51 protein-coding genes and 2 pseudogenes (2 of these 53 only partly in view) are annotated in these 56768 nt (G+C 61.2%); 34 read left to right on the top strand and 19 right to left on the bottom strand.

All coding sequences use genetic code 11. From position 1 onward, the window contains the following. The 4 genes from glyA to ACMUVN_RS14705 form a co-directional block, all read right to left on the bottom strand. A protein-coding gene (gene glyA, locus ACMUVN_RS14720) for a serine hydroxymethyltransferase (protein ID WP_414815214.1) crosses the window boundary here: on the bottom strand, window positions 1-459 show its start. It extends 840 nt beyond the left edge of the window; 459 of the gene's 1299 nt are visible here — the first part of the coding sequence; it begins with the start codon at window positions 457-459; its stop codon lies beyond the left edge, outside the window. A 216-nt stretch (window positions 460-675) separates the two neighbouring features. Beyond that, complete coding sequence (locus ACMUVN_RS14715) at window positions 676-1977, bottom strand: L,D-transpeptidase family protein (RefSeq protein WP_047616400.1); 1302 nt, start codon at window positions 1975-1977, stop codon at window positions 676-678. A gap of 439 nt (window positions 1978-2416) precedes the next feature. Beyond that, on the bottom strand, window positions 2417-2932 hold the full coding sequence (ldtR, locus tag ACMUVN_RS14710) for a transcriptional regulator LdtR (protein WP_003547156.1): 516 nt from the start codon (window positions 2930-2932) through the stop codon (window positions 2417-2419). 128 nt (window positions 2933-3060) lie between these two features. After that, window positions 3061-3498, bottom strand: coding sequence for a DUF6163 family protein (locus ACMUVN_RS14705; protein ID WP_063474274.1), 438 nt, complete (start codon window positions 3496-3498; stop codon window positions 3061-3063). A gap of 230 nt (window positions 3499-3728) precedes the next feature. Between ACMUVN_RS14705 and hemB the strand changes: the two genes are divergently transcribed. The 6 genes and pseudogenes from hemB to ACMUVN_RS14675 all read left to right on the top strand — a co-directional run bounded on the left by hemB (window position 3729) and on the right by ACMUVN_RS14675 (window position 8086). Next, entirely contained in the window at window positions 3729-4742 is a 1014-nt protein-coding gene (gene hemB, locus ACMUVN_RS14700; RefSeq protein WP_414815213.1) for a porphobilinogen synthase, read from the top strand. Between the two features lie 91 nt (window positions 4743-4833). Then, window positions 4834-5292: an RDD family protein gene (locus ACMUVN_RS14695; protein ID WP_047616624.1), complete on the top strand. Its 459-nt coding sequence runs from the start codon at window positions 4834-4836 to the stop codon at window positions 5290-5292. A gap of 218 nt (window positions 5293-5510) precedes the next feature. Continuing rightward, window positions 5511-6287, top strand: a complete 777-nt coding sequence (locus ACMUVN_RS14690) for an arginyltransferase (protein WP_047616394.1) — start codon at window positions 5511-5513, stop codon at window positions 6285-6287. Window positions 6288-6558: 271 nt separating this feature from the next. Then, window positions 6559-7443 carry a DMT family transporter gene (locus ACMUVN_RS14685; protein ID WP_097542996.1) on the top strand — a complete coding sequence of 295 codons (885 nt, stop codon included), beginning with the start codon at window positions 6559-6561 and terminating at the stop codon, window positions 7441-7443. A 57-nt stretch (window positions 7444-7500) separates the two neighbouring features. Continuing rightward, window positions 7501-7719 (top strand): annotated as a pseudogene (locus ACMUVN_RS14680) (AbrB/MazE/SpoVT family DNA-binding domain-containing protein); the annotation flags it as partial. Window positions 7720-7730: 11 nt separating this feature from the next. Further along, window positions 7731-8086, top strand: a pseudogene (locus ACMUVN_RS14675) (type II toxin-antitoxin system death-on-curing family toxin). Here the strand turns inward: ACMUVN_RS14675 and ACMUVN_RS14670 are convergent. Next, a complete protein-coding gene (locus ACMUVN_RS14670; RefSeq protein ID WP_047616391.1) occupies window positions 8070-8528 on the bottom strand; it encodes an SRPBCC family protein in 459 nt (152 codons plus the stop codon). The pseudogene ACMUVN_RS14675 and the gene ACMUVN_RS14670 overlap by 17 nt on opposite strands. A 152-nt stretch (window positions 8529-8680) precedes the next feature. Then, window positions 8681-10936 (bottom strand): DNA topoisomerase IV subunit A, encoded by a 2256-nt coding sequence (gene parC / locus ACMUVN_RS14665; RefSeq protein ID WP_097542994.1) that lies wholly within the window; start codon window positions 10934-10936, stop codon window positions 8681-8683. Between the two features lie 342 nt (window positions 10937-11278). Here parC and ACMUVN_RS14660 point away from each other — a divergent pair, with 342 nt between their 5' ends. Further along, a complete protein-coding gene (locus ACMUVN_RS14660) occupies window positions 11279-12466 on the top strand; it encodes a hypothetical protein (protein WP_127430645.1) in 1188 nt (395 codons plus the stop codon). Window positions 12467-12570: 104 nt separating this feature from the next. On the opposite strand, the gene ACMUVN_RS14655 is transcribed toward ACMUVN_RS14660, so the two are convergent. Next, window positions 12571-13212: a TetR/AcrR family transcriptional regulator gene (locus ACMUVN_RS14655; protein WP_097631116.1), complete on the bottom strand. Its 642-nt coding sequence runs from the start codon at window positions 13210-13212 to the stop codon at window positions 12571-12573. A gap of 66 nt (window positions 13213-13278) precedes the next feature. On the opposite strand from ACMUVN_RS14655, the gene ACMUVN_RS14650 reads away from it, so the two are divergent. After that, complete coding sequence (locus ACMUVN_RS14650) at window positions 13279-14448, top strand: serine hydrolase domain-containing protein (protein ID WP_414815212.1); 1170 nt, start codon at window positions 13279-13281, stop codon at window positions 14446-14448. 64 nt (window positions 14449-14512) lie between these two features. On the opposite strand, the gene aspS is transcribed toward ACMUVN_RS14650, so the two are convergent. Continuing rightward, the gene (gene aspS / locus ACMUVN_RS14645; RefSeq protein ID WP_414815211.1) at window positions 14513-16303 is read right to left on the bottom strand and encodes an aspartate--tRNA ligase; all 1791 of its coding nucleotides are present in this window, start codon (window positions 16301-16303) and stop codon (window positions 14513-14515) included. Window positions 16304-16555: 252 nt separating this feature from the next. On the opposite strand from aspS, the gene ACMUVN_RS14640 reads away from it, so the two are divergent. The 4 genes from ACMUVN_RS14640 (at window position 16556) to ACMUVN_RS14625 (ending at window position 21933) form a co-directional block, all read left to right on the top strand. Next, complete coding sequence (locus ACMUVN_RS14640) at window positions 16556-17947, top strand: multicopper oxidase family protein (protein ID WP_414815210.1); 1392 nt, start codon at window positions 16556-16558, stop codon at window positions 17945-17947. Between the two features lie 170 nt (window positions 17948-18117). Further along, entirely contained in the window at window positions 18118-19263 is a 1146-nt protein-coding gene (gene rnd, locus ACMUVN_RS14635; protein WP_414815209.1) for a ribonuclease D, read from the top strand. A gap of 144 nt (window positions 19264-19407) precedes the next feature. Continuing rightward, entirely contained in the window at window positions 19408-20469 is a 1062-nt protein-coding gene (locus tag ACMUVN_RS14630) for an adenylate/guanylate cyclase domain-containing protein (RefSeq protein ID WP_414815208.1), read from the top strand. A gap of 105 nt (window positions 20470-20574) precedes the next feature. Then, window positions 20575-21933, top strand: coding sequence for an esterase-like activity of phytase family protein (locus tag ACMUVN_RS14625; RefSeq protein WP_414815207.1), 1359 nt, complete (start codon window positions 20575-20577; stop codon window positions 21931-21933). Window positions 21934-22199: 266 nt separating this feature from the next. On the opposite strand, the gene ppx is transcribed toward ACMUVN_RS14625, so the two are convergent. The 4 genes from ppx to ACMUVN_RS14605 form a co-directional block, all read right to left on the bottom strand. Next, window positions 22200-23720 (bottom strand): exopolyphosphatase, encoded by a 1521-nt coding sequence (gene ppx, locus ACMUVN_RS14620; RefSeq protein ID WP_047616371.1) that lies wholly within the window; start codon window positions 23718-23720, stop codon window positions 22200-22202. 12 nt (window positions 23721-23732) lie between these two features. After that, window positions 23733-25937 (bottom strand): RNA degradosome polyphosphate kinase, encoded by a 2205-nt coding sequence (locus ACMUVN_RS14615; protein WP_047616369.1) that lies wholly within the window; start codon window positions 25935-25937, stop codon window positions 23733-23735. Between the two features lie 66 nt (window positions 25938-26003). After that, window positions 26004-26717, bottom strand: a complete 714-nt coding sequence (hdaA, locus tag ACMUVN_RS14610; RefSeq protein WP_025570229.1) for a DnaA regulatory inactivator HdaA — start codon at window positions 26715-26717, stop codon at window positions 26004-26006. Beyond that, window positions 26710-27834 (bottom strand): AI-2E family transporter, encoded by a 1125-nt coding sequence (locus ACMUVN_RS14605; protein ID WP_097542988.1) that lies wholly within the window; start codon window positions 27832-27834, stop codon window positions 26710-26712. The genes hdaA and ACMUVN_RS14605 overlap by 8 nt, the downstream gene beginning before the upstream one ends. A 245-nt stretch (window positions 27835-28079) precedes the next feature. Between ACMUVN_RS14605 and purM the strand changes: the two genes are divergently transcribed. Both purM and purN read left to right on the top strand, forming a co-directional pair. Then, window positions 28080-29153, top strand: coding sequence for a phosphoribosylformylglycinamidine cyclo-ligase (purM, locus tag ACMUVN_RS14600; RefSeq protein WP_414815206.1), 1074 nt, complete (start codon window positions 28080-28082; stop codon window positions 29151-29153). Then, window positions 29150-29821 (top strand): phosphoribosylglycinamide formyltransferase, encoded by a 672-nt coding sequence (gene purN / locus ACMUVN_RS14595; RefSeq protein WP_025570223.1) that lies wholly within the window; start codon window positions 29150-29152, stop codon window positions 29819-29821. Before purM ends, purN begins: the two co-directional genes overlap by 4 nt. Before the next feature lie 788 nt (window positions 29822-30609). On the opposite strand, the gene ACMUVN_RS14590 is transcribed toward purN, so the two are convergent. Next, on the bottom strand, window positions 30610-31779 hold the full coding sequence (locus tag ACMUVN_RS14590) for an alpha-D-ribose 1-methylphosphonate 5-triphosphate diphosphatase (RefSeq protein WP_025570221.1): 1170 nt from the start codon (window positions 31777-31779) through the stop codon (window positions 30610-30612). A gap of 238 nt (window positions 31780-32017) precedes the next feature. On the opposite strand from ACMUVN_RS14590, the gene ACMUVN_RS14585 reads away from it, so the two are divergent. Both ACMUVN_RS14585 and ACMUVN_RS14580 read left to right on the top strand, forming a co-directional pair. Continuing rightward, window positions 32018-32632: a PadR family transcriptional regulator gene (locus ACMUVN_RS14585; protein ID WP_025570219.1), complete on the top strand. Its 615-nt coding sequence runs from the start codon at window positions 32018-32020 to the stop codon at window positions 32630-32632. 10 nt (window positions 32633-32642) lie between these two features. Beyond that, entirely contained in the window at window positions 32643-33941 is a 1299-nt protein-coding gene (locus tag ACMUVN_RS14580; protein WP_414815205.1) for an FAD-dependent oxidoreductase, read from the top strand. Between the two features lie 67 nt (window positions 33942-34008). Here ACMUVN_RS14580 and ACMUVN_RS14575 read toward each other — a convergent pair whose 3' ends face one another. Beyond that, the gene (locus tag ACMUVN_RS14575) at window positions 34009-34599 is read right to left on the bottom strand and encodes an NUDIX domain-containing protein (RefSeq protein WP_025570217.1); all 591 of its coding nucleotides are present in this window, start codon (window positions 34597-34599) and stop codon (window positions 34009-34011) included. After that, window positions 34596-36800, bottom strand: coding sequence for a molybdopterin oxidoreductase family protein (locus ACMUVN_RS14570; protein ID WP_414815204.1), 2205 nt, complete (start codon window positions 36798-36800; stop codon window positions 34596-34598). The genes ACMUVN_RS14575 and ACMUVN_RS14570 overlap by 4 nt, the downstream gene beginning before the upstream one ends. Before the next feature lie 16 nt (window positions 36801-36816). Between ACMUVN_RS14570 and ACMUVN_RS14565 the strand changes: the two genes are divergently transcribed. Both ACMUVN_RS14565 and ACMUVN_RS14560 read left to right on the top strand, forming a co-directional pair. Continuing rightward, complete coding sequence (locus tag ACMUVN_RS14565; RefSeq protein WP_414815203.1) at window positions 36817-37689, top strand: 23S rRNA (adenine(2030)-N(6))-methyltransferase RlmJ; 873 nt, start codon at window positions 36817-36819, stop codon at window positions 37687-37689. 153 nt (window positions 37690-37842) lie between these two features. Continuing rightward, window positions 37843-38439, top strand: a complete 597-nt coding sequence (locus ACMUVN_RS14560; RefSeq protein WP_097631064.1) for a glutathione S-transferase — start codon at window positions 37843-37845, stop codon at window positions 38437-38439. Window positions 38440-38538: 99 nt separating this feature from the next. Here ACMUVN_RS14560 and ACMUVN_RS14555 read toward each other — a convergent pair whose 3' ends face one another. After that, entirely contained in the window at window positions 38539-39174 is a 636-nt protein-coding gene (locus ACMUVN_RS14555) for an outer membrane protein (protein WP_025570209.1), read from the bottom strand. Window positions 39175-39539: 365 nt separating this feature from the next. On the opposite strand from ACMUVN_RS14555, the gene ACMUVN_RS14550 reads away from it, so the two are divergent. The 5 genes from ACMUVN_RS14550 (at window position 39540) to ACMUVN_RS14530 (ending at window position 43952) form a co-directional block, all read left to right on the top strand. Next, entirely contained in the window at window positions 39540-40307 is a 768-nt protein-coding gene (locus tag ACMUVN_RS14550) for an SDR family oxidoreductase (RefSeq protein ID WP_127430655.1), read from the top strand. Continuing rightward, window positions 40304-42346: an excinuclease ABC subunit UvrC gene (gene uvrC / locus ACMUVN_RS14545; protein WP_025570206.1), complete on the top strand. Its 2043-nt coding sequence runs from the start codon at window positions 40304-40306 to the stop codon at window positions 42344-42346. The genes ACMUVN_RS14550 and uvrC overlap by 4 nt, the downstream gene beginning before the upstream one ends. Window positions 42347-42561: 215 nt before the next feature. Further along, the gene (pgsA, locus tag ACMUVN_RS14540; RefSeq protein ID WP_003574129.1) at window positions 42562-43152 is read left to right on the top strand and encodes a CDP-diacylglycerol--glycerol-3-phosphate 3-phosphatidyltransferase; all 591 of its coding nucleotides are present in this window, start codon (window positions 42562-42564) and stop codon (window positions 43150-43152) included. Further along, on the top strand, window positions 43149-43403 hold the full coding sequence (gene moaD / locus ACMUVN_RS14535; protein ID WP_025570203.1) for a molybdopterin converting factor subunit 1: 255 nt from the start codon (window positions 43149-43151) through the stop codon (window positions 43401-43403). Before pgsA ends, moaD begins: the two co-directional genes overlap by 4 nt. An 87-nt stretch (window positions 43404-43490) precedes the next feature. Further along, window positions 43491-43952: a molybdenum cofactor biosynthesis protein MoaE gene (locus tag ACMUVN_RS14530; protein WP_183905307.1), complete on the top strand. Its 462-nt coding sequence runs from the start codon at window positions 43491-43493 to the stop codon at window positions 43950-43952. On the opposite strand, the gene ACMUVN_RS14525 is transcribed toward ACMUVN_RS14530, so the two are convergent. After that, window positions 43953-44849: a branched-chain amino acid ABC transporter permease gene (locus ACMUVN_RS14525; RefSeq protein WP_183905308.1), complete on the bottom strand. Its 897-nt coding sequence runs from the start codon at window positions 44847-44849 to the stop codon at window positions 43953-43955. 65 nt (window positions 44850-44914) lie between these two features. On the opposite strand from ACMUVN_RS14525, the gene ACMUVN_RS14520 reads away from it, so the two are divergent. Beyond that, on the top strand, window positions 44915-45460 hold the full coding sequence (locus ACMUVN_RS14520) for a CGNR zinc finger domain-containing protein (protein ID WP_025570198.1): 546 nt from the start codon (window positions 44915-44917) through the stop codon (window positions 45458-45460). Then, window positions 45457-45957 carry a hypothetical protein gene (locus ACMUVN_RS14515; RefSeq protein ID WP_048338664.1) on the top strand — a complete coding sequence of 167 codons (501 nt, stop codon included), beginning with the start codon at window positions 45457-45459 and terminating at the stop codon, window positions 45955-45957. The genes ACMUVN_RS14520 and ACMUVN_RS14515 overlap by 4 nt, the downstream gene beginning before the upstream one ends. A gap of 89 nt (window positions 45958-46046) precedes the next feature. On the opposite strand, the gene ndk is transcribed toward ACMUVN_RS14515, so the two are convergent. After that, complete coding sequence (gene ndk / locus ACMUVN_RS14510; protein ID WP_004680549.1) at window positions 46047-46469, bottom strand: nucleoside-diphosphate kinase; 423 nt, start codon at window positions 46467-46469, stop codon at window positions 46047-46049. 81 nt (window positions 46470-46550) lie between these two features. Then, window positions 46551-47240 (bottom strand): glutathione S-transferase family protein, encoded by a 690-nt coding sequence (locus ACMUVN_RS14505; RefSeq protein ID WP_025570192.1) that lies wholly within the window; start codon window positions 47238-47240, stop codon window positions 46551-46553. Window positions 47241-47379: 139 nt separating this feature from the next. Here ACMUVN_RS14505 and ACMUVN_RS14500 point away from each other — a divergent pair, with 139 nt between their 5' ends. The 9 genes from ACMUVN_RS14500 to ACMUVN_RS14460 form a co-directional block, all read left to right on the top strand. Continuing rightward, window positions 47380-47889, top strand: a complete 510-nt coding sequence (locus tag ACMUVN_RS14500; RefSeq protein WP_127430657.1) for a DinB family protein — start codon at window positions 47380-47382, stop codon at window positions 47887-47889. Between the two features lie 207 nt (window positions 47890-48096). Further along, complete coding sequence (locus ACMUVN_RS14495) at window positions 48097-49146, top strand: GGDEF domain-containing protein (protein ID WP_029875843.1); 1050 nt, start codon at window positions 48097-48099, stop codon at window positions 49144-49146. Window positions 49147-49216: 70 nt separating this feature from the next. Continuing rightward, complete coding sequence (locus ACMUVN_RS14490) at window positions 49217-51100, top strand: ABC-F family ATP-binding cassette domain-containing protein (protein WP_025570187.1); 1884 nt, start codon at window positions 49217-49219, stop codon at window positions 51098-51100. Between the two features lie 178 nt (window positions 51101-51278). Beyond that, the gene (locus ACMUVN_RS14485; protein ID WP_414815202.1) at window positions 51279-52124 is read left to right on the top strand and encodes a polysaccharide deacetylase family protein; all 846 of its coding nucleotides are present in this window, start codon (window positions 51279-51281) and stop codon (window positions 52122-52124) included. Between the two features lie 466 nt (window positions 52125-52590). Beyond that, entirely contained in the window at window positions 52591-53421 is an 831-nt protein-coding gene (locus ACMUVN_RS14480) for a transporter substrate-binding domain-containing protein (protein ID WP_047616335.1), read from the top strand. A 24-nt stretch (window positions 53422-53445) separates the two neighbouring features. Further along, the gene (locus ACMUVN_RS14475; RefSeq protein WP_183908302.1) at window positions 53446-54192 is read left to right on the top strand and encodes an amino acid ABC transporter permease; all 747 of its coding nucleotides are present in this window, start codon (window positions 53446-53448) and stop codon (window positions 54190-54192) included. Continuing rightward, window positions 54189-54971 carry an amino acid ABC transporter permease gene (locus ACMUVN_RS14470; RefSeq protein WP_025570179.1) on the top strand — a complete coding sequence of 261 codons (783 nt, stop codon included), beginning with the start codon at window positions 54189-54191 and terminating at the stop codon, window positions 54969-54971. Before ACMUVN_RS14475 ends, ACMUVN_RS14470 begins: the two co-directional genes overlap by 4 nt. 11 nt (window positions 54972-54982) lie before the next feature. Beyond that, window positions 54983-55765 (top strand): amino acid ABC transporter ATP-binding protein, encoded by a 783-nt coding sequence (locus tag ACMUVN_RS14465; RefSeq protein WP_127430659.1) that lies wholly within the window; start codon window positions 54983-54985, stop codon window positions 55763-55765. A gap of 9 nt (window positions 55766-55774) precedes the next feature. After that, window positions 55775-56768, top strand: the 5' portion of a protein-coding gene (locus tag ACMUVN_RS14460) for an MmgE/PrpD family protein (protein ID WP_414815201.1). 365 nt of this gene lie beyond the right edge of the window; only the first 994 of its 1359 coding nucleotides appear in the window; it begins with the start codon at window positions 55775-55777; its stop codon lies beyond the right edge, outside the window.

Genomic DNA, 56768 nt, shown 5'->3' with positions numbered 1-56768 from the left:
CACGCCGTAGGAAACGACGTTGAACCACTTGCCGGACATGTTGACCGGCGAACCATGCGTGAGATGGCCGCCCGAATTCAGGTCGAGACCCATGAAAGTTTCGCCGGGCTGCAGGAGCGCCAGGAACACCGCCTGGTTCATCTGCGAACCGGAATTCGGCTGGACGTTGGCGAAATTGACGCCGAACAGCTTCTTGGCGCGCTCGATCGCCAGTTCCTCGGCGATATCGACGAACTGGCAGCCGCCGTAATAACGCTTGCCGGGATAACCCTCGGCATATTTGTTGGTCATGATGGAGCCCTGGGCTTCCAACACGGCGCGGGAGACGATGTTCTCAGAAGCGATCAGTTCGATCTCGTGCCGTTGGCGACCGAGCTCCTTTCCGATCGCGCTAAAAATGTCCGGATCGACGTCCGCAAGCGAGCGATTGAAGAAGGATTCGGTGGAAGCATTGGTCATGGGCGGGCTCCTCAACTGGAATGCGCTGAGGTATTAGCCTCCCGCTGTGGCAAGGGCAATACGAAGAACGACATTTGCTGAGCAAAGCGCGCGCTCACGCTCTTTTCCGGCCGCGCCGCGCCGATGCCTGGCGGCCATTTTATGGAGAGCCCCTCCCGGCATAAAAAAACCGCGCCCGAAAGCGCGGTTCTCAAATTGCGATGCAGAGCTTGCCGCTTACTGAACTGGCTGTTCCATGCCAGCCGTAGTGTCGAGCGCCAGCTCGGCATTGCCGTCCATCTGATAGATGTCGTCACGGAACTGGACGATGCCGTCGGGCATGCCCCAGGCAGAGATATAGACGAAGTAAACCGGAACTTCCGCCGCGAGTTTGATCGGCGTGTTGACGCCGGTGGCGATCACCTGCTCCATCTGCTGGCGGCTCCAGCCGGGGGTCTCGCGCAGCAGCCAGTTGGTCAGGTCGCGCACGTTCTGCACGCGGACGCAGCCCGAGGATTCGAAGCGCATCAGCTTGTTGAACAGGCCCTGCTGCGGCGTGTCGTGCATGTACTCGCCGTTCTTGTTGTAGAAGTTGATCTTCGTCGACGCCATGGCGTTGATCTTGCCGGGGTCCTGTCGGAACATCAGGTTCGGCGCCTCGCCGTTCCAGTCGACGGTTTCGGGGGCGACTTCGTTGCCCTTGCCGTCGATCAGGCGGATGGCGTTCTTTTCGAGATAGGTCGGATCCTTGCGCATCAGCGGCATGATGTCCTTCTCGACGATCGAGCGCGGCGCCGTCCAGTAAGGATTGAGGATGACCTCGTAGATCTTCGAATTGACCAGATGCGTCGGGCGGCTCAAGCGGCCGACGACCGCGGTGTGACGCGTCGCGACACTGCCGTCTTCGACGGCCTCGACATAGGCGGCCGGGATATTGACCATCAGGTGACGGCGGCCCAAGTCCTCGGGGAAGGTCTGCAGACGGACGACATTGGTGTTCAGCTGCTGCAGGCGAACATCGGCAGGGATGTTCATCGCCTTCAGGGTGAATTCGCCGAGAACGCCATCGGCCGGCAGACCGTGACGCGCCTGGAAGCGCTTGACGGCGCCGTCGACATAGGAATCGAAGGCGTTGGACAGGCCGGCCTCGCGCGGCAGATCGCCGGTGATCGCGAGACGCTGGCGCAGCGCCTGGACGGCGGGAGAGCTGACGCCGAGTTGCAGGCGCTGATCACCGGGATTGACCTCGGGCCAGCCTCCGGCTGCGGCGATCTGCTGATACTGCATGATTGCCTGCTGGGCGCTCGCGACAGATTGGGGCCCAAGGATCGGCGTGTTGGAAACCATGGCGGTCGCCGTGCGCGACGCCGCCTTGGCGTCGAACTGGTCGTCCCAGTTGCCGCGGCGCGGCGCGTTGATCAGCGTATCGAGCGCCGATTGCGCAAATGCCGGCGCCGCGATCGCGCTGGCGCCAACCGTTGCCGCGGACGCAAGGAAAGCGCGGCGAGAGAGAGCTTCAATTCCGTTTTTCTTCGACATAGTCCCAACCACTCAATGCCGCCATAAGAACAAGCCGCGGCTCTTTGCGAAATCACTGCGCTTTAACGCAGATCCCTGTCCATTCGTTGTCCCGGCGTATCAAAAAACTCCGCCTCCCCCATCACAAGATTGCGATGAGAAAGCCTGAACTCTGATCGGTCCATTGAAAGCGCCGGTTGTTAAGCCTTCCGCTGCCACACCAATATGGCCAATTCGTGTTGCCAGGTCGGCAGAAGGACTGTCGGCTGCCGGGAACACGACGCAACGAACCATATGACGGGGTAAACCGTGCCGGTTAATAACGGCTAAAAAACGGCTTGAATACCGGGCTTTGCGCTTGTCAGCCATGCGTTGCAAAGATGCCACGCGGATCAAACGGCAAATCGGACGTGCAGGGAACACGTCCGATTTTCTGCAACCCTGAAAGGAGGTCCGGGTTTTAGAGGCGGTACAGGATCTGATCGTTCCAGAAGCGATCGAGACGCTGGAGCAGCTTGTTCATCTGCGTGAACTCGTCGGTGCCGATGCCGCCGACCTTGTCGATCGAGGCGATGTGGCGTTCGTAGAGTTTGGCGACCGTTTCGGCGATGTCCTGGCCGGTTTCGGTCAGGCTGATGCGGACCGAGCGGCGGTCGATGCGCGAGCGCTGGTGGTTGATGAAGCCGAGATCGACCAGCTTCTTGACGTTGTAGGAAACGTTGGAGCCGAGATAGTAGCCACGCGAGCGCAGTTCGCCGGCGGTCAGCTCGGAATTGCCGATGTTGAAAAGGAGCAGCGCCTGAATGGCGTTGACGTCGCTGCGACCCTGACGGTCGAATTCGTCCTTGATGACGTCGAGAAGACGACGGTGCAGACGTTCAACGAGATGAAGGGATTCCATGTAAAGATCACGGATGTCATGATCCTGCTGGTCACGGAAGGTCGATACCGCCTGCGGCTTGATTTTCGTATTCATATTGACTGCCTCACTGTTTGTTTGGCGGTGTGTTTTCTTCCCGCCTTGAGTGAGACCCTATCGAATACATATAAAATTCGACTTAAACCGCAGGCTTAACGGAGCCTTACCGGTAACTCCACGTTGTCTCAGGGTAAATCAACGCTTACCTGGCGGCGATGCCGGCGCTTTTCCAGCCACAGCAGCAGGCGGAAAATCCAGTAAACGACGGCGACCATGACATGCAGCAGAATGATCAGCTGGTTGGGGCCGAAAATATCCGGCAGCAGGCCATACATCAGGATCTGCCCGCCGGCGGCGAGCACCCAGATGACCGGTCCCCAGGAAACGGTGAGCCAGAGGCCGAGAGAGGCCACGGGGAAAAGCACGGCGAGACTGGTGCTCGCCACCTTCCACGGCAGGCTCAAAAGATCGAAGCGGCCGGCGCCGACCAGCGAATAGCCGACGAGCATCGCCCAATATTGCAGGCCGAACCAGAAGCAGGAGACGGCAACCAGCCTCAGGAAGAGAATGAAGAGGATATCCGCCAGCGTGCGTTTCGGTATCGTCGGGGAATCGGTTTCCATAGCGCAGACATCGGTTTGGGGTTGCATCTTCACAAAGGCGCCCGCGCATCTGACAAGACGGGCTGAGGACGCTCTATCACATTGCGTTGGCGCATAACCCTGAAAATCGACTCCAAATTTCGCGGTTATGCGCCGGAGGTTTTCCGCCGCGGCCAATCGTCCGGTTTGGATTTTCCGGGCGCCATGATAATGAGCGCTCGGATAAATGGAATGGGCTTGGGACAGATATCATGCAGGACAGGACTCATCTCGTCGACGAGATCACCGGCCATCGCCGCATGCGGCGCAACCGCAAGGCGGATTGGACACGCCGGCTGGTGCAGGAGAACCGGCTGACGGTCGACGACCTGATCTGGCCGATCTTCATCGTCCCGGGTTCCGGCATCGTCGATCCGATCCCGGCCATGCCCGGCGTCAACCGGATGAGCATCGACAAAGCCGTGGAAGCCGCGCGTGAAGCGGCCGGCCTCGGCATTCCGGCACTTGCCACCTTTCCGAATATCGAGATGGAATTGCGCGACGAGACCGGCTCGAACAGCCTCGAAGCCAACAATCTGATCAACCAGGCGACGGCAGCGATCAAGAAGGCGGTGCCCAATATCGGCGTCATCACCGACGTCGCGCTCGATCCCTTCACCAGCCACGGCCATGACGGTATTCTCAGAGACGGCGAAATCGTCAATGACGAAACGGTCGACCAGGTGGCGCGCGCCGCCGTGATGCAGGCGGATGCCGGCGCAGACATCATCGCACCGTCGGAGATGATGGATGGGCGTATCGGCGCGATCCGCATGGCGCTCGATGCGGCCGGCCACCAGAACGTCGGCATCATGAGCTATGCGACGAAATTCGCCTCCGCCTTCTACGGTCCCTATCGCGAGGCGATCTCGACGGGCGGGCTGCTGAAAGGCGACAAGAAGACCTATTATCTCGACCCCGCCAACGGCACCGAGGCAATCCGCGACGCGGCCCTCGACGTCGAGGAAGGCGCCGACATGCTGATGGTCAAGCCCGGCCTGCCCTATCTCGATATCTGCTGGCGGATAAAGGAGGCCTTCGGCTTGCCGACCTTCGCCTACCAGGTTTCCGGCGAATATACGCAGATCAAGGCTGCGGCGATGAACGGCTGGATCGACGGCGAGCGGGCGATGCTCGAAACGCTGCTGTCGTTCAAGCGGGCAGGATGCGACGGCATCCTCACCTATTTCGCGGTCGAGGTGGCGAGGATTCTCGCGAAGCGGTGATTTCAAGCAGATTGGCGATTTGGGGGCAGATTATTGCATTTTGCCCTGCCGATACCATATCAGCGGCATCGTTTTTCCGCAGGAGATTGAGATGAGCTACAACCCCAATCCGCTTTATGCCGCACCGGAGGACTGGCGCGCCTATAGCGGCGTGTTGAGCCGCCGTGTCCTCGCCTTCATCCTCGATTACGTCATCGTGGCGCTGCTCTGCATTCCCGCGGCGATCGTACTGTTCTTCCTGTCGATCGTCACGCTGGGGCTCGGCTTCTTTCTCTACCCTGCCCTCTTCGTCATCGTCGCCGGCATTTACTTCGGCCTGACGGTGGGCGGGCCGAGCCAGGCCTCGCTCGGCATGCGCGCCATGGGAATCGCAATCGTGCGCGTCGATGGGCGGCCGATGGATTTCATGACGGCGATCGTGCATCTGGCGCTGTTCTGGATCCTCAACTCGGTGCTGACGCCGCTCATCCTGCTGGCCGGCCTGTTCATCGAGCGCAGCCGTCTCGTCCACGACCTGCTGGTCGGCACGGCAACGGTGCGCACAGCCTGAGACCCTGGCTCAGAGCCTCATTGCAACTTTGGGCTTTTTTGGAGGGCGGAGACGAAATAAAGTCTCCGCCTTGCCTTTGCCGGGAACTTCGGACGCTCCATATCTAAAATTAGAAGACTGAAATGAAGGGCGAAACCCGCCCCGCTGTTGACGTTTTCTATTCTTAGGTCATGCTGTCTGAAAACGGCACTGTCTCGACAAGGAAATTTCCGCGACAAATGAATACGCAGACCACGCCATCCCCGCAGTTTTATCTGACGGCTCCGGCTGCGTGTCCATATTTGCCGCATGAGATGGAGCGCAAGGTGTTCACCCATCTGGTCGGCCCGCGTGCCGCCGAGATGAACGACATCCTGACGCAGGGCGGTTTCCGCCGCTCGCAGAACATCGCCTACCGCCCGGCCTGCGAATCCTGTCGCGCCTGCGTTTCCGTGCGCATTCTCGCCCAGGAATTCGAGCCGACGAAATCGATGAAGCGGGTGCTTGCCGCCAATTCCGACGTCATCGCCACTGAATTCCCCGCCCAGCCTTCCAGCGAGCAATATTCGCTCTTCCGGCGTTATCTCGATTTTCGCCACCAGCAGGGCGGCATGTCCGACATGACCGTGCTCGACTATGCGATCATGGTGGAAGACACGCATGTGAATACGAGAATCATCGAATACCGCCGGCGCGAGGAAGGCTCCGGACTGGAGCAGCGGCCGAAGGGCGAGCTGCTTGCCGCAGCGCTGACCGATACGATGAGCGACGGGCTGTCGATGGTCTATTCCTATTTCAATCCGGCGCTCGATCGGCGTTCGCTCGGCACCTTCATGATTCTCGACCATATCAGGCGCACGAAAGCGCTGGGACTGCCGCATGTCTATCTCGGCTACTGGGTTCAAGGGTCGCGGAAAATGGACTACAAGACGCGCTTCCAGCCGCAGGAGCATCTGACGCCGCGCGGCTGGGAACGCTTCGATCCCGCCTCCATGCCCGAAAGCACCCACGATTAGAGCCTTTCCTGGTCAGCTTGAAGCATTCTGTTGGCTCAAACGGAGTCGGATGGTCGACCGGCCGGCGCGCGTCGTAGCCCAGCTCTACGGCCAAGCCGGCCGGTCGATCAGCCGGCCCGTTTCAGCCAACCCGAAGGGCCGGGCATCTTTGCGCCAGGATCAGAGGCGATCGGCTCGGACGTACCAAGAGGTATGCCCTTCGCCAATCGCCTCTGCCCTGACGAAAACCTGCTCCGGCAGAATGCTTCAAGCTGACCAGGAAAGGCTCTAAATGTTCCCCACCGCTCTTTCCGATCATCGGAAGGGTCTGCTGCTGACGGCGATCGGCGGGCTGGCGCTTTCGATGGATATCCCGCTCGTCCGTCTTGGCGATGGCGACATCTGGTCGATCCTGGGAATACGAAGCGCAGCAACGATTCTTGCGACGCTCGTCATCCTTGGAGCAATGCGCCTTGCCTCGGGCAAATGGCCGGTCCTCATTCCTGGGCGAGCAGGCCTATTCGCCGGCCTGCTTTACGGCCTCTCCTCCCTCACCTTCGTGCTTTCAGTCTTCAATACGGCCACAGCCAATGTCGTCTTCATCGTCGCCTTCAACCCGATGTTCGCTGCCCTGCTTTCCTGGATTTTCCTGAAGGAGAAGCCGCAGGCCGCGACGCTGATCGCCATGCTGTTCATGATCTTCGGCGTCGGGCTGATCGTGCGCGAAGGGCTTGCGAGCGGCCATATTTTTGGCGACGCCATGGCGCTTCTCAGCGCGCTTATTCTTGCCGCAGCCATCACCATCGGACGTGGCTCGCGCCGGGAAATGGGCTTCGTGCCGCTGCTTGCCGCCATCCTGCCGGCCGCCCTCGGCCTCGCGCAAGCTCTGCCCTTGGGATTTTCCATCGCCCATCCCGGCTGGATCCTCTTGAATGGCGCCATCATGATGCCGGTCGCCTTCTGGTGCCTTGCAACGGGGCCGCGTTATCTTTCCGCGCCTGAAGTCGGCATGTTCTATCTGCTGGAGACCGTGCTCGCGCCGATCTGGGTCTGGCTGATCTTCGCCGAAACGCCGGCGACGATGACGCTGGTCGGCGGCGGCATCCTGGTGACGGCGATCGCCGGGCATTGCTTCTGGATGGTGCGGGAGAAGAGCATCAGGCAACCAGCGGAATAGGACGTTGCCGCCGGATCGGACCGATGTTGTAACTCCGTTATTACAGGGGATAAAATGATGAAGGGCACAATCCGCAAGGTCGGCAATTCCCAGGGCGTTATTATCCCTAAAGAGGTACTGCAGCGGCTGGGCTTGAGCCGCGGCGACAGCCTCGAATTGCGAGAGGTCGAGGGTAATATTCGGCTCGTGCCGGAATCGGCGGACCTTGCCGAGCAAGTGCGGGCAGCCCGCATCGGCATGGAAAAATATCGAGTGGCGCTCCGCGAATCCGCCAGGCGATTGAAAATATGCATGACGAGCAGATCGCCGAGCACGGCGGTCTGTCTGGCCTGCGGGATGCCAACGCATTGGAAACCAGTTTGGCACGGCCGCTCGACAAGGTCGGCACATGGCGAAACCGATATCTTCGTATTCGCCGCAGCCTATCTCTACGCCATTGTTAGAAACCACCCATTCAAGGATGGAAACAAGCGTACCGGCTATCTCGCGGCGTTTACGTTTCTATATCAACCGCTACGTCATCAATGCCGATAACGCGCAGGTCATTGCATTTGTACTCGACGTCGCCGCCGGCGAGATCGACGAGGAAGGCGCGACCCGCTTCCTTCGGGATTTCAGCATAGCGCTCAACCCGTCGCCTTGAACTGCTGCTGCTCCAGTTCCCTGCCAAGCCCCTCGATCACATGCGCCCAGCCTTGCCGGGTCTTTTCCTCGTGTTCGGCCCATTCGGCGCACATTTCGTGGGTCAACGTCAGGCGGCTGCCGCCGCCGAGAGGCTCGATCTCGATTTCGACGCGGTCGCAATTGTGATCATGCTCCTCGACGGAGAAGCTGAAGACCATGCGTCGTGGGCGCTTCAGTTCCAGGAAGACTCCCTGGTGGAAGGCGTCGCCGGTCGGGCGGCGGTCGACGACGAAGAAACGGCCGCCGACATGCGGATCGATATCGGCGCGGATGACGTGACCGTCATCGGTCGCGAACAGGAAGCGGCGGGCGATTTCGGGATTGAGCCAGGCGTCGTAGACGACGGCGGGCGGGGCCCTGTAGGTGTGGCTGACATGCACTTTAATTGTGCTGGCGGGCATCAATTTTCCTCCGGTAATGCGCGCACACTCCTCCCGTGCGCGGCCTGCGACCATTCCGTCCGCCTCCGGAGCCGGCCTCTCATATTTTTGGTAACAGCAATGAGATAGAGGAGTTGCCGCGCCCGCCAAGAGACGAGCGCGGAATTTATGCCTCAGCCGGCGAATTTACCGCTGCGCGGAAAGCCCTTCGGCACGGTGCGACCGGCAGTGGCGCGGTCGGCCAGCCATTCGGCAAGCTCGTCCTTGTTCTTCGTGAAGGTACGGCCGGCACTGTCTTCCCAGATAAGGCCGTCTGATATCGCGAAGCAGCGGACGTCGGAAATGCCGCCATCCTTGTAACGCTGCAGACGGACGCCCTTGCCGCGCGACATCTCCGGCACCTGCGCCAGCGGGAAGACCAGCAGCTTGCGGTTTTCGCCGACGACGGCGACATGGTCGCCGCTGACAGGCACGAGCAGTTGCGTTTCCTCGGGCAGCGCGACGTTCATGATCTGCTTGCCCTTGCGCGTATTGGCGACCAGCTCTGCCTCCGGAACGACGAAGCCGTTGCCGGCTGTGGAGACAATCAGCTGCTTGCGCGCGGGATCGTGGACGAAAGCGGTCAACACCGCCTGATCGTTATCCATGTCGACCATGATGCGCAGCGGCTCGCCGTGACCGCGACCGCCGGGCAACTTGTCGCCGCCGAGCGTGAAGGCCTTGCCGCCGGTCGTGACGATCAGGATCTTGTCCGTCGTCTGCGCCGGGAAGGCTATCTTCAAGCCGTCGCCTTCCTTGAAGGTCAGCGTCGCCGTATCGGCGATATGGCCCTTCAGCGCGCGGATCCAACCCTTTTCGGAAATGACGACGGTGATCGGTTCCTTCTCGATCATCGCCTGCTGGATTGCTTCCTCGTCGGCCTCAGGCGCATCGGCAAACTGCGTGCGGCGGCGGCCGACCTCGGTCGCCTTGGCGAATTTCTTCTTCACTTCGCCGATTTCCCAGGCGACCGTCTGCCACTGCTTTTCGTCGGAGGCAAGAAGTGTCTCGATCTCACCCTTTTCCTTGGTGAGTTCGTCGAATTCCTTGCGGATCTCGAACTCTTCGAGCTTGCGCAAGGCGCGCAGCCGCATGTTGAGGATCGCCTCGACCTGATTGTCGGTCAGATCCCAGCGCGCCATCATCACCGGCTTCGGCTCATCCTCCTCGCGGATGATGCGGATGACCTCGTCGATGTTGAGATAGGCGACCAGAAGACCACCGAGAATTTCGAGGCGCCTGTCGATCGCCGCCAGACGGAAGCGCGAGCGGCGCTGCAGAACTTCGCGGCGGTGGTCCAGCCACTCCTTCAGCACCTCGTTCAGCGCCATGACCCGCGGGATGCGGCCCATGGAGAGCACGTTCATGTTGAGCGGGAATCGGCTCTCGAGCTCCGTCAGCTTGAACATCGATTCCATCAGGATCGTCGGATCGACGCTGCGGGTCTTCGGCACCAGCACGACACGGATGTCCTCGGCCGATTCGTCGCGGATATCCTCCAGCAACGGCAGCTTGCGGGCGATCAGCAGCTCGGCGATCTTCTCGATCAGCCGCGATTTCTGCACCTGGAAGGGAATTTCGGTGATGACGATCTGGTAGCCGCCGCGGCCGAGATCTTCCGTCTGCCATTTCGCCCGCACGCGGAAACCGCCGCGGCCGGTACGATAGCTCTCGATGATGCTGTCGCGGCTGTCGATGATGATGCCGCCGGTCGGGAAGTCCGGGCCGGGAATGAATTCGACGAGCTTTTCGACGGTGGCATCCGGATGCTTGATCAGATGCAGGGCGGCATCGCAAAGCTCGTGGGCATTGTGCGACGGGATCGAGGTCGCCATGCCGACGGCGATGCCGGAGGAGCCGTTGGCGAGCAGATTCGGGAAGGCGCCGGGAAGGACGACCGGCTCGGTATTCGATTCGTCGTAAGTATCACGGAAATCGACGGCATCCTGATCGATGCCCTCGAGCAGCAGTTCGGAGACCGCCGTCATCTTCGATTCGGTGTAACGCATGGCGGCGGGGCTGTCGCCGTCGATATTGCCGAAATTGCCCTGGCCGTTGACCAGCGTGTAGCGCTGCGAGAAATCCTGGGCGAGACGGGCAAGCGCATCGTAGATCGACTGGTCGCCGTGCGGATGGTAGTTACCCATCACTTCGCCGACGATCTTGGCGCATTTCCTGAAGGCTGTATTCGGCCTCAGCCCCATCTCGTTCATCGCATAGACGATGCGGCGATGGACGGGCTTCAGCCCGTCGCGCACGTCAGGCAAAGCGCGGTGCATGATGGTCGACAGCGCATAGGCAAGGTAACGCTGCTCGAGCGCCGCCTTGAGGTCGACCGGCTGGATGTTGTCGTCGTCTCCGCCGGAAGGCGGCAAAATCTCTTGTCCCATGGGTCTTGACTAGCCCAGAAGAGCCCGGCGGGCAAGGAATCTAGCCTATTGCAGCTGTGGATGAAGTCTTGGGAATGACATCTCCAACGCATCGTGCTCTCCGAAAATCGGAATAGATTTTCGGAGAGCACGATGCGAGGGTTGAAAGTGTTACAGTGTCCTTTGCGCGTCTGAAAGACGCGCGGCACTGCAAGGATGAGACAAACGTTCCGCCGTAATTTGGACTTCGTTTGCCGTTCCTTTCAACGGAAATTTAGAAGTCCGCAAATATAAAGCGGGCCCAATCCGTAGTAGCGTAACTGCAGATTTCCAACCGCCACACGCCACCAGAGGAATCACCCCATGAATATTTCCCGGACAACGCGGCTGATGCTGTCGGGCGCCGCCTTTTTCTCGCTCGCCGGTTCGGCTTTCGCTCTCGACGGCACCGATTTGCTGAAGAAGCTTAATGCCGCCTATGCCGCTCAGGGCGGGACGATTGCGGCTGAGAACATCGACATCGACGGCACGACCGTGACCTTGAAGAATGTCACCGTCAAGCCGACCGGCGGCGAGAGCCTGCCCATCGGCGAAGTCACCCTTACCGGCGTCGAAGAAGACGAGGATGGCGGCTATTACATCGAAGAGGCCGCCTTCCCCGATATCAACAAAACGGAAGACGGCGTCACGGTGACGGCGCAGGAGCTGACGCTCGGCGGCATCTCGATCCCGGCAACGGCGGGCGGCGACACGCTCGATACCATGATGCTCTACGAAAGTGCCCATACCGGCCCGCTGAAGGTGGTCAAGGACGGCGCGGAAGTGTTCTCGGTGCTCGAAAGCAATATGAACCTGACGCTGCGCGAGGACGAATCCGGCTTCGATTTCGACGGCGCCTTCAAAAGCATGAAGGCCGATCTGACCAAGACCCAGGATGCGCAGAGCAAGGACGCGATCGAGAAGCTCGCACTGCAGCACGTCCAGGGCGACATCACCATGAAGGGCGCCTGGGAACTTGCCCCCGGCACGATCGACATTTCGGAATTCGCCCTCGATTTCACCAACGTCGGCAAGCTCAATCTCGGTTTCAAGATCTCCGGCTACACGATGGCCTTCATGAAATCGATGCAGGATGCGATGAAGGAATCCGAAGCCAATCCGAACAAGGAACAGTCGCAGCAGGCGCTCGGCCTTGCCATGCTTGGCCTGATGCAGCAGCTGTCCTTCGAGGCCGCACAGGTGCGCTTCGAAGATGCTTCGATCACCAAGCGCGCGCTGGATTATGCCGGTTCGCAGCAGAACATGTCCGGCAAGCAGATGGCGGATTCGCTGAAGGCGATGACGCCGATCATGCTGGCGCAGCTCAATATCCCGGAACTGCAGAACGCCGTTTCGGCCGCCGTCAACACCTTCCTCGACGATCCGAAGAGCCTGACGGTCAAGGCCGCGCCTGAAAAGCCGGTGCCGTTCCCGACGATCGTGGGCGCCGCCATGGGCGCCCCGAACACCCTGCCGCAGGTGCTCGGCGTCAAGGTTACCGCCAACGACTGATCGCTTCGATCTTGCGATCAAAGGCCCGGCAGCAGTGAACTGCGCCCCAAAGGTTGATGTCCAACTCTCGGGGCCAGTTCACGGACTGCCGGGCCTTTTCGTTTTCAGGCGCGGTGGCGGGCGACCTCGGCGATCGCGTGGGCTGCGATATCAAGCAGTTCTTCAAGAGGCGCCCCGTCCCTCGCCTGCACCGACATGCCCTGGATGATGGCGCCGAGGAACCGTGCGAGTGCGCGAGGATTCGTCCCGGCCTTGATATCGCGTTCGCGAATGCCGCGCTCGATCCTCGCGGTGAAAGCGTCGAGCGACCGACGACGCATCGCCGCGACATGGTCGACGATCGCTTCGTTCTCGCTGGCGCAGTTCAGCGCCGCCGTCGAGATCATGCAGCCTTTCGGATGCTCCGGTGCCGAGAAGATCGCCGCCGAGCCCCGCAATATGCGCTCGAAGGCGGAGACGGTGTCGATCGGCTCGCCGAGCGCGGAAAAGGTGTCAGCGCCCAGGCCGCGATATTGCTCGAGCGCCGCGCGATAGAGATCGGCCTTCGAGTTGAAGGCGGCATAGAGGCTTTGCGGCGTGATGCCCATTGCGGCGGTGAGATCGGCGATCGAGGCGCCCTCATATCCATGCGCCCAGAAGGTCTCGCGCGCCGCCGAGAGAACGGTCTCGCGGTCGAAGGCCGGCGGGCGGCCGCGTCGTCGGGCGGCGGGATTTTTCGTGTCAGCGCTATTTTTCACAATGATCACTCTAGAAATTCGAAGCAGCTTGCTATATTCAGGAACGGTCATTGTGATTATAGGAGATTTAATCTGATGAGTCTTCCCCTCGAAACGGCGGATGCCGACAGGAATTCATCCCTTGCCGCAGCAGTCGATGCGGCAATCACAAGCGCGATCACCGAAAAACGGCTGGTTGGAACGGTGGTGCTCGTCGCCCGCGACGGAGAGATCGTCCATCGCCGCGCCGCCGGCCTTGCCGATCGCGAAAACGGTTTGGCCATGCGCGAGGACACGATCTTCAGGCTCGCCTCCATTACCAAGCCGATCGTCACCATCGCCGCGATGCGGCTCGTCGAGCAGGGAAGAATCGGGCTCGACGACGCGGTGACGCAATGGCTGCCGGACTTCCGTCCAAGGCTGCCCGACGGCGCCGAAGCAACCATTCGCATCCGCCACCTGCTGACCCATACAGCGGGCCTCGGCTACAGCTTCTCCGAAGAGGACGGCGGCCCTTATATCAGCGCCGGCGTTTCCGACGGCCTCGACGAACCGGGACTGCCGCTGGCCGAGAACCTGCGGCGGATCGCCAGCGCGCCGCTGCGCTTCACCCCGGGCAGCGACTGGCAATATTCCCTCGCCATGGATGTTCTGGGCGGCGTCATCGAGGCGGAAACCGGCGTGCCGCTCGGCGACGCGGTCGCTGATCTGGTGACGAAACCGCTCGGTCTTGCCGATACCACGTTTTCGGTTCGCGACCGCAGCCGGCTGGCGGCGGCCTATATGGATGCTTCACCGGAACCGGCGCTGATGGGCGAGAATGCGCTGGTGATGTCGCTGATGGGTCCCATCCGCTTCGCGCCGAACCGCATCTTCGACCCCGCCTCCTATCATTCGGGCGGCGCCGGCATGGCGGGAACCGCGGGTGACGTGCTCGCCATCCTCGACACCATCCGCAGGGGCGGCGCCCCGCTGGTCTCGAGCGAAACCGTAGGGATGATGACGACCGACCAGGCCGGCGGGCGCCGCCAACAGCACGAGCCCGGTTCCGGCTTCGGTTTCGGCTGGTCCGTTATCACCAATCCGGCCGAGGCAGGCGTCCCCTTCCCCAAGGGCACGCTGAAATGGGGCGGCGTCTACGGCCATAGCTGGTTCATCGACCCGGTCAACGGGCTGACCGTCGTGGCGCTGACCAACACGACGCTGGAGGGCATGTGGGGCAAGTTCACCGTCGATCTTCGCGAGGCGATCTACGCGGCATTATGAGCGAGTGAAACAAGCAAAAGCCCGGCGGTTGTGCCGCCGGGCTTTGCATTTGGGATCAGAGATCTCAGTCTTTCTTGACCGGCGGGATCGGCCGGATCGAGAGCTCGCGCAGCTGCGTCGGCGTTGCCGGGCTCGGCGCCCCCATCAAGAGGTCCTGGGCCTGCTGGTTCATCGGGAACAGCGAGATTTCGCGCAGGTTCTTCGCGCCGACGAGCAGCATGACGATGCGATCGATGCCGAAGGCAGCGCCGCCATGCGGGGGCGCGCCATACTGGAAGGCACGGTAGAGACCGCCGAAACGATCTTCGACATCCTGCTGGCTGAGGCCGACCTTCTCGAAGGCGGCGACCATGGTTTCCGGCGACTGGTTGCGGATCGAGCCCGAGGCGATTTCGAAGCCGTTGCAGACGGCGTCATACTGGAACGCCTTGATCGTCAATGGATCCTGGTTCTGCAGCGCGTCAAGGCCGCCCTGCGGCATCGAGAACGGGTTGTGGGCGAAGTCGACCTTCTTGTCTTCCTCGCTCCACTCGAAGAAGGGGAAGTCGACGATCCAGCACAGTTCGAAGCGGTCGCGGTCGACGAGGTTCAGTTCTTCGCCAGCCTTGGTGCGAGCCTCGCCGGCGAACTTGTAGAACTTTTCCGGCTCGCCGGCGACGAAGAAGCAGGCGTCACCATCTCCGAGACCGAGCTGGGTGCGGATCGCATCGGTGCGTTCCTCGCCGATGTTCTTGGCAAGCGGACCTGCGCCTTCGAGCTTGTCGTTCTCACTGCGCCAGAAGATGTAGCCGAGGCCGGGCTGGCCCTGGCTCTGTGCCCAGGCGTTCATGCGGTCGCAGAAGGCGCGCGAGCCGCCGGTCTTTGCCGGGATCGCCCAGATCTCAACCTTCGGGTTGGAGGCGATCATGCCGGCGAAGACCTTGAAGCCGGAGCCGGCAAAATGTTCGGTCACCGCTTCCATGACGATCGGGTTGCGCAGGTCCGGCTTGTCCGAACCATATTTGCGGATCGCCTCGTCATAGGGGATGCGCGGCCATTCCTTGGTGACCGGCTTGCCTTCGGCGAATTCCTCGAAAATGTTGGTCATCAACGGACCCATCGTGTTCCAGACGTCTTCCTGGGTCACGAAGCTCATTTCGAGGTCGAGCTGATAGAATTCGCCCGGCAGGCGGTCGGCGCGCGGATCTTCATCGCGGAAGCACGGCGCGATCTGGAAGTAGCGGTCGAAGCCCGCGACCATCAGCAGCTGCTTGTACTGCTGCGGCGCCTGCGGCAGGGCATAGAAGGTGCCGGGATGAATGCGCGAGGGCACGAGGAAGTCGCGTGCGCCTTCCGGCGAAGAAGCCGTCAGGATCGGGGTCGTATATTCGGTGAAGCCGACATTGCCCATTTCGCGGCGCATGGCGGAGATGACCTGGGTGCGCTTGACGATGTTCCGGTGCAGCGTTTCGCGGCGAAGATCGAGGAAACGGTATTTGAGGCGGACGTCCTCGGGATAATCCGGCTCGCCGAAGACCGGCAGCGGCAATTCCTTGGCGGCGGAGAGGACTTCGATCTCCTGCGCGTAAAGCTCGATCTCGCCGGTCGCCATGGTCTTGTTGATGGTGTCTTCGGTGCGAGCCTTGACGAGACCGTCGATGCGGATGACCCATTCGCCGCGGACGGTTTCCGCCATCTTGAAGGCCGGGCTGTCGGGATCGGCGACGACCTGGGTGATGCCGTAATGGTCGCGAAGGTCGATGAAGAGAACGCCGCCATGGTCGCGAACGCGGTGGACCCAGCCGGAAATGCGGACGGTCGAGCCGACATCCGTCTTACGGAGGGCGGCGCATGTGTGGCTGCGATAGCGATGCATGATGTCAAATCCTGGCATGTACTGAGACGGCAGCAAGGGTTTCAGGACCCTCAAGCGCCGACAAGAAAATCGGGCGGAAAAGCGCATGGACGCTCCGATTTGTCAAGGCTTGGCGCACGCGGCCGGGCGTTTGACACGCGTTTATGGCGAGGCGGCGGCCGCCATGCTGCGGCAGTTTGGCCGCGCTTGCCGTATTGCTGAAGCTACCGGTCAACTTTAAAAGGATCGGCATTCTCACCGTGGAGCGTCCGCATGCCTCTGCTTACCCGCCGCAACCTCTTGAAGGCATCCGCCGTCGCGGGCGCTTATGGCGCCGGCATTGGCATTGCCGGCAAATTCGGGCTTGCCGAGGCAGCTCCCGAGCCGCAGTTGCTGACGGCGGTAAAGACCGAGGCCATGCTGACCGAGGCGGGACCGACCAGGGATATCATGAGCTGGGGCCACGACGGCATGCCGCCGGTTTTGAGGATGACCAAGGGACGCCCTTATGCGGCGCGGCTGAAAAACGGGCTCGACGAGCCGACCACGATCCACTGGCACGGGCTTCGCATCGACAACCGCATGGACGGCGTACCGTTCATGACGCAGCCCTACATCTATACCGGCGACAGCTTCGATTATGCCTTCACGCCACCCGATGCCGGCACCTTCTGGTATCATCCACATTGCAACACGCTGACGCAGATGGGGCACGGCATGACCGGCGTCATCGTCGTCGAGGACCCAGCCGATCCGGGGTTCGATGCCGAAGTGGTGCTGAACCTGCGTGACTGGCGGCTCGGCGGCGACGGGCAATTCATCGCTCCCTTCCGGCCGCGCGACGCGGCCAAGACCGGCACCTACGGCACGGTGCGCACGGCCAACTGGCACCAGGAACCGCAATATGACGCGCCGGCCGGCGGGCTGGTGCGGCTGCGCATCGCGATCACCGACGTGACGCGGATCTTCTCGCTGAAGATGGAAGGCGCCGATGCGACGGTGATTGCGATCGACGGCAACCCGGTGCCGAAGCGTTTTCCCCTCGACCTCCTGCAGATCGGGCCGGGTCAACGGCTCGATCTCGCCGTGCGCATGCCGGATAGCGACGGCGCGGTCGCGACGCTGGAAGATATCCGCGGCACGACGCCGAAGACGATCGCCAGCCTGCGCGCGGTCGGATCATCGTTGAAGCGCGATATCGGCGATCTCGGGACGCTTGTCGAAAATCCGGTGCCGAAGGCCGATCTTTCCGCCGCCGAACAGATCCCGCTGGTGCTGAGCGCCACCGCCGAGAATGCCGCCGTCGAAAGCATCTGCGGCACGCTCGGCTACAGTTTCTGGGCCATCAACAAGGTGCCGTGGCCGGGCGACACGCCCGATCCGACGGCGCCGCTTGCGGAATTGAAGCTCGGCAGGAGCTATGTCTTCAATCTGGAGAACACCACGCCGCATACGCATCCGATCCATCTGCACGGGATGAGCTTCACGGTGATCTCCTCCTCGACGCGGGAGGTGATGCCGCTCACCTCCGATACCTATCTCATCCAACCGGACGAGAAGGTGCAGCTCGCCTTCGTCGCCGACAATCCCGGCGACTGGCTGCTGCATTGCCATATCATCGAGCATCAGAAGACGGGGATGACGAGTTATCTCAGGGTGAGCTGAGACCGCGCGCCTTCACGATCGTGGCCGCGCGTCGCGCCGTGGTTCGCCCTTGCCTCAGTTTGGACGTGATTCTTCGCCAGCAATGCTCGAAGCGTATGCTGTTGTATTGACATATCGAACCGAAAGGAGAAGGAAGGTTCAACCGACCTTTTCCTTGCGAATGAAATGATATGATCGAAACCACCGCCGATTTGGCGGCCGCCTGCAAAGAGCTGGCCAAGTCCGACTTCATCACCATCGACACCGAATTCCTGCGCGAGACGACCTTCTGGCCGGAGCTCTGCCTGATCCAGATGGCAAGCCCGACGACCGAAGTTCTCGTCGATCCGCTGGCCAAGGGCATCGATCTCGCCCCCTTCTTCGAGCTGATGGCCGATACGAAGGTGCTGAAGGTCTTTCATGCGGCGCGCCAGGACATTGAAATCATCTTCAATCGCGGCAATCTCATTCCGCATCCGATCTTCGACACGCAGGTCGCCGCCATGGTCTGCGGCTTCGGCGACAGCGTCTCCTACGATCAACTGGTCAGCCGCATCAAGAGTATCCATATCGACAAGTCGTCGCGCTTCACCGACTGGAGCCGCCGGCCGCTCTCCGACAAGCAGCTGGAATATGCGTTGGCCGACGTCACCCACCTGCGCGACGTCTACCTGTCGCTGAAGGCGGAGCTCGATCGCGAAGGCCGCACCTCCTGGCTCTCCGAGGAAATGGACATTCTCGAGGCGCGCGAAACCTACGACATGCATCCCGACGATGCCTGGCAGCGATTGAAGATGCGCCTGCGCAAGCCGCAGGAGCTGGCGATCCTGAAATATGTCGCCGCCTGGCGCGAACGCGAGGCACGCGCCCGCAACGTGCCGCGGTCGCGCGTGCTGAAGGACGATGCGATCTACGAGATCGCCCAGCAGCAGCCCAAGGATACCGAGGCGCTGGGCCGGTTGCGCACCATTCCGAAAGGCTGGGAGCGCTCGACTTCCGGCGCCGCTGTCATCGAGGCCGTCAACACGGCGCTTGCTCTTCCGAAGGCCGATATGCCGCACGCACCACGCCAGGCGCAGGCGCCCGAAGGGGCCGCTGCCGCCGTCGAACTGCTCAAGGTGCTGTTGAAGCTGATTTCGGAAAAACACGGCGTGGCGCCGAAGGTGATCGCCAACAGCGAGGATCTCGACAGGATCGCCGCCGAGGGCGAAAAGGCCGATGTCGCGGCCCTCAGCGGCTGGCGGCGCGATCTTTTCGGCGAGCCGGCGCTGCGGCTGATCCAGGGCGACATCGCTCTGCGCTTCGTCGACCGGAAGGTCGAAACCGTCAGCCTCTGAGGTTGGATAGATTATGCAGCACTTCCAAGGGCTGCATCGTGCTTCACGCGTCCGAACGACGCGGCGCCGTCGTTTCGAATTCGCTTGACGGTTGGTTCCGGCCGGAAACAATGGCTGGGTGAAACATCACGGCGCAGAGGCGGCATGCGGGAAATATCTCCGACGCAGAATTGGATCCTGATCGCGATCGTCCTCGCGGCCAGCGGCGTCATCTATGATTCCATGTTCTATTCCAACCAGACGCCCGTCATCGGAGCGATCTTCGCGCTTTTCATCGGCATGCCGATCATCGCTTTCGAGCGTAAGGTGCTGTTGCGCACGCTCTACAGGCGCATCCAGAAGCTGCCGACTTTCGCCTTCATCATCAGCGAGCTGGTGATCTATGAGATCCTGATGAGCATCGGCTTTGCCTGCGCGGGCCTGCTGCTCTGGTCGGTCGGCATGCTGAAGCCGCCGTCGCTCCTCGATCTCGTCATCATGCCGTTCGAGGTCTTCCTCTATGCGCTGGCGGTCTGCGCCTTGATGATCTTCGTCCTGCGTGTGCGAGAACTGCTCGGCCGCGACGTTTTCCTCAGCATGCTCGTCAGCCGCTACCGCAATCCGGTCAGGGAAGAACGTGTCTTCCTGTTCATCGATCTCGTCGATTCGACGGCCTTTGCCGAAAAGCACGGTGACCTCAGGGCGCAGCAGCTGCTGAGCTCGCTGTTTGCGACCTTCGCCGAGCCCGTCAGGCGTCACAAGGGCATGATCAACGACTATGTCGGGGATGCCGCGATCATCACCTGGCCGCTTGCCCGTGGTGTCAAGAATGCGCGCTGCGTGCGCTGCATCTTCGACATCCTCGCCGATATCGACGCCAATGCCGCCGGCTGGCGGAAAAATTACGGCCAGGTGCCGAAGCTGCGCGCCGCCCTTCACGGCGGCGAGATCATCACCGCCGAAGTCGGCGTCGACCATCACAAAATCAGCTATTTCGGCGATACGGTGAACACCACCGCCCGGCTGGAAACCCTCTGCCGCAGTCTGAACCGACCGGTGCTGATCTCCGCCGAGCTTGCCCGGCGCATGGAGTTTCCCGACAACATCTCCTGCGAAGATCTCGGCACCCATGCCGTCAGGGGCCGCGGCCAGGCGCTTGGCGTCATGGCGCTTTCCTCACGCGCGGTGACCGTCCTGAACACGCCCGCCGTCATTCTGCACGGCTGAGCAGCGGTTCGGCCGCACGTCACCAAAGCTTCACCCAACCGTCAATTCGCTGACATCAAAGCCCTGCTAAGCGGAAAGCATTCGCATCCGTTCCACGGGGATATTATGAAGACCGTCCTTTTTGCTTCCGTATCGCTTTTCATCCTGGTCGCGACCTCCGCTGCGGCCGACCAGCAGCAGTTTCCGGCCAAGCTCGCCGGCCAGGCGATCCTGCCTGCCAACACCATGGTTCCGGCACCGGCCGATGCCCCCGAATTCCTCAAGCATTCCGGCAAGTTCACGACGGCGGACCGCAAGCGCACCGAAGCGCTCGGCACCGTTCCCGGCAAGGACGGCGCCCGCATCACCGATCTGAAGCTTCCCTTCAACGGCCAGCCGATCCAGGGTTTTTCCGGCATCAAGACGATGACCGACGGCACCTTCTGGACGCTCTCCGACAACGGCTTCGGCTCGAGGGCAAACTCATCGGACTCCATGCTTTTCCTGCACCAGATGACGTTCGACTGGGCCGGCAACAAGGCTGATGTCGTCAAGAACCTCTTCCTCTCCGACCCCAACAAGATCGCTCCGTTCCCGATCGTGCTCGAAGGCACCGACACGCGCTACCTCACCGGCGCCGACTTCGATATCGAATCGATCCAGCCGGTTTCCGACGGCTTCTGGCTCGGCGACGAATTCGGTCCCTACATCCTGAAATTCGACCCGTCAGGCCGCCTGACCGACGTCATCCCGACGACGCTCGACGGCAAGCCGGTGCTTTCGCCCGACAATCCGCTGATCCAGCTGCCGGGCAACCCGGCCGCGAAGATGCCGGTCTTCAATCTGAAGCGCTCCGGCGGTTTCGAAGGCCTCGCCATGTCGAAGGATGGCGCCAAGCTCTACGGCCTGCTCGAAGGCGCCATCTACAAGGATGACGGCACGATGGAAACGGTCGATGGCCACACCGCCATCCGCGTCATCGAATTCGACGTCGCCGCCAAGAAGTGGACCGGCCGCAGCTGGCTCTATCCGTTCGAAGACAAGGGCGTGTCGATCGGCGACTTCAACATGCTCGACGACACGACCGCTCTCGTCATCGAGCGCGACAGCGGCGCCGGCACCAAGGACAAGGCCTGCGCCGACCCCAAGCAGCCGAAGCCGGATTGCTTCGAGGCTCCGGCCGAACTGAAGCGCGTCTACAAGATCGAGTTCAACGATGCCAATGTCGGCAAGGCCGTCCGCAAGATCGGCTATATCGACCTCCTCAATATCCAGGACCCCGACAACAAGAAGAAGGCCGGCAGCAAGGACGGCGTCTACGACATGCCGTTCGTGACGATCGAAAACGTCGACCGCGTCGACGCCACGCACATCATCATCGGCAACGACAACAACCTGCCCTTCTCGGCCGGCCGCGCCGTCGACAAGGCCGACAATAACGAGTTCAGCCTGCTTGAGGTTGGCGAGTTTTTGAACGCGAAGTAATTCGGGTTTGATGTGAGATAGAGAGGGCGGTGCGTAAGCGCCCCCTTTTTTATCTGGTCGTGGGCATCTAAGTTTCTCCCTCATTCCTGTGCTTTTCACAGGAATGCAGTGCGTCCAAGTCGTTGGGCGCAAGAGAGTTTTTCAACCGCCGCATTGAGCCGTTCACCACGCGGACGCGCGGTGGCTGGATTCCTGTGATGAGCACAGGAATGAGGGAGGGCGGAGGGACGGCACGGTCAAAACAGCCCGCCGTAAAGATGCCTACCCTACTCGAACAGAAACGCCAGCCGCTTGTTGGTCAGTCTCGACAGCTGCTGCAGGCGACCGTCCAGGCGTTCGCCGGCGAAATCGCGGTACTCGGGAGGCACGACGAATTCAAGGTCGAGGTCCGGGTTCGGCGATTTGCGGAAGGTCAGGTTCTTGACGATGCCGGGCATCGAGGCCGAGAAGAGGTAGACGACACGCAGCATGCCGCCGAGCAGCTTAGCGCGCTCGATGAGCTGAGGCGTGGCGATCTGGGCCAGCGGGCCGGTGGCGCCGTCGTCATGCAGGCCTTCGAAACGGTAATAGTTGGAAAGCGCGATAAAGGCGCGGCCGGGATGACTGATGCCGACGAAGGAAGAGTGAGCGATGACGTTCAGCGCCTGCAGCCCTCGATAGTCAGGATGGGCGCGCCAGCTGATATCGGCAAGCAGACAGGCGGCCTGACGGTAGCGGCTTTCCTCTTCGGTTTCCTGGATGCCGAAGAGGGGCATCATGCGGCCGGTCCATTCGGCCAGCTCGCGAGCATGCTCCGGCGAGCGGGCACGCAGGATCGCCAGCTCGCCGGCAGCGGCAAGCAGCGGATCGGCGCGGCGCTCGGCCTCCGACAGCAGCGAATAGAGATATCCCTCGCGCACACCTTGCGCCGAGAAGGAAATCATCGACGGCTTCATCGCGCTCAGCACTTCCTTCATGGCGACGGCGCCGAAGGGCAGCAGCGACCGGCGGTGCTTGGAAACGGCCTGCAGCGCCGGCTCCCTGGAGTCGCGCGCGGCCACCACCTGGTCGAGGAACAGCATCATCGCTTCGAGCGACACCTCATAGCCCTGCATCATGTGCAGCGGATAATGGGTGATTTCCATGTGCAGCTTGGCGATGTTTCGCCAGGTGCCGCCCACGGCGTAGAAGGTACGCCCCTCGCCTTTCGACAGCAGCTTTGCCGTCTTCAACTGCTTGCGGGCAAAGCTCTGGGCCTTGGAGAGCGAACCGCCGGCATATTCCGACAGGCGCAGGCCGCCGAGCGGCAGAGTGATGCCCTTGCCGAATTCCTTACCCTTGATATCGATCAGCTCCAGCGAGCCGCCGCCAAGGTCGCCGGCAATGCCGTCAGGATTGTAGAAACCGCTGATGATGCCGAGCGAGGCGAATTTCGCCTCTTCCTCGCCCGAAAGCACGCGGACTTTGCGGTTCAGGATGGTTTCTGCCTGGTGGATGAAATCGGGACCGTTGCTCGCCTCGCGCGCGGCTGCCGTTGCCAGCACATACATGGTGGCGGCGCGCGCCTGGTCGGACAGAGCCTTGAAACGATGCAGCGCCGCCAAAGCCCGCGCGACGCTGTCTTCATCCATCTTGCCGGTAAGGGCGACGCCCTTGCCAAGGCCGCAGAGGACCTTTTCGTTGAACAGGACGGTCGGCGAACGGGACATGCCTTCGTAGACGACTAGACGAATGGAATTCGATCCAATATCGACGACGGAGACCGGGGCGATCCCCGGAAGGCGCCCCTGGGCTTCAGATTCAACCATTTAGGTCCAGTTTTACTTGTTGTTGCGGCCTTCGAGCAGGCCGGCGATCAGCTTCGGCGCACTGGACTTCAGAGCTTCACCACGGCCCGACAGGCTCGGATTGGTCATGAAATACTGCTGCGCATTGAACGGTTCTTCGCCCCTGCGCACTTCCATGCGTCGCGACGTACCGTCGGGCAATATCTCGTAGCTTTGTTGATTGTCAATCACGTTGCCGAGCATAATCTGTGACAAGACTTGCTCGTGAACGGTCGGATTCGTCAGCGGAACCATGGTTTCGACGCGGCGATCGAGGTTTCGCGGCATCATGTCGGCCGAACCGATGTAAACCAGCGCCTTATCGGACGGCAGGCCGTGGCCGTTGCCGAAGCAGAAGATGCGACTGTGTTCGAGGAAGCGGCCGACGATCGACTTGACGCGGATCTTCTCCGAAAGGCCGGGCACCTGCGGGCGCAGGCAGCAGATGCCGCGCACCACCAGATCGATCTCGACGCCGGCATGGCTGGCGCGATAGAGCGCATCGATGATGTCGGGATCGACAAGCGCGTTCATCTTCATCCAGATCGCGGCCGGCGCGCCGTTCCTGGCATGCTGGATCTCCTCCTCGATGTGGCGCAGGATGCGCGGGCGCATCGTATAGGGCGAGATGGCGAGCTGCATGCCCTGTTCAGGCTCGCCGTAGCCGGTGATGAAGTTGAAGATATTCGCCATGTCATGGGCGATGACGGGATTGCAGGTAAAATAGGAAAGGTCGGTATAAATCTTCGCGGTGATCGGGTGGTAGTTGCCCGTTCCGAGGTGGCAATAGGTGCGCAGCTTGCCTTCCTCGCGCCGGACGACCATCGACATCTTGGCATGGGTCTTGAGCTCGATGAAACCGAAGACGACCTGCACGCCGGCGCGTTCGAGATCGCGCGCCCAGCGGATGTTCGCCTCTTCGTCGAAGCGGGCCTTGAGCTCGACCAGCGCCGTCACCGACTTGCCGGCTTCGGCGGCGTCGATCAGGGCGCGGACGATCGGGCTGTCGTTGGAGGTACGGTAAAGCGTCTGCTTTATCGCCAGGACGTCAGGATCGCGCGCAGCCTGGAGAAGAAACTGGACCACCACGTCGAAAGATTCGTAGGGGTGATGGACGACCATGTCCTTTTCGCGGATGGCGGCAAAGCAGTCGCCGGCATGTTCGCGAACGCGCTCGGGAAATCGCGCATTGTAGGGGGCAAACCTGAGATCCTCGCGCGGCGCCTTGGTGATCTCGGACAGGGTGTTCAACGCCAAAAGACCCGGCAGAACGGCGACGCGATTGTCCGGGATATTGAGGGCCTGAACGACGAACTGGCGCAGCGAGGCCGGCATTTCCGAGTCGGTCTCGATGCGGATGACCTTACCGCGGCGGCGGCGCTTCAGCGCCGTTTCGAAAAAGCGGACGAGATCCTCGGCCTCTTCCTCGACTTCGATATCGCTGTCGCGGATGACGCGGAACGTACCGGAACCCTGCACCTCGTAACCCGGGTAGAGCCGATGGATGAAGATGTTGGCGACATCTTCCAGCGTGATGTAGCGGATCGTGTTTCCATCATCCGGCAGACGAACGAAGCGGTCGAGCGCCACCGGCAGGCGCAGCAGCGCCGTCATCGGCTCGCGGCCGTTCTTGCTGACGAGCTGCAGGCCGATCGAGAAGCCGAGATTCGGAATGAAGGGGAACGGATGGGCCGGATCGATCGACAGCGGCGTCAGGACCGGGAAGATCGCCTGTTCGAATTCGGCAGCCAGCCACTGGCGGTCGGCATCGCTCAAGGCGCCGGGGCGCACGATCAGGATGTCTTCCTTGGCGAGATATTGCTGCAGGACGGCGAGCGAGGCCTGCTGCTCCATCTGCAGATGGTCGATCTCCTGCAGGATCGAGTCGAGCTGCTCGGCCGGCGTCTTGCCGTCAGGGCTGCGGATGGCGATGTTCTGGCGCACCTGGCCCTCGAGGCCGGCGACACGCACCATGAAGAATTCATCGAGGTTGGCGGCTGAGATCGACAAGAAGCGGACGCGCTCGAGCAGCGGATGCTCGGTATTCAGCGTTTCTTCGAGGACACGGCGGTTGAACTGCAGCCAGGAGAATTCTCGGTTGATGAAGCGCTCGGGGCTCTTGAGCAGCTCTTCCAGCGGGGGAGTGTTGTCGTTGATCTCGGGAGCGAGTTCTTGATGTTCTGCGACTGCACTATCCATTGTCCGCTTACCCCGTTCTCAATCGCCAAAGGCAATTATATCAGTTTGACGACGGAACTGTGACAGTCAATCGGCCGGTTCTGAATTTCCCAATTCATTCAATACTTCGGCCGCAAGAGACCGGGTGATTTTCGTACCCCGCGACAGGGCCAGCCGGTCGAGCCTTTCGACGATCGTCTGGGCCGCGTTCAGCGACCGCTCCATCCGGTTGACGATATAGAGCACGAGTTTGTCATCTATATAAAGCTGCCGGTCGGCGAAGAGCTTGACGATCACCTGCGACAACAGCGCCTCATCGGGTTCGCCGATCTCGACGACGGTTGCCGCTTTCAGGCGTGAGCGCAGATCGGGCAGCGAAACCGGCCATGACATCGGCCAGAGACGGCTGGTGATCAACAGGCTGGTGCCGTTTTCGCGCACGCTGTTGATGACGTGGAATAGCGCGTTGTCATCGAAGCCGAGGCGATCGGCGTCCTCGAACAGCACCGGGCCGGCGGCGGCGGCAACGGCGGCATCCGAGCCGAGCTCGGGATGGATGTCGACGGCGCCGCTCAAGTCCCGCCAGATGCGGGCAAGATGCGATTTACCCGAGCCGACCGGGCCGGCGAGCACGACGACCGGCGATGGCCATGCGGGCCAGGCATCGACGATCGAAACGGCGGCGGCGAGACGCTCCGAGATCAGGAGGTCGTCGCGCCCGCTTGCGGCATCGTGCGAAAAGACCAGCGGCAACTGCTCTCCGGCCTTGCGCTTCGGATCAGCGTTCTTGACGTCATTCATTGGGAACTGATTTCGTCTTCCTGGCGCGGCCGCTTGATGACCCGCCAAAATAAAGATCGCTCTGAAGGTAGCGTGAAAGCGCGAAGCGAACAAGGACGCCGACGGCTGCGGCGGCCGGCACGGCGACCAAAAGACCGACGAAACCGAAGAGCGCGCCGAAGGCAAAAAGCGCAAACATCAGCCAGACCGGATGCAGGCCGACGCTGGAACCGACGAGCTTCGGCTGCAGAATGTTGCCTTCCAGGAACTGACCACTGAAGAAGACGACGAGCACCAGCCCGATCCAGGGATAATCCGGCCAGAACTGCACGAGCGCCACGCCGATGGCGAGGACGAGGCCAACCATCGAGCCGACATAGGGAATGAAACTGATCATGCCGGCGAAGAGGCCGATCAGCAGGCCGAAATTCAACCCGACGAGAGAAAGGCCGACGGCATAATAGATGCCGAGGATAAGGCAGAGCGAGCCCTGGCCGCGGATGAAGCCCGCGATCGCCTGGTCGATCTCCTTGGCGATCTGGCGGACATCGCTGACATAATCGCGCGGGATCCACTGATCGACCTTGGCAACCATGCGGTCCCAGTCGAGCAGGATATAGAAGGCGACGACGGGGGTGACGACGAGCAGCGATATGACGTCGACGATCGCCTTGCCGGAATTCCAGATCTGCGCGAAGAGCCCGGTGAGGAACCCCATACCCTCCGACAGGATGCCGGAGAGATTGTCCTTGATCGCGCCCATCTGGTTCTCGACCCAGTCCGGCAGCAGCGAATTCTGCGCCTGCGTGATGAACTGCTGCAACTGGCTGATATAACCCGGCAGACGCTCGGCAAAATCGTTGAACTGGCTGATGAGCACCGGAATGAGGATCATCAGCGCTAAGGCGAAGACGATGACGAAGGCGACCAGAATGCCGATGGTCGCCATCATGCGGCTCAGGCCCAGGCGTTCAAGCCGGTCGGCCACCGGATCGAGGAAATAGGCGATCGCCATGCCGGCGATGAAAGGCAGCAGGATCGAGCTGAAGACATAGAGAAAGACGATGAAGAAGACGAGCACTGCCAGCCAGAAGAAGATCTGACGCTTGAGACTGTTGCCGCTGACATGCTGTGGCATCGCTTCCCCGTTGATTGCTCGCCGCCGCCAAACGCCGCATCCGATCCGAAGCGGCCATTCAGCACATAGGATGCAGGCGCAAAGATGGTCAACCCTGTCGCGTCAAATCCCGGAAAGGGTGGAGGGAGACGCGGGAAATTGGGGGCTTTTGCCATGCAACGCTTGCATAAACGCCCCTGTCATGCAATTGCGACCGGCAGATGACGCGGCACGTTTGCCGCCTGAAATAGCCATCGGAGACCAGCATGAGCCAGTCTGGGAAAAACGGCCTGACATATAGCGATGCAGGCGTCGATATCGATGCCGGCAACCTCCTCGTCGAGAAGATCAAGCCGGCAGTGCGTTCGACGCGCCGTCCCGGCGCCGATGGCGAGATCGGCGGCTTCGGCGGGCTCTTCGACCTCAAGGCGGCGGGCTTCAGCGATCCGGTTCTGGTCGCCGCCAATGACGGCGTCGGCACCAAGCTGAAGATCGCCATCGATGCCGACTATCACGACACCGTCGGCATCGACCTCGTCGCCATGTGCGTCAACGATCTCGTGGTGCAGGGCGCCGAGCCGCTGTTCTTCCTCGATTATTTCGCGACCGGCAAGCTCGACCCCGACCAGGGCGCAGCCATCGTCGGCGGCATTGCCGCCGGCTGCCGCGAGGCCGGCTGCGCGCTGATCGGCGGCGAGACCGCCGAGATGCCCGGCATGTATTCCTCCGGCGACTACGATCTCGCCGGTTTTGCCGTGGGTGCTGCCGAACGCGGCAAGCTGCTGCCCTCGGGCGATATCGCCGAGGGTGACGTGATCCTCGGCCTCGCCTCCTCCGGCGTCCATTCCAACGGCTTTTCGCTGGTACGCAAGATCGTGGAACTGTCCGGCCTCGACTGGAGCGCCGCCGCACCTTTTGCCGAAGGCAGGCTGCTCGGCGAAGCGCTGCTCGAGCCGACCCGCATCTATGTGAAGCCGCTTCTGAAGGCGATCCGCGAGACCGGCGCCATCAAGGCGCTGGCGCACATCACCGGCGGCGGTTTCCCGGAAAACATTCCGCGCGTCTTGCCGAAACACCTAGCCGCCGAGATCGATCTTGATGCCGTCAAGGTTCCAGCGGTGTTTTCGTGGCTCGCCAAGACGGGCGGCGTCGAATCCAGGGAAATGCTGCGCACCTTCAATTGCGGCGTCGGCATGATCGCCGTCGTTGCCGCCGAGAACGTCGCGGCCGTTTCGGCCGCCCTCGAAGCCGAGGGCGAGACTGTGATCACGCTCGGCCGCATGATCGCCCGCGACGAAGGCGCTGCCGGCACGGTCTACAAGGGCACGCTTGCGATATGAGCGCACCGCGCAAACGCGTCGTCGTCTTCATATCAGGCAGCGGCTCCAACATGATGGCGTTGGTTGCGGCGGCGAAGGCCGCCGACTATCCGGCCGAGATCGTCGGGGTGATCTCCGACAAGGCGGATGCCGGCGGGCTTGCCAAGGCTGATGCCGAAGGCATCGCCACCTTCGCTTTCCCCCGCAAGGACTACGCCAGCAAGGACGCGCATGAGGCGGCGATCTTTTCGGCGCTCGACGAGCTTTCGCCCGACATTCTGTGCCTGGCAGGCTACATGCGGCTACTGACGGCAACTTTCATCCAGCGTTACGAAGGCCGGATGCTCAACATCCACCCTTCCCTGCTGCCGCTGTTTCCCGGCCTGCATACGCATCAGCGGGCGATCGACGCCGGGATGCGGATCGCGGGCTGCACGGTGCATTTCGTCACCGAGGGCATGGATGAAGGGCCGGTGATCGGCCAGGCGGCCGTACCGGTTCTCTCGGGCGACACAGCCGAAAGCCTTGCCGCGCGTGTGCTCACCATCGAACATCAAATCTATCCGCAGGCGCTGCGGCTGTTTGCCGAAGGCCGGGTGACGATGGAAGGCGGCAAGGCCGTCGGCGCGGAGGCCTCGACCGCCGCACCCAAGGCACAGCTGATTTCGCTGATCGGCGACCGCGCTTAGATTGCTGCGCTATTTTCTGAAAGCCGGTAACTTTATCAGGTCTTCCCTACTGATCTGAACACCGGAGCTTTCGGAAAGAATTGAGCAGCGCCCGCCGCTATGACCCCAAAATAATCACAGAGGTCAGCCAACTGATTCCATCCTGTGGTATCAGGTATTCTTGATTCTCCTTCTGAGCCATCGCTTGGCCACCAGAACAATATTTCCAATGATTACGTAAGAGGACAAAAACAATAGAGGAAGGTGAATCGCGACCGAGCCGTAACCTCCCCTCTCACACAGCGTCTCTACCGAAGCTTGACTTAAAACAATCTTGGATCCGCTCAATATCGTAGCAAATGGATAGTTGAATATTACAAAATATATTACAACAAAAACAAATATTCCCCTGTCGTATATATAACAAAAAGCAACAGAAATCAAAGAAATAAATATCAGAACAAATCATGGATACTTATATACAAATATAATCGCATTCAATAAGGAAGCAGCCGATTTTTTGCATTGTATATATTTGCCACCTATATAGACGTTCGGGATACCATATTGGTTATCGTAGTAAATTGACACAACAATTACACATATTGTCGCGATTCCACTTAAAACGAACGGCAGCAGCCCCCACTCCTTGTGCAGCAATCTCGGCTCAGATGACATCTTGACTCCGCATCGTTGGCGTCTTGTTCCGGAGTTATGTGATAGTCGGGGTACCGTCGACGAGAAAGCCAGCTTAGCCGGGATCTCGTCATTCTGTGGTGGAGGGATTATTTCGACGCTCAGACGTGCAGCTAAGCCGCCAAAGCCCGCAGCGGATGCAGCGTGCCGTCGCTGTAGACGAAGCGGCCGGCGCGGAAAGTGGCGCGGATGCGGTTGATATCGCCCGGTTCGACCACGACGAGATCGGCGCGCTGACCAAGGGCGATCTCGCCACGATCCGACAGACCGGCCGAACGGGCCGCATTGCCGGTCGCCATGGCAACGGCTGCCGGCAGGCCGCCTTCCACCATGTCGGCAAGCTTGAAGATGCCGGGCACGAAGGCGGCCGGATGATAATCGGCGGCGATGACGCTGAGCAGGCCGGCCCTTGCGGCATCGAGGGCGCTGAGATTGCCCGACATCGACTGGCCGCGCAGCGCGTTCGGCGCGCCCATCAGCGTCCAGAGGCCACGGCGGCGCGCCTCTTCCGCCGCAGGCGCCGTGACCGGAAACTCGCTGATGGTCACGCCGAGATCATGCATTTCGGCGACCTTTTCGACGCTGTCATCGTCATGCGAGGCAAGCGACAGCTTGTGCTTCAGCGACAGCGCGACAATCTCCTTCAGCTTGGCCTCGATGTCAGGATTGTTGCGCATGGCGATGCGCTTGGCGACGATCTCCGCCGCCATGTCCTCTGAGATGGCGCGGCGCTCGGAAATGCTGAGGATGTAGCTCTGCAGATTGTTGTATTGGCCCTGGCCCGGCGTGTGGTCGGTCAGCGACACCATGTCGATCTGGTCGGCATTCAGCAGACGCTCGAGTGCCGGGGCTGCACCGACATTGGTGATTTCGTAGCGGGCATGGACGCGGTGGTCGATCAGCAGATCATCGCGCAGACGGTTGATGCCCTCGATCACTGCCGAGGTCGTCTCCAGCGAACGGACATGGCCGTAGACGCTCTCGGTCGCAAAAGAGACGGCGGCAAAGGCGGTCGTGACACCGGCGGCGGCAAGCTTCTTGTCGAGTTCGTGGATGCCGAAATCGATCGGCATCGTCGCGTTCGGCCGCGGGGCGATCTCGCGCTCGATCATGTCGCCGTGCAGATCGACGAATCCGGGCATCAGCAGCCGTCCGCCGCCATCGACGGCAGCGGCGGCGACCGGCTCCGGCCTGATCTCAGCGATGACGCCATCCTCAACACGCACGGCACCTTCACTCACCACCTCGTTTGGGAGAACGAGGGTGAAATTGCTGAGCCACATGGGCTTTCTCCTGACCGCATCCGATGATTGACAAGCCGCAGCGGATAAAACCGCTTCGTGACAGTCGTATGAAATTTCGAGCGCGATCACCTTAAAGCGGAAACTTGCGCTTTGGAATTGGTTGAATGCGCTCGCCGCGCGGATTCACGACCATCGTTTCAAACAGCGCGAGTCTCGAATCCAGCGACCTGGAGCCTTCGAATTGACTAGTTATAAATAAACTAGTAGTATTATTACTATGACATCTATCAAACGCTCTCCAGTCGCGCTCGCCGTCCTTGCAATGCTCATGGAAGAGCCAATGCATCCTTACCGAATGCAGCGGCTCATTAAGGAGCGCGGCAAGGACGAAGTGATCAATGTCACGCAGAGGGCGAGCCTTTATCAAACAATCCAGCGGCTCGAACGCGAGGGCTTGATCATCCCGCGGAAAACAGTCCGGGACGACAAGCGTCCAGAGCGAACCGTGTACGAGATAACTGAGAAGGGCCGCGAAATCGCGCTTGAATGGATGCGGGCGATATTGTCGACCCTGACGCGAGAATATCCGGAATTCCCCGCGGCGATGTCATTTCTTCCGCTGCTTACGCCTGATGATGTGGCGAGCCAGCTTGAGCTCAGAGCAAAAGCCATCGAGTCGGAACTTCGCAGGATCGACGACGTCTTGCAGGAAGCTCAGGCTGTTCCAAGGCTCTTCCTTCTCGAGATGGAATATCTCCGAGCGATCCACGCAGCCGAATTATCCTGGGTCAGTGGCATTGTCGGGGACCTCAGCGCCCAGCGTATCACCTGGACAGAGGAGTGGCTGAGACAGATCGCCGCCAAATTCTCCATCGCCCCCAAACTCGACTAGGACCAACACCATGAAGGTTTTGATTATCGGCGCCGGGACGGGCGGTTTGGCACTCGCACATCTGCTTAAGCAGGCTGGGGTTTGCATAGCGGTATATGAGCGCGACTTTGCGCCGAGCACCGACAGTGGTGGTCATCGCGTCGGCATCAGCCCGGCTGGAAGCCGCGCGCTAAAAGCCTGTGTCCCCGGCGAACTCTACGATCTCTATGTCGCCACCTGCGCCAGGTCGCCACGCTATTTCAACATGCTCACTGAACAACTGGGCGAAGTCCTGAGCTTCGATATCGATGATGCAGGCCCGAACGCTCTCGACGGTGAAAAGAACGTCATTCGAAAGGCGCTGAGGCGGGTTCTACTCAGAGGACTTGAAGACGACGTCTTCTTCGGGAAGACGCTTCAAAGTTACACAAACAGTGCCGACGGGTCGGTCATAGCTTGCTTTCAGGATGGAAGTCTCGCGACGGGAGATGTGCTGGTGGGCGCTGACGGCACGAATTCGACTGTACGCAAGCAACGTCTGCCGGAAGCGCGTCTGGAAGACACGGGGATCGTGTCGCTCGGGGGCAAAATTCCGATGACGGTCGCGACGAAAGCTCTGCTGTCGGACAAAATGTTTCAAGGCATGTCGCTGATCATGGCGCCGATGGGCTTCGGCGCAATCATTCACTCGCTCGAGTTCGCCGGCACTAGAAGCGACCCAGATTTTGTTGCTCGTTGGCCGGACTTCGTCGAAGCACTCGACGAGGACAGCGTCGGTTGGGGGGTATGGGGCGCTCGGCAGAACTGGCCGCGGGACCCGACCGGTCTGAGCGGCGAACAATTGAGAGAACTGGGCTTGAAACTCACCCGGGACTGGCATCCGCACTTACATGCGCTCATTCAGATGACGGAGCCCTCGACGATCCAAGATATCAGGATGAGAACCGCCGTCCCGCTGACGCCTTGGGCGAGTTCGAATGTCACTCTGCTCGGTGACGCCGTCCATACGATGACGCCAGGACGAGGCGCGGGCGCCAATACCGCGCTTCGCGATGCCGCACTGCTCGGACACATGCTGGTTGAAGCGAACCAAGGGCGAAAACCGCTTGTCGAAGCCATACATGCCTACGAAGTCGAGATGCTTCGCTACAGTACCGAAGCGATCCGAGAATCGAAAAAGCAGATGGATGCCAGCGACCTGGTCCATCGGCCGATTGTCGGCAGACTTCAACTCGCTGTCACGCGCGGCGTAATGCGCATCATCAATGCGGTACCTGCACTGAAGCAGCGCGCCTTTCAGCAGATGATGCGAGTTCGCGGAGAAAACTAAACGGGTCGCGGATCATGTCGATCCGCCCGAAGTAACTTGACGAACCAGGTCTCGATCGCCTTACCCGCTAACGAAGTTTGCCCCTGTTCAACAGCGCCCATTGCAACAGCACGATCGTCTTGGCATCGAAGATCTCGCCAGTTTCGATCATTGCCGCGGCCGCGTCGAGCGGGACTTCGAGGACCTCGATATCCTCGTGCTCTTCGTCCAGGCCGCCGCCTTCCGCCACGCGGTCGGCAGTGTCGATGAGGGCTGCGAAGAAGTGGACGACCTCGGTGACGGCGCCCGGCGAGGTATAGGATTTGAACAGGAAGCGCGCGTCGCGCAGCCGATAACCGGTCTCCTCCATCGCCTCGCGGCGGATCGCCGCCTCGGGATGATCATCATCGAGAAGGCCGGCCGGCACCTCGATTGTCCAGGCGGGATCGCCATTGAGATGAACAGGGAGGCGGAACTGGCGAACGAGCACGACAAGGTCGCGCCTGGGATCATAAAGCAGGATGCAGGCGGCGGGCGTGCGGTGGTAGACCTCCCGCTTCAACCGCTGGGTTGCGCCCTTGCGGTCTATATAATCGAGCAGGTAGCTGGAGAGCCGCGTCCAGCCATTCGACAGGATTTCTTCGCTGACGATCTTCACGCGTGATGTCGGCTGCATCATGCTGCGTCCCTGCGAAGCCAGACCTTGTTGTCGTGAACGGCCGCCCCGCCATAGGGTGCGACGGGGTCGGCGCCGGTCAAGACATTGATGCCCTCGCCATCGACATGCGCCTTGTTCGGCCAAAGCCCCTCGGCGATCAGCACGCCGGATTTCACTTCGGTGGTGATGCGGGCGTGGATGCGCAGATCGCCGCGGCTGTTGCCAATGCGAACGAGATCGCCATGGGCGATGCCATTGGCTTCGGCGTCGGCGGGATTGATCATCACCTCGGGGCGCCCTTCCTTTTGGCGAGAGGTCTTGGTCTCGGAGAAGCTCGAATTCAGGAAGTTGCGGGCGGGCGACGTGGCCAGCCGGAAAGGATGCTCGGGATCGGCGACTTCGATGACATCGACCTGATCAGGGAAGGCCGGAAGCTCGGCATGCGGCCCGAGCACCCCGATGGCGGCCGGCGGCTTGTTCGGCGCCGGCTGATTGATCCAGTCCGGGCGAAAGTGGAACTTGCCATCCGGATGGGCAAAGCCGTTCAGATAATGCGCCTCCTCGAAGGCGGGCTGGCGATCGAACCATTTGTGTTCGAGGAAATGCTCATAATCCGGCAGGCCACTCGATTCGAGGATGCGGTCGACCATCTCGCGGGCGGTGAAGCCGAAGCCGGGACGATCGGCGACGCCGAGGCGTTTGGCCAGTTCCTCGATGACGAAGAGATTGGTGCGCACGGTCGGCGGCGGCTCGACCAGCTTCGGCCCCAGCAGGATATGGTTCTGGCCGCCGGCCCGGTAGATATCGTCATGCTCGACGAACATCGTCGCCGGAATGACGATATCGGCGATCTCAGCCGTTTCGGTCATGAACTGCTCGTGGACGGCGACGAAGAGGTCGTTGCGGGCAAAGCCGCGTCTGACGAGGCGCTGCTCGGGGGCGATGTTGGCGGGATTGGTGTTCTGGATCAGCATCGCCGTCACCGGGCCGCGATGACGGAGCGCCACCGCATCACCGGTCAGCACCCGGCCGATCTGCGACTGGTCGAGCATGCGGATATCGGCATCCTTCATCGACCGGCCGGTCAGTTCGGCGCTGTTCATGCGGAAAATATCGCTGTTCGAATGGAAGGCGCCGCCGCCTTCATATTGCCAGGAGCCGAGAACGGTGGCGATCGAGGCGGCCGCATGCATGGCGACCGCGCCGTTGCGCTGGCGGGTGAAGCCATAGCCCAGGCGGAAGAAGGTCTTCTTCGTGGTGCCGACGAGGCTGGCGAAGGCTTCGATCTCCTCGACCGAAAGACCGGTGATGGCGGCGGCCCATTGCGGCGTCCTGGTTTTCAGATGCGCTTCGAGACCCCCGGGATCGTCGGCGTACCGCGCCATATAATCACGGTCGGCATGGCCGTCGCGGAAGGCGATGTGCATGACAGCGCACGCGAGTGCTGCATCGGTACCCGGCCTGACGATCAGCGCCATGTCGGCCTGCTTCATCGTCGGATTGTCGTAAATGTCGATGACGACGATCTTGGCGCCGCGCTCCTTGCGCGACTTGATGGCGTGGGTCATCACATTGACCTGCGTCGAGACCGCGTTGGTGCCCCAGATGACGACGCAATCGGTGCGGCCCATCTCGCGCGGATCGGGACCACGCAGCGTGCCGGTCGCCATGGTGAAGCCGGTCCAGGCGGGGTTGGTGCAGATCGAGGAGAAGAAGCCGGAGTAACGCTTGGCATGACGCAGACGATCGATCGAATCGCGCTGCACCCAGCCCATGGTGCCAGCGTAGAAATAGGGCCAGATCGCCTCGCTGCCGTCCCTCGCCTCGGCCTTCACAAAGGCTTCGGCGATCTCATCCAGCGCATCGTCCCAGGAAATCTGCTGCCACTGCCCTGCCCCCTTGGCGCCGGCGCGGCGCAAGGGATGCATCAGGCGGTCGGGATGGTAGAGCCGCTCGGCATAACGGGCGACCTTGGCGCAGATGACGCCTGACGTGTAGGAATGGTCATTGGCGCCGCGCACACGGCCGATGCGGCCATCCTCTGATATATCGACCTCCAGCGCACAGGTGGAGGGACAGTCATGCGGACAGGCGGTGTGGCCCACCCTATTGGCCGGCTTTTCTGATTTGGCGTGGATGGGGGTCGCAATGTTCATGGCATTTGTATATTCCAAGGCTTGCACGGCCAAAAGCCACAAAAGCTCGCCATGACGCGAATTCATACGGACATCAGCGAAAATGAACTACCGCCATATCTACCACGCGGGCAACTTTGCCGATGTGCTGAAACATGCCGTGCTGGCGCGGCTGATCCGCTACATGCAGAAGAAGGATGGGGCGTTCCGCGTGCTCGACACGCATGCCGGCATCGGCCTCTACGACCTCTCCTCCGAGGAAACGCAGAAAACCGGCGAATGGCTCGAGGGCATCGGCAAGCTGATGGAGGCCGAGCTCGGACCTCAGGTTTCCGAACTGCTCGAGCCCTACCTCTGGGCAATCCGCGAACTCAACCCAGAGGGCGGCATCCGCTTCTATCCTGGATCGCCGAAACTTGCGCGCATGCTGTTCCGCCCGCAGGACCGGCTGTCGGCCATGGAACTGCACCCCGAGGACTTTATCAGGCTGCACCGGCTGTTCGAGGGCGATCACCATGCCCGCATCACCGAGCTCGACGGCTGGCTGGCGCTCGGCGCGCATCTGCCGCCGAAGGAGAAGCGCGGCATCGTGCTCGTCGATCCGCCCTTCGAGGAAGAGGATGAATATCAGCGTCTGGCCGCAGGGTTGGAAAAGGCCTATCGGCGTTTTCCCGGCGGCACCTATTGCCTGTGGTATCCACTGAAGAAGGGCGCGCCGATCAAGGAATTCCACGAGAGCCTGCAGGCGCTCGACATCCCGAAAATGCTCTGCGCCGAGCTCGTGGTTCGCAGCGACCGCGGCACTACCGGATTGACGGGCTCAGGCCTCATCATCGTCAACCCGCCCTTCACGCTGAAGGACGAGTTGCACCAATTGCTGCCCGCATTGAAGGACCATCTGGCGCAGGATCGTTTCGCCTCGCACCGCGCCTTCTGGCTGCGCGGCGAGAACAAGGCCATAAAGGACGATAGCTAACTACAGCACCGCGCGTCTTTTCAGACGCGCAAAGACGCCGTAGCACTTTGAATTTGCGCATAATCCTTTCCGAAAATCGATTTCGATTTTCGGGGTTATGCGCTAGCTTCGCGGATAGTCCGCGCCGCAATCCACAATCTCATCAGGTGTCCCATGAAGCTCCTTTGTTCGCCCGCCTCGCCCTATTCCAACAAGGTGCGGATGGCCGCGCATTTTCTGGAGCTGGAGTTGAACGCCATCCGGGTCGACACCAATACCGGACCGGCGATCCTGGTGGATAACAATCCGCTCGGCAAGATTCCGACGCTTCTGACCGATGACGGGCTTTCGATCTATGACAGCGTGGCGATCATGCATTATTTCGACCGGCTGACGAAGGGTGGGCTCTACCCCTCCAAGAAGGGCAAGCGCACGGATGCGGAAATCCTCGAGGCGCTCTGCGACGGCATCTGCGACTGCCTGCTGGCGATCGTCTATGAGCGGCGCTTCCGCGACGAGGACAAGGTTCACCAGCCGTGGATCGACCGGCAATGGAAGAAGGCGACGAGCGGGCTCGCTCATCTGAGCGCCAATCCGCCGAAGCTCGGCAAGAAGCTCAGCGGCGGGCATTTCGCGCTGGCCGCGACGCTCGATTATCTCGAACTGCGCTTCAAGGACCAGTGGGAGGCCGATCATGCGCCGCTGACCGACTGGCTGCGGCAGTTCGGCAAGAAATTCCCTGCCCATAACGAGCTCAAATCCCAGGGCTGAGTGTGCTCAAAGCGCACGGCTGAACGACCGGACCAACAAGCGGACAGCAAAAAGCCGGGCGATGAGCCCGGCTTTTCATGCTTGAACGGTTTGTCCGGCTTAGAACTTGACGCCGATACCGAGCTTGACGCTGTTCTCGTCGTAACCGCGCGAGAAGCTGCCGGAGTCGAGGTCGTAGTCCTTGCTCTGGTAGTCGGTGTAACGATATTCCAGGCGCGTCGTGATGTTGTTGGTCACGAAGGCTTCGACGCCGGCGCCGACCGTATAGCCGAAGTTCGTCTTGCTTTCGTCCGAGGTGTCGTCGGAAACCTTGACGTCGCCGATCGCCAGACCGGCCGTGCCGTAGAGCAGGAAGGGGTTCATGTCGTAGCCGACGCGGCCACGGACGGAGCCGTTCCAGCCATACTTGTTCTTGACGCCGCCCGAGGAGACGTCGTCGCCGCTGTAGCCGAGGTCGGATTCAACGCCGTAGACGATCTGGCCCGCCTGCCAGTTGTAGCCGGTGAAGACCTGGCCGCCGAAACCATAGGTGTGGCGGTCGGAACCGAAGTCACCCATGTTGTAGGTGCCGGCGCCGCCGAGGTAGAAGCCTTCCCAGTTTCCTGCCGGCTTGACCGGAGCGTCCTGGGCAACCGGCGCTTCCGGAACCTGGTCGACGGCATCGGCCGCCTGAGCTGCCGAGACGCCCGCAATTGCAAAAACGGAGGCCATGAGGCCAGCAATGAGTACACGCATACTTAGTCTCCTTTCAGTCCCGCGCCGCTTGTCATCTGTCTATCAGTGAAGCATTGGCGGGATATTGCCAGATGTCCCTTCCGGATCGAGACTGAAATTGGAACTCAAATGCGGATTTGAAAGAGCCAAATTGTGATATCATTGTGGCAGCCGCATGGCTGAAATTCGATGTTGCTTTGACGCAACATACACTTCATTAACCCTATCGAAGAGTTAAACTTAAAATACTTATTTTAGTAAATCGCATTCTTAAATAATACATAGAATATCTCGCTCGGGGACGCAACCGCAACGGCCTATTTATATAATCTCCGCCGGCCCCTATATAGTCTGCAGGCAGACTCGCGGGATCAGAAAGCAAGATTTTGAACGACGAAAGACTTCGCACGGCCCTTATAACAGGGTCAGCTAAGAGAATAGGACGGGCAATCGCCGAAGACCTTGCTGCAAATGGCTTTTCCGTCGCGATCCACGCGAACGGCTCCGTTGGTGAAGCCGAAGAGCTGGTGGCGGAATTGCGGCGGAAGGGATATCGGGCAGCCGCCTTGCAGGCCGACCTGACCGATATCGGCGAAACCGGCGCGTTGGTCGCGAAGGCGTCGGAAGCACTCGGGCCGCTCGATCTGCTCGTCAACAATGCGTCGGTCTTCCAGCATGATTCAGCGCGTAGTTTCAATGCCGCCACCTGGGCATTGCACTTCGACCTGCATGTACGTGCGCCCTCTATCCTTGCGGCGGCCTTCGCGCAGCAGATGCCCGTTGCGGCATCGGGGCTGATCGTCAATATCATCGACCAGCGGGTTTGGGCGCTGAGGCCCAGCTTCTATTCCTATACCCTCTCCAAATCCGCGCTGTGGACGGCGACGCAGACGCTTGCACAGGCATTGGCGCCACGCATCCGCGTCAATGCCGTCGGCCCCGGTCCCTCGATGCCGAGCGAGCGGCAGGCGATGGAGGACTTCCAAGCGCAGGTCTCAGCCCTTATCTTGCAGCGAGGGCCGGCGCTCGAGGAATTCGGACAAACGATTCGCTTCCTTTACGACACGCCCTCGATCACCGGCCAGATGATTGCCCTCGACGGCGGCCAGCACCTCGCCTGGCAGACGCCCGATGTGGCGGAGATTACGGAATGAACGGACGAAAGCTGCCGGATGGCGGCGTTCTCTACGACGAGACGGATGAGAGCGAAGACGATATCGAGGTGGAAGGCGATGTTTCCGCCGCCGCCCCGCTTGCCGCAGCCGTCGACTGGAACGCCGGCAGCCTCAATGAAACCGGGCTCATCGGCGCGGAACTGATCGGTGAATTCGTCAAGCGGCTGCCGAACAGCCCCGGCGTCTACCGCATGTTCAATGCCGAGGGCGACGTACTTTATGTCGGCAAGGCGCGCAGTCTGAAGAAGCGCGTCGGCAATTACGCCGTCGGCCGCGTGCATTCCAACCGCATCGCCCAGATGGTACGCCAGACGGCGAACATGGAATTCGTGACGACGCGCACGGAAACCGAAGCGCTGCTTCTGGAAGCGAATCTGATCAAACGCTTGCGGCCGCGCTTTAACGTATTGCTGCGCGACGACAAGTCCTTCCCCTACATCCTCATCACCGGCGACCACCGGGCGCCTGCGATTTTCAAGCATCGCGGTGCGAGAGCGCGAAAGGGCGACTATTTTGGACCTTTCGCTTCGGCCGGCGCTGTCGGGCGGACGATCAATTCGCTGCAGCGCGCCTTCCTGATTCGCACCTGCACCGACAGCGTCTTCGAAACGCGGACGCGACCCTGCCTGCTCTACCAGATCAAGCGCTGTTCCGGGCCCTGCACGCATGAGGTCAGCGACGAGGGTTATGGCGAACTGGTGCAGGAGGCGAAGGACTTCCTGTCCGGCAAGAGCCAGAAGGTGAAGTCGCATATGGCCGAGGCCATGAACCAGGCGGCCGAGGACCTCGATTTCGAGCGGGCGGCGATATATCGTGATCGCCTGGCGGCACTTTCGCATGTGCAGAGCCACCAGGGCATCAATCCGGCCGGCGTCGAAGAGGCTGATGTTTTCGCCATCCACCATGAGGGCGGCGTTTCCTGCATCCAGGTGTTCTTCTTCCGCACCGGACAGAACTGGGGCAATCGCGCCTATTTCCCAAAGGCCGATCCGCAGCTTTCGAGCGCCGAAGTGCTGAACTCCTTCATGGCGCAGTTCTACGACGACAAGCCGGTGCCGAAGCAGATCATGCTGTCGGAAACGGTCGAGGAGTTGGAACTGCTCGCTGCCGCACTCAGCGAAAAGGCCGGCCACAAGGTTTCCATCCTCGTGCCGCAGCGCGGCGAGAAGCGCGATCTGGTCGATCATGTCGTCGGCAATGCACGCGAGGCGCATGGGAGAAAGCTCGCCGAAACGGCGTCGCAGTCGCGGCTGCTCGAGGGTTTCAAGGAAACGTTCGGGCTTTCCTATGCGCCGCAGCGCATCGAGATCTACGACAACTCGCATATCATGGGCACCAATGCCGTCGGCGGCATGGTGGTCGCGGGGCCGGAAGGCTTCGTCAAGAACCAGTACCGCAAGTTCAACATCAAATCGACCGACATCACGCCCGGAGACGACTTCGGCATGATGAAGGAGGTGATGACACGGCGTTTCTCGCGGTTGATCAAGGAGGAAGGCATTCCAGACCGGACGGTGCAGGCGGCCACACCCGACGCCGCCGACATGCCCTTCCCCACCTGGCCCGATGTGATCCTGATCGACGGCGGCCAGGGGCAAATGACGGCGGTGCGCGCCATCCTTGCCGAACTCGGCATCACCGACAGCGTCACGGCGATCGGCATCGCCAAGGGCGTCGACCGCGACGCCGGGCGCGAACGTTTCTTTCCGCCGGGGCGCGAGAGCTTCACGCTGCCGCCGCGCGATCCGGTGCTCTACTTCATCCAGCGCCTGCGCGACGAAGCGCATCGTTTCGCGATCGGCTCACACCGGGCGCGGCGCAAGAAGGAAATGATCAAGAACCCGCTCGACGAGATCGGCGGCATCGGCCCATCGCGCAAACGGGCGCTGCTCCAGCATTTCGGCACGGCGAAGGCGGTTTCGCGCGCCGCCCTGTCCGACCTGATGGCGGTGGAAGGCATATCGGAAGCGGTCGCCAAGCAGGTCTATAATCATTTCCACGACGACGCCGCGAAATAACCGGCCTCCGTCGCAAATTCCACGCAAAGGCGGTGAAAAGACAGAAAGAATGTTGACGGTCCGCGGCCAAAGCCGTCATCTACCGCATCGGCCCGAAAATCGGACTCGATTTTCGGAAAGCACGATGCGCAGGTTCAAAATGTTACAGCGTCCTTTGCGCGCCTCAGAAAGACGCGCGGCGCTGTAACGGCGTATCAATTCAGAGAAACGATCCCATGGCATCGCGTGCGTACAGCATTCCCAATCTTCTGACCTACGGCCGCATCCTCGCCGTGCCGCTGATCGTTCTCTGCTTCTTCATCGAGGGCAGGCTGTCGATCAGCAACACGGCGCGCTGGGTGGCGCTGTGGATCTTCGTCATCGCTTCGCTCACCGATTTCCTCGACGGCTATCTCGCACGCATCTGGAACCAGACGTCGAATATCGGCCGCATGCTCGATCCGATCGCCGACAAGCTGCTGGTCGCCTCGATCCTGCTGCTGGTCGCGGCCGACCAGACGATTGCCGGCTGGTCGATCTGGGCGGCGATCACCATTCTTTGCCGCGAGATCCTGGTGTCGGGACTGCGCGAATATCTGGCGGCGCTGAAGGTCAGCGTACCGGTGACACGGATCGCCAAATGGAAGACGACGCTGCAGCTGGTCGCCATCGCCTTCCTCCTCGCCGGCCCGGCCGGTGACGAGATCTTCCCCTATACGACGCAGACCGGCATTGCGCTGCTGTGGATCGCAGCACTGCTGACCATCTATACTGGCTATGATTATTTCCGCGCCGGGCTGAAACATATCGTGGATGACGAGGAATGACGCGGCTTGTCTATTTCGCATGGGTGCGCGAGCGCATCGGCAAGGGAGAAGAGGAGATCGACCTCCCCTCCTCCGTCGTCACCGTCGCCGATCTTCTGAATCATTTGAAGACGCTCGGCGAAGAATATGAGACCGCACTTCAATATCCCGAGGTGATCCGCGTGGCGCTCGACATGGAGCATGTCGAGCATGACGAACCGATCGGCGCCGCACGGGAGATCGGGATTTTTCCGCCGATGACGGGGGGATGAAGCGGTGATGGTGGTGTCGTGTCGATACCCCCCCTCCGCCCTCTCCATACCTCCCGCTACGGCATCAAAACAGTCGGGGATGTTATCATGACCGTTACCCCCACCATCCGCGTTCAACACGAAGACTTCGACCTGCAGACCGAGGTCGATCTGCTCTCCAAAGATAAAGCCGGTATCGGCGCCGTCGTCACTTTTTCCGGTCTCTGCCGCGATGAAGGCGGTACGCTGGCGGCCCTCGAACTGGAGCATTATCCCGGCATGGCGGAGGCGGAGATACGGCGCATCGGCGATCTTGCCATAACGCGTTTCGGACTTCTCGGCCTGACCGCCATCCACCGCTACGGCAAGATCGCGGCTGGCGAGAATATCGTCCTGGTCGTCGCAGCCGCACCGCACCGGCAGGCGGCGTTCGACGGCGCCAATTTCGTCATGGATTTCCTGAAGACCGCCGCCCCCTTCTGGAAGAAGGAACATGGCAAGGATGGCGCTACGGGCAACTGGGTCGCGGCGAAAGACGCCGACGATACGGCGCGCGACAAGTGGAAATGATCAGAGCACGACGCGCTCCCTGCGGCTCATGACCAGGAGCAGGACGAGCAGCGAGAAGATGACGAGATCCCGCCAGACGAAGGGGCCGTAGGCGCCCCACAAGGTTTCGACGACGGCAAGCCCGGCAGCGCCACCGGCCGAGCGCAGCGGATCGGAGTAGCCGCCGACGGCAGCGATCAGCAGCACCTTCAGCCCGAACATCAGGCCGGCGCCAAAATCCATCGAGCCGTAATAGAAGGTGGCGAGGATGCCGCAGAGGGTGGCGACGAGGGCCGCGGCCGCATAGGCGCCGAGAAAGACGCGATCGGCGCTGGTGCCGCAGAGTTCGGCGGCCAAGGGATCGTCGGTGACGGCGCGCCAGACGCGGCCCCAGGCCGTGCGCCTGAGGATCAGCGCACCCACCGCGACGATGGCGCACATCAGCGCGCTGTCGATCAGCTGGATATAGGTGAGCGTCACCTTGAACAGGCCGTCGCTCCAGAAGACGACCGTGTCGTTCAGGAACGGCGGCAGCCAGATGCCGTGGCTATTGGCGGCAAGCCGGGCTGTCTCCATCAGCACGATCATCATGCCGAGGGCGGCGACGATGACCGTATTCGGCGATTTGCTGACCAGCGGCAGCATGATCGAGCGGCCGATCCAGAGGCCCGCCGCCAGCGAATAGATGATGGAAGCGCCGGCGCCGATGGCAAGAGCCGCCGGCAGCACCAGCCAGAACCTGACATAGGCGAGTTCGGTGAAGAGCAGCAGAATCTGGCCGGCGAAAGCAAAGATCGCCCCATAGGTGATGTCGGCCCGCTTCGTCACGCCGAAGGCCACGGCATAACCGAAGGCGAGCGCGGCATAGAGGGCAGCGAGCGGAACCGCATTCGCCAGCTGCTGCAGAAGATAGGCCATTCCAGACACTCCGCGTCCGCAAAATTATAACTGGTAAAACCTATTTTGCCAGTTATAATTTTAATATGAGCTTTTCCTGGACCCCTCACCGCTTTGCTGGCGGCGCACTGGCGCTCGATGTCGCCAACAGCGTCGTTCTGCGCCACGATGCTACGCGGCGGATCGATCGCTTCGCAGTCAGCGATCAGATGCGGAGTTTTCCGCGCGCGGCCGCCGAATTCTGCGCCGAACGCGCCCTCTTCGGCGACATCGCGCCGGTGGCGGCGGAAAACGAGGCGGATTTCATCGCGCTGCGGGAAGAGATCGACCTCTATTTCCGCAAGCGTATACTCGATGGCGGCAACGACCAACTGCTGGCCGGGCTGTTGGAAGCCTTGGCGAAGACATTGCGCGACCCAAGCCCCGGGAGCCTGGCCTCGGCTACTGCCCATTCGGTGCTACGGCTGATCGCCATGCCGGATCCGGAGCGGATGAAGATCTGCGGAAATTGCGGCTGGCTGTTCATCGATCGCAGCAAGAACCGGAGCCGGGCCTGGTGCGACATGGCGGTCTGCGGCAACCGCGCCAAGGCCAATCGGCACTATCGCCGCAAGAAGGAGGAGACGCCATGAGGAATTATTGGATCGTGATGGCGGTCACTGTCGGGCTGCTGTCCGCCTGCCAGCGCCAGGCGGAAAATCTGGTCGAGGTCACCGGCCATCTCTTCGTCTTCAACTATCGGGTGGCGAGCGCCACCTATCTGCTGACGCTGAAGAAGACAGGACCCATTCCCGACGGTTCGGTGATCATCGCCGAATTCGAAAATCCTGAAGGTGGCGATCCGCTGGTACTGAATCAGAAGATCTACCCGATCGACGACAAGATCGCGCTGCAGAGCGAGAACCTGCACTGTGTGCGCAAGGACCGCCCCTATTCCGTGAGTGTCCGGCTGGTCGACAAGGACGGCAAGGTGCTGCAGGAATTGAAAACGCAGTTCCGTTCCGACCTCGACCAGACAGTGCTGCCGAGCAAACCGCTCGTTATCGGCGCGCTTTATGAAAAGAATCCTGAGGTCTTCAAGCCTGACGGCAGCGTCGATTTCTCCAATACCGATAAATGCCCGGCATAGAAACAAGGGCACATAGAAAAAGCCGGAGCAGAGCCCCCGGCTTTCAAGAGTCAATTCAAGGTGTTCGGCACGAATGCCGACGTCAGGCCTCAGCCGACGATTTCGGTGTCGGAGAACCAGTACTTGATTTCCTGGGCGGCCGTTTCCGGAGCATCCGAGCCGTGAACGGAGTTTTCGCCGATCGACAGGGCGTGAACCTTGCGGATCGTGCCTTCGTCAGCGTTTGCCGGGTTGGTCGCGCCCATGATCTCGCGGTTCTTGAGGATCGCGCCTTCGCCTTCCAGCACCTGGACGACGGTCGGGCCGGAGGTCATCCCTTCGACCAGTTCGCCGAAGAAGGGACGGTCCTTGTGAACGGCGTAGAAGCCTTCGGCTTCGCGACGGCTCATCCAGACGCGCTTGGAGGCGACGACGCGCAGACCGGCATCTTCGAGCATCTTGGTGATGGCGCCCGTCAGGTTGCGCTTGGTTGCATCCGGCTTGATCATCGAGAAGGTGCGTTCAATCGCCATAGTCAAATCCTCTGTTTTCTCGGGAAAAGTGGGCGGTCTTTACCCGCCCCAACGCCCGAAAACAAGGGGTCGGCGGCAATTTCACGCCGCTGTCACAGTCCTGCCGCGGCTTTGGTGAAGATCGAGGCAGCGTTCGAACCAGCCCATGACCGGATCGGCGGCGGCCAGCATGGCGAGACCGGCGGAGACACGCAGCCATTGCAGCGCGCCGAAGACGATATAGTCGGCAAACAGCGGCGTCTGCCCGCCGATGAAGGGCTGGAACTTCAGCATGTGGCGGAGCGGCTCCAGCTTGGCGCCGAAGGAAGCCTTCTCCGCTTCGCTATCGGCGGCAACCACTTCCAGCGGCTTGCCCAGCCTGACCTCACGGCTTTCGCGGAAATAGGCCTTGTCGCCCTCGTCGAGGTTCGCGTGGATATCGAGAAGGGCAATGCGCATGATCGCCGGATGGATGATCATCTGCGAATAGCCTTCGACCATGCGCGATAGCGCCTTGCCGCCCTCGCCGCCAAACAGCGACGGCCGCTCGGGATAGGCCTCCTCCAGATAGAGGGCGATGTCGAAACTGTCGGGGATCAGCCGGCCGTTGTCATCGAGCACCGGCACGGTCGGCGACACGCCGCCGCCGATCGCGCGGATGCGGGCGTAGGTCGTCGGAATCTCCTCGAAATCGAGCCCTTTATGCGCCAGCGCCATCACCGCCTTCCAGCAATGGGGAGAAAAGAAGCGCCGCTCGTCGGCACCGCAGAGGGAATAGAGGGCTCTGGTCATGACAGTCCTTTCGAGATCACGGCTGCATCCATTCCACGACAGAAAGCGCCGGCGATCAAATCAGGAAATTTCATGGGCATATCACTGCGATTTCGGGGAAACCGGGCTAGACTGCAGCGACCAATCCGGGAGGGAGTGAATGCTCAGACATTACAGGATGTTCGCCGCCTATAATCGCTGGGCCAACACGCAAGTCTACGCGGCCGCGGCCGAACTCAGCGATGCAGACTTCCGCAGCAATCGCGGCGCCTTCTTCGGCTCGCTGCATCGCACGCTCAATCATCTGCTCGTCGCCGACCGGATATGGATGAAGCGCTTCACCGGCACCGGCAATGCGCCGACGACACTCGATGCCGTGCTCTTCGAAGAGCTGGATGCGCTGGCCGCCGCCCGCAAAGCGGAGGATGAGCGGATCATTGCCTGGACGAGCATGCTGGACGAGAAAACCCTCGCCGGCGACTTCACTTATGTCACGGTGGTACAGCCGGTCGAGATCACCCAACCGCTGTCGGCAGCGGTCGCGCATTTCTTCAACCACCAGACCCATCATCGCGGCCAGTGCCATATGACGCTGACGGCACTCGGCAAGCCGAGTCTCACGCTGGATCTCATCTACTTCCTGCGCAACGAGGGCCGCGAGTGGATGTAAGATCCGATCCAAATTAAAAGCGAGGACATGATGTCATCCAAAACCGCTCGCACTTTCGGCATCATGCTCCGGCGATCAACACTGAATTAACCGCCTTTGCCGGTTCCGCCGCCGATCCATAGCTTTCCGATTGAAAATTCAGCCTCTTTTAAAAGCTTGCGGGCATAGCGGGATGTGAGAGATGTGGCCGGGCTGCGAGGGATCGTCATGCAGAATGCGAACGCAAACGCACTGGTGCCGCGCGAGACCGCGCGTCCGGCGCCGATGGCGGATATTCAGAAGATTGCCCAGCACATGGCGCGCCTCAACGTTGCCGCGCTGCCGCGCAACTATGAACTCTTCCATGAAGCGATCGTCGGGCTCAATGCCGGCCTTGCGCAGGATATCGCAGCACTCGGGCCGCAACCGCAGCAGCCGATGCTCGACGAACTCGGCCTGAAATACCGCCTCGTCGGCCATTGCGGACTGGCGGGGGAGACCTCACGCAACGAGGCGAGCCGGATGCTGCGCGAGGTGGCGGAAAGGCTTGCCGAAGGGCTGAAGCACAAGAACGCCTTTGCCCGCGCCTGCGGGACGATCCTGAAATCCGTTTCCGGCAACGACGACCAGAGCCTTGCCGCCTTCCTCGGCGAGATCGACTATCTCACCGCCTCGCTGACGACAGTGCTGTCGGCCGAGATGGAAATCGGCGTCAGGCTGCAGGATGACATCAGGGTGCTGGAAACGCTGGAACGCGGCATTTCGGCGATGCAATCGGCCACTGTGGCCGACAGGATCACCGGGCTTCCGAACCGCATCGCGCTGAACCGGACGATATCAGATCTCTACGCGCGCGAAGAGGGTGCCGCCGGCAGCGCGCTGATCATGGTCGATATCGACAATTTCAGCGATCTCAACGACAGATACGGGACCCAGGCGGGCAACAAGCTTCTGAAGAAGCTCGCCGGCCTCTTCCGCAAATGCGTCAAGAAGAACGATTTCATCGCCCGCACCGAGGCCGACGAATTCGCCCTGCTGTTTTCCCATGTCGGCATGCAGGATGCGATCACGATCGCCGAGCGCCTGCGCACCTCCGTCGAGGACAATCTCGTCTTCGCGACATCCGACAAGGCCGATCCCGGCCGGCTCACCATTTCGATCGGCGTGGCGCTCAGCACTGATGCGGCAACGCCCGGGCAGTTGCAGGCCAATGCCCGTGTGGCGCTTCTCGCCGCGCAGTCGAACCCCCGACAACCGGTGCAGGCTTTCGGCCGCTGAGGCGTACAAGTCTCTTGCGGCAGGCAAAGCACTCTTGCCTTGGCGAGCGCTTTCGGCCAAAACGCCGGCCATGATCACGCTCACCGACATTTCCGCCCGCATTGCAGGCCGCCTGCTTCTCGACAATGCCAGCATTTCGCTGCCTTCGGGCACGAAGGCAGGGCTGGTCGGGCGCAACGGCGCCGGCAAGTCCACGCTGTTTCGCGTCATTACCGGCGATCTCGGCTCGGAGACCGGATCGGTGTCGATCCCGAAGGCCGCACGCATCGGCCAGGTGGCGCAGGAAGCACCGGCGACCGAAGACGCGCTGATCGAGATCGTGCTTGCCGCCGACAAGGAACGCACGGCCCTGGTGACCGAGGCGGAGACGGCGACCGATCCGCACCGCATCGCCGAAATCCAGATGCGTCTCGTCGATATCGACGCGCATTCGGCCGAGGCGCGCGCAGCGAGCATTCTTGCCGGCCTCGGTTTCGACCAGGCGGCGCAGGCCCGTCCCGCCTCCTCCTTCTCCGGCGGCTGGCGCATGCGCGTCGCCCTTGCGGCCGTGCTGTTTTCCGAGCCGGATCTGCTGCTGCTCGACGAGCCGACCAACTATCTCGACCTCGAAGGCACGCTGTGGCTGGAAGATTATGTCCGCCGCTATCCGCACACCGTCATCATCATCAGCCACGATCGCGACCTCCTGAACAATGCGGTCAATGCGATCGTCCATCTCGACCAGAAGAAGCTGACCTTCTATCGCGGCGGCTACGACCAGTTCGAGCGGCAGAAGGCCGAAGCCGACGAGCTGCAGACCAAGGCGAAGGCCAAGAACGACGCCGCGCGCAAACATCTGCAGAGCTTCATCGATCGCTTCAAGGCCAAGGCCTCCAAGGCCCGCCAGGCGCAGTCACGCGTCAAGGCGCTCGAGCGCATGGGAACGGTTGCCGCGGTAATCGAGGATCATGTCCAGCCGATCACCTTTCCCGAGCCGGAAAAGCAGCCGGCCTCGCCGATCGTCGCGATCCAGAGCGGCGCCGTCGGCTACGAGCCCGGCAATCCGATCCTGAAGAACCTCAATCTGCGCATCGACAATGACGATCGCATCGCCCTGCTCGGCTCGAACGGCAACGGCAAATCGACCTTTGCCAAATTCATCTCAGGAAGACTTGCACCCGAGAGCGGCGAAGTGAAGCTGGCGCCGAGCCTGAAGATCGGCTTCTTCGCGCAGCACCAGCTCGACGACCTCATTCCCGAGCAGTCGCCGGTGGAACATGTGCGCCGGCTGATGCCCGGTGCGCCTGAGGCCAAGGTGCGCGCCCGCGTCGCCCAGATGGGGCTTGCGACCGAGAAGATGGCGACGGCCGCCAAGGATCTTTCCGGCGGCGAAAAAGCCCGGTTGCTGATGGGGCTTGCCGCCTTCCATGCGCCGAACCTGCTGATCCTCGACGAGCCGACCAACCACCTCGACATCGACAGCCGCCGCGCGCTGATCGAGGCGCTGAACGATTACGAAGGCGCCGTCATCCTGATCTCGCATGATCGCCATCTGATCGAGGCGACGGTCGACCGGCTGTGGCTGGTCAATGGCGGTACGGTGACGACCTTCGAAGGCGATATGGACGAGTATCGCGACCTGATCGTCACATCCGGTAAAAAAAAAGAAGAAAAGCCGCAGCTAACTGAAGAGGCGACGTCGAAGGCCGACCAGCGCAAGCTCAATGCCGAACGTCGCGCCTCGCTGACCCCACTCAAGAAAAAGATCAACGAAATCGAATCCTTGACGGCGAAACTGGAGAAACAGATTCAGGCGCTTGACGCGGAACTTGCAGATCCCGCCCTTTATGAAAAGACACCGGCCAAGGCCGCCGAGAAGGCAAAACAGCGCGGCGAAGCGGCGGCAAAACTGGCTGCCGCCGAGGAAGACTGGCTGATGCTTTCGGCCGAATACGAAGAAGCGATGGCGGGATAGCCACAGGCCTTAGAACAGGATGTCGTCCGAAAACCGCGCACACTTTTCGGCATCATGCTCTGGCGAAAGCGTGGCGAAGTGCCGCGCATCGGCACAATTCCCGCCTGCATCAACCGATCGTTAACCATAATTCGAAAGGTTGTCTCAACATTCGTTACCGATTTGTTGAGCCCTTTCAATGTACCGTTTTTTCGTTCTGTCCTGCATGGCCCTCACGGCCACTCTTTCTGCCTGCAGCACCACCAGACAATCCGCGCCGGACACATCGATCAAGACCTCCTCGGTGATCGCACCCGAGGAGCGGAAGCTTGCCTATACCGGCGACGCTGCGGCGCCGCGCATGACCGGCTGGCATCATCTGGCCGGGCGGACGCTGGAGGTTTCCTCGCTCGCCGATCTCAAGCTGCAGGACAAGGAAGTGATCCTGAGCTTCGACGACGGCCCGATCCCCGGCCGGACGGACAAGGTACTGGCGATCCTCGACCAGTTCGGTGTCAAGGGCGCCTTCATGATGGTCGGCGAAATGGCCGAGATGCATCCGGCGCTGGCGCGCAAGGTCGCCGAGGACGGCAACACGATCGGCAGTCACACCTATGACCACGCCAATTTGAGTTCGCTGGATTTCGACGCGGCGATGGCCGAGGTGATCAAGGGCGAATTGGCGGTGACCAAGGCGACCGGCACGGATGTCTCCTTCTTCCGCTTCCCCTATCTAGCCGAGAGCCACAGGCTGCGCGCCGCGATCGCCATGCGCGACATGGTGGCCATGGATGTCGACATCGACAGCAAGGACTATTTCAACACGACGCCGGTCTCCGTGACGCAGCGGACGATGGACCTGCTGCACAAGCGCGGCCGCGGCATCATCCTGATGCATGACATCCACAAACGCACGGCGACGATGCTGCCAACCTTGCTTTCGGAACTCGAAACCGAAGGCTACAAGGTCGTGACGCTGAAATTCAAGAAGACGCCGATGCCGAACAACGTCCTTGCCTCGGCCGATTTCGTGACGATCCGCTAAGGCGGGTTGCCAAGTCGGGATTAGCCGCAAGACGGCAGGAATTCGGCCGAGCAAAATCCGTTTTTTGATGCCATTACCGGGCGGGAAGGTTGCCGATCAGCAACCCTCTCGTGCACAAGATTTTTCAACGAACGCGCCTATTTCAGAAAATAAAATCTACAAAATCCATCACAATGATGATTTTCTCTGAGACAGAATGTTCCTTCTCTCTCATCGGTTCCCTATGCCTTTCAAAGCCGTCCAGTTGCCGATTCGCGCAGGAAAGCGATGCGGTCAGCGTCCTTTTCTATCAGCGCGGAGAAGCATGGCCAATATTGCGCGGGAAGCCGACGTCCATCTCATCACCAGCCTTTCGGCCTCACCTCGAAGTGGCGCACATCCACGCCATAGCAGTCGAGCCAAAGAGCGCTGCAATTGCTCGAGGACCTGAACCGGTCCCTCCACCTTCCCAAGACGGAGCTCAAACATGTCACGCAAATTTCTCCCGAAGGCGCTCCTCGCCATGTCGATTGCCTTGCTGGCGGCAACGCAGGCATCGGCGGATGCCACGCTCGACCGCATCAAAGCCCGCGGCACCCTTACCGTTGGCGTCATCCTCTCGGGGGCGCCCTTCGGCTATATCGATCCGACATCGCAAACGCAGAAGGGATACAATCTCGATATTGCAAAAGCGCTCGCGGACGATCTTGGCGTCAAGCTGGAAACAGTCACCGTCACGCCCCCGAACCGGGTGCAATTTCTCCAGCAGGGCAAGGTCGATATCCTGATTGCGAACATGCAATATACCGAGGACCGCGCCAAAGTTCTTGATTGGGTGGCGACGCCGTATGATCGCAGCGGCGGTGCTGCCGTCGGACGCAAGGACAGCGGCCTGAAGGACTGGGCAGATCTCAAGGGAAAGCCGGTCTGCGTTTCGCAAGGGTCGAACTTCACGCAGCCGCTCATCGAACAATACGGCGCCGAGGTAAAGGGCTTGCCGAGCCAGCCGGAATCGCTGCTGGCGCTGCAGGGCGGCAATTGTGTCGCCGCCGTCCATGTCGGCGCAACCGTCGGCCTTCTGCTGGAGGACCGGCCCGAGGAGTGGAAGGACTACACTATTCTCTTCCCGACCGAACTGCTCCCTTCCGACTCGGTGATCTGGGTGCGAAAAGGCGAAAAGGAGACGGCCGAGGCGCTCGATAAGTCGATCCGGCAGCTCCATACGTCAGGAAAGCTCCTGGAATTTGCGAAGGCGAACCGGCTCCGCAATACCGACTATCTCGAACAAGAGCGCAAGACCCTGTCGGCTGGCAAGTAAGACAGGCTACACTGGCGGATCGACATGCAGGACACCAGCATGACCAGCCTGTTCGTCAACCTGACGAACAGGCTTGGCCTTAACTACGAGTTCCTGGCGGCGGGGTACGAGGCGCAGATATGGCGTGATGGTTTCATCACCACACTCTATCTGATTGCCCTCTTGATCCCCGTCAGCCTGATTGCCGGGCTGCTGTTTGCCGCCTGCCTGACATCCGGCAAGCCCTGGCTATCGACGCCGGTCCGCGCTTTCGTGGAAATCACCCGAAACACGCCGACGCTGGTACAGTTGATGTTCAGCTTCCTCGTTCTCAATACATTCGTATCGAACCTGGTCGGCGGGACGCAGAACAATCCGCTCACACCCTTCTTCTGGGTGGTGGCGGTGGTCGGACTGCACATCGCCGCCTTGCATGCCGAGGCGATCCGCGCAGGTATCGAGGCGGTGCCGTCGGCCACGGTGGAAGCGGCGCGCGGCATCGGCTTCAGCGCGCTGCAGATCCTGCGTTACGTCGAAGTTCCCCTGGCAATGAGGGCATCGCTGCCCGCGATCGTCAACAATCTCATCAATCTCGTGAAGTTGACGACGGTGGGCAATGCGATTGCAGTCAGCGAGATTACCTATGCCTCGATCATGGTCTGGACGCAGCGCGACAACGTGGTGTCACTGATGATCGTCATTCTGCTGTTCTTCAGCATCATCAACCTTGCCGTTGCCCGCATCGGCCTGTGGGTGGAGCGCAAGCTCGCCATTCCGGGGTATGGCCTATGACGACTGCGGTACTTTCCGAGCAGCGCAGGAATGGTCGCCTGCTGCGCAATATCGGCTTTACGGCACTCCCGCTTGTTATCGTCCTGTGGTCGCTGACCGACCTGACGCTGGGGCGCGAACTGGTGACGTGGCTTCCCTATCTCGGCTCGGGCTTCATGATGAACGTCATCATCAGCCTGTGCGCGATGACGCTTGGAACGACCGTCGGAGCCGTGTTCGGCATACTGGAACTGGTTCCCTTCAAGCTGGTGCGCTACCCGGTCGTGGCCTATGTGCAAGTCTTCCGCAATGCCCCGCATCTCGTGCTGATCTTCGCGACGACTTACATCTTTCCCTTCGAAATCGTGGTGGCCGGCAACTATCTGCCCTTCCCGGATTGGCTGAAGGCGGTGATCGGCCTTGCCATACCGGCCAGCGCCTATGTGGCCGAGATCACCCGCGGCGCCGTCCTTTCGATCCCGACCACGCAATGGGAAGCGGCAAAGGGGCTCGGTTTTTCGCGCGGCCAGGCCTTGCGCTGGATCATCCTGCCGCAATGCCTGCGGCGCTCGCTGCCGCCATGGATGAACATATTGGCCTCCATTACCATGGGCACGTCGCTCGCCTCGCTGGTTGGCGTGCACGAACTATTGCATGCCGCAACCGATGCCAGCACATCCGTGCGCCGCCTCGATTTCACGATCATCGCCTATATCGTGGTGATGGCCGCCTTCTTCACGCTTTGCTACCCGATCGCCCGCCTGACCCGACGCCTCGAGCGGCGTTTCAAGACGGCCTGAGGATTTGAATGATGAACGCAAAAACCGACGAAACGATCGTGCGACTGGAAGAAGTGCACCTGTCCTTCGGCCAGACGGAGGTGCTGAAGGGCATAGACCTCACCGTCAACAAGGGCAATGCGGTTTCCATTATCGGCCCGTCCGGTTCGGGAAAGTCGACGATCCTGCGCTGCATCAACGCATTGGTGGCGCCGCAGCGCGGCCGCATCACGGTCGACGGCACCCGCGTCGATCAACTGGCCAAGGAGAGCGAACGCATCGCGCTGCGCAAGCGTATCGGCATCGTCTTCCAGCAGTACAATCTCTTTCCCCACCTGAGCGTGCTGGACAATATCATGCTGGCCCCGACCCGCATCCTCGGCGTCGAACGGCGCGAAGCGGAAAAACTCGCACGCGAACTGCTCGACAAGGTCAGGCTTTCGGAAAAAGCCGGCGCCTATCCCGGCCAGCTTTCCGGTGGTCAGCAGCAGCGCGTCGCGATCGCCCGCGCGCTGGCGATGAAGCCGGAACTGGTGCTGTTCGACGAAGTCACCTCGGCGCTTGACCCCGAGACGGTGGGCGAAGTGCTGTGGGTGATCCGCGACCTCATCCGCGACGGCATGACTAGCATCCTCGTGACCCACGAAATGCGGTTCGCCGAGGAGATCAGCGACATCGTCGTCTTCACCGAGAACGGCCGCATCGTCGACCAAGGCTCGCCTGAACAGATTTTCCACACCTTCGACAATCCCCGTATCCGCCAATTCGTCGGCGGTCTCGCCGGAGGGCGCGGGCCAGTGCGCGAAGGCATCTAGGATTTTTTCATGACGAGCACATTCGCGCCCCTGACGTCGGCATTCGCCCAGGCGATCATCTCCTCGGATCCATCGAAAGATCCCGTGGCATTGGACGCGGCGCGCAAGGCGATCATCGATTTTCTCGCCTGTGCGATCGCAGGCGCCGGCGACCGCACGACCGGCATTCTGGCAGATACCGTCGGCGCCAATCTGCCGGGCGAAGCGATCCTGCTCGGCAGCTCGCGCCGAACCGATCCGCTGGTCGCGGCGCTCGTCAACGGTCATGCCGGCCATGTGCTCGATTATGACGACGTGCATGCAAGCGTGCGCGGCCATCCGACGACCGTGATCATCCCGGCCCTGCTGGCGTTCGCCGCCGAGCGCGAATTTTCCGCAGATGCGCTGATCGCCTCCTATATCGTCGGGCTCGAAGCCATGGCGCGGCTGGGGTTGTCGCTCGGCTCAAATCACTACGAGAACGGTTTCCACGCCACGGCGACGCTCGGGACGATCGGCGCGGCGGCGGCAATCGCCCATTTGACCCGCGCCTCCATCGACGAGACCGCCGTCGCGCTGGGCCTTGCGGCAACGCAATCGTCCGGGCTGCGGCTGCAATTCGGCACGGACGCCAAACCTTTCCACGCCGGCATGGCGGCGCGATCCGGACTCCTTTCGGCGAGAATGGCAGCTGCGGGTTTCGGCGGCGCTCCCGATTTCCTCGACAATCCGGTCGGCTTCCATTCGGTCTATGCCTTCGGCGCGGAACGCCCGTCCGCCGTGACCGAGAACTGGGGTTCGCCATGGCAGATCGTGGCGCCCGGGCTGACGCTGAAGGCCTATCCCTGCTGCACCGCCAGCCATCCGGTCGCGTCTCTCGGCATCGGCCTCAACCGGGAAGGTCTGGAGGCTGATGCGATCGAGCATATCACCTTCACCTACCCGCCCGGCGCCGATGCCGCCCTGGTGGTGAACAAGCCCGGCAACGGGATCGAGGCGCGCTTCAGTCCCGAATACGTGTTCG

This window comes from Rhizobium sp. IY2 (assembly GCF_047532935.1).
Taxonomy (GTDB): domain Bacteria; phylum Pseudomonadota; class Alphaproteobacteria; order Rhizobiales; family Rhizobiaceae; genus Rhizobium; species Rhizobium anhuiense.
The sequence above is the reverse complement of the archived record's forward strand: the minus strand, read 5'-3'. Positions and strand labels throughout refer to the sequence as shown.

Excerpts from the sequence above, each read along its gene's own strand:
- ndk (WP_004680549.1), bottom strand. The coding sequence starts at position 46,469 with ATGGCGATTGAACGCACCTTCTCGATGATCAAGCCGGATGCAACCAAG.
- ldtR (WP_003547156.1), bottom strand. The coding sequence starts at position 2,932 with ATGAATACGAAAATCAAGCCGCAGGCGGTATCGACCTTCCGTGACCAG.
- pgsA (WP_003574129.1), top strand. The coding sequence starts at position 42,562 with ATGGCATCGCGTGCGTACAGCATTCCCAATCTTCTGACCTACGGCCGC.
- ACMUVN_RS14695 (WP_047616624.1), top strand. The coding sequence starts at position 4,834 with ATGAGCTACAACCCCAATCCGCTTTATGCCGCACCGGAGGACTGGCGC.
- ACMUVN_RS14530 (WP_183905307.1), top strand. The coding sequence starts at position 43,491 with ATGACCGTTACCCCCACCATCCGCGTTCAACACGAAGACTTCGACCTG.
- ACMUVN_RS14615 (WP_047616369.1), bottom strand. The coding sequence starts at position 25,937 with ATGGATAGTGCAGTCGCAGAACATCAAGAACTCGCTCCCGAGATCAAC.
- ACMUVN_RS14485 (WP_414815202.1), top strand. The coding sequence starts at position 51,279 with ATGTACCGTTTTTTCGTTCTGTCCTGCATGGCCCTCACGGCCACTCTT.
- aspS (WP_414815211.1), bottom strand. The coding sequence starts at position 16,303 with ATGCATCGCTATCGCAGCCACACATGCGCCGCCCTCCGTAAGACGGAT.
- ACMUVN_RS14560 (WP_097631064.1), top strand. The coding sequence starts at position 37,843 with ATGAAGCTCCTTTGTTCGCCCGCCTCGCCCTATTCCAACAAGGTGCGG.
- ACMUVN_RS14515 (WP_048338664.1), top strand. The coding sequence starts at position 45,457 with ATGAGGAATTATTGGATCGTGATGGCGGTCACTGTCGGGCTGCTGTCC.
- ACMUVN_RS14500 (WP_127430657.1), top strand. The coding sequence starts at position 47,380 with ATGCTCAGACATTACAGGATGTTCGCCGCCTATAATCGCTGGGCCAAC.
- ACMUVN_RS14565 (WP_414815203.1), top strand. The coding sequence starts at position 36,817 with ATGAACTACCGCCATATCTACCACGCGGGCAACTTTGCCGATGTGCTG.
- rnd (WP_414815209.1), top strand. The coding sequence starts at position 18,118 with ATGATCGAAACCACCGCCGATTTGGCGGCCGCCTGCAAAGAGCTGGCC.
- parC (WP_097542994.1), bottom strand. The coding sequence starts at position 10,936 with ATGGGACAAGAGATTTTGCCGCCTTCCGGCGGAGACGACGACAACATC.
- ACMUVN_RS14520 (WP_025570198.1), top strand. The coding sequence starts at position 44,915 with ATGAGCTTTTCCTGGACCCCTCACCGCTTTGCTGGCGGCGCACTGGCG.
- ACMUVN_RS14630 (WP_414815208.1), top strand. The coding sequence starts at position 19,408 with ATGCGGGAAATATCTCCGACGCAGAATTGGATCCTGATCGCGATCGTC.
- ACMUVN_RS14625 (WP_414815207.1), top strand. The coding sequence starts at position 20,575 with ATGAAGACCGTCCTTTTTGCTTCCGTATCGCTTTTCATCCTGGTCGCG.
- purN (WP_025570223.1), top strand. The coding sequence starts at position 29,150 with ATGAGCGCACCGCGCAAACGCGTCGTCGTCTTCATATCAGGCAGCGGC.
- ACMUVN_RS14580 (WP_414815205.1), top strand. The coding sequence starts at position 32,643 with ATGAAGGTTTTGATTATCGGCGCCGGGACGGGCGGTTTGGCACTCGCA.
- ACMUVN_RS14585 (WP_025570219.1), top strand. The coding sequence starts at position 32,018 with ATGACATCTATCAAACGCTCTCCAGTCGCGCTCGCCGTCCTTGCAATG.
- ACMUVN_RS14495 (WP_029875843.1), top strand. The coding sequence starts at position 48,097 with ATGCAGAATGCGAACGCAAACGCACTGGTGCCGCGCGAGACCGCGCGT.
- ACMUVN_RS14480 (WP_047616335.1), top strand. The coding sequence starts at position 52,591 with ATGTCACGCAAATTTCTCCCGAAGGCGCTCCTCGCCATGTCGATTGCC.
- ACMUVN_RS14590 (WP_025570221.1), bottom strand. The coding sequence starts at position 31,779 with ATGTGGCTCAGCAATTTCACCCTCGTTCTCCCAAACGAGGTGGTGAGT.
- ACMUVN_RS14715 (WP_047616400.1), bottom strand. The coding sequence starts at position 1,977 with ATGTCGAAGAAAAACGGAATTGAAGCTCTCTCTCGCCGCGCTTTCCTT.
- ACMUVN_RS14555 (WP_025570209.1), bottom strand. The coding sequence starts at position 39,174 with ATGCGTGTACTCATTGCTGGCCTCATGGCCTCCGTTTTTGCAATTGCG.
- ACMUVN_RS14690 (WP_047616394.1), top strand. The coding sequence starts at position 5,511 with ATGAATACGCAGACCACGCCATCCCCGCAGTTTTATCTGACGGCTCCG.
- ACMUVN_RS14505 (WP_025570192.1), bottom strand. The coding sequence starts at position 47,240 with ATGACCAGAGCCCTCTATTCCCTCTGCGGTGCCGACGAGCGGCGCTTC.
- ACMUVN_RS14640 (WP_414815210.1), top strand. The coding sequence starts at position 16,556 with ATGCCTCTGCTTACCCGCCGCAACCTCTTGAAGGCATCCGCCGTCGCG.
- ppx (WP_047616371.1), bottom strand. The coding sequence starts at position 23,720 with ATGGTTGAATCTGAAGCCCAGGGGCGCCTTCCGGGGATCGCCCCGGTC.
- ACMUVN_RS14465 (WP_127430659.1), top strand. The coding sequence starts at position 54,983 with ATGAACGCAAAAACCGACGAAACGATCGTGCGACTGGAAGAAGTGCAC.
- ACMUVN_RS14575 (WP_025570217.1), bottom strand. The coding sequence starts at position 34,599 with ATGATGCAGCCGACATCACGCGTGAAGATCGTCAGCGAAGAAATCCTG.
- ACMUVN_RS14605 (WP_097542988.1), bottom strand. The coding sequence starts at position 27,834 with ATGCCACAGCATGTCAGCGGCAACAGTCTCAAGCGTCAGATCTTCTTC.
- ACMUVN_RS14570 (WP_414815204.1), bottom strand. The coding sequence starts at position 36,800 with ATGAATTCGCGTCATGGCGAGCTTTTGTGGCTTTTGGCCGTGCAAGCC.
- ACMUVN_RS14490 (WP_025570187.1), top strand. The coding sequence starts at position 49,217 with ATGATCACGCTCACCGACATTTCCGCCCGCATTGCAGGCCGCCTGCTT.
- hemB (WP_414815213.1), top strand. The coding sequence starts at position 3,729 with ATGCAGGACAGGACTCATCTCGTCGACGAGATCACCGGCCATCGCCGC.
- hdaA (WP_025570229.1), bottom strand. The coding sequence starts at position 26,717 with ATGAATGACGTCAAGAACGCTGATCCGAAGCGCAAGGCCGGAGAGCAG.
- ACMUVN_RS14705 (WP_063474274.1), bottom strand. The coding sequence starts at position 3,498 with ATGGAAACCGATTCCCCGACGATACCGAAACGCACGCTGGCGGATATC.
- ACMUVN_RS14685 (WP_097542996.1), top strand. The coding sequence starts at position 6,559 with ATGTTCCCCACCGCTCTTTCCGATCATCGGAAGGGTCTGCTGCTGACG.
- uvrC (WP_025570206.1), top strand. The coding sequence starts at position 40,304 with ATGAACGGACGAAAGCTGCCGGATGGCGGCGTTCTCTACGACGAGACG.
- ACMUVN_RS14475 (WP_183908302.1), top strand. The coding sequence starts at position 53,446 with ATGCAGGACACCAGCATGACCAGCCTGTTCGTCAACCTGACGAACAGG.
- ACMUVN_RS14670 (WP_047616391.1), bottom strand. The coding sequence starts at position 8,528 with ATGCCCGCCAGCACAATTAAAGTGCATGTCAGCCACACCTACAGGGCC.
- ACMUVN_RS14525 (WP_183905308.1), bottom strand. The coding sequence starts at position 44,849 with ATGGCCTATCTTCTGCAGCAGCTGGCGAATGCGGTTCCGCTCGCTGCC.
- ACMUVN_RS14660 (WP_127430645.1), top strand. The coding sequence starts at position 11,279 with ATGAATATTTCCCGGACAACGCGGCTGATGCTGTCGGGCGCCGCCTTT.
- ACMUVN_RS14470 (WP_025570179.1), top strand. The coding sequence starts at position 54,189 with ATGACGACTGCGGTACTTTCCGAGCAGCGCAGGAATGGTCGCCTGCTG.
- purM (WP_414815206.1), top strand. The coding sequence starts at position 28,080 with ATGAGCCAGTCTGGGAAAAACGGCCTGACATATAGCGATGCAGGCGTC.
- moaD (WP_025570203.1), top strand. The coding sequence starts at position 43,149 with ATGACGCGGCTTGTCTATTTCGCATGGGTGCGCGAGCGCATCGGCAAG.
- ACMUVN_RS14650 (WP_414815212.1), top strand. The coding sequence starts at position 13,279 with ATGAGTCTTCCCCTCGAAACGGCGGATGCCGACAGGAATTCATCCCTT.